The 56,587-nt window shown below is 69.1% G+C and carries 52 protein-coding genes and 1 riboswitch (2 of these 53 cut by a window edge); of the genes, 29 read left to right on the forward strand and 23 right to left on the reverse strand.

Annotated elements, in window-relative coordinates; genetic code table 11:
* The 3 genes from BOSE125_RS00500 to paaI form a co-directional block, all read right to left on the reverse strand.
* Positions 1-507: the 5' portion of a TetR/AcrR family transcriptional regulator gene (locus BOSE125_RS00500; protein WP_159548572.1), read on the reverse strand. It extends 108 nt beyond the left edge of the window; the window shows 507 of its 615 coding nt (coding positions 1-507); the start codon lies at positions 505-507; its stop codon lies off the left edge, out of view.
* A gap of 59 nt (positions 508-566) precedes the next feature.
* Entirely contained in the window at positions 567-1,886 is a 1,320-nt protein-coding gene (locus tag BOSE125_RS00505; protein WP_159548575.1) for an AMP-binding protein, read from the reverse strand.
* A gap of 92 nt (positions 1,887-1,978) precedes the next feature.
* Positions 1,979-2,434, reverse strand: a complete 456-nt coding sequence (paaI, locus tag BOSE125_RS00510) for a hydroxyphenylacetyl-CoA thioesterase PaaI (RefSeq protein ID WP_159548578.1) — start codon at positions 2,432-2,434, stop codon at positions 1,979-1,981.
* A 231-nt stretch (positions 2,435-2,665) separates the two neighbouring features.
* Here paaI and paaA point away from each other — a divergent pair, with 231 nt between their 5' ends.
* From paaA to BOSE125_RS00540, 6 genes are read left to right on the forward strand one after another with little or no spacing between them, the layout of a single operon-like run.
* Positions 2,666-3,676: a 1,2-phenylacetyl-CoA epoxidase subunit PaaA gene (paaA, locus tag BOSE125_RS00515; protein WP_159548581.1), complete on the forward strand. Its 1,011-nt coding sequence runs from the start codon at positions 2,666-2,668 to the stop codon at positions 3,674-3,676.
* A 2-nt stretch (positions 3,677-3,678) separates the two neighbouring features.
* Entirely contained in the window at positions 3,679-4,050 is a 372-nt protein-coding gene (gene paaB, locus BOSE125_RS00520; protein ID WP_256375968.1) for a 1,2-phenylacetyl-CoA epoxidase subunit PaaB, read from the forward strand.
* Entirely contained in the window at positions 4,047-4,922 is an 876-nt protein-coding gene (gene paaC / locus BOSE125_RS00525) for a 1,2-phenylacetyl-CoA epoxidase subunit PaaC (RefSeq protein ID WP_236557745.1), read from the forward strand. Before paaB ends, paaC begins: the two co-directional genes overlap by 4 nt.
* 17 nt (positions 4,923-4,939) lie before the next feature.
* Positions 4,940-5,434 carry a 1,2-phenylacetyl-CoA epoxidase subunit PaaD gene (gene paaD, locus BOSE125_RS00530; protein WP_159548584.1) on the forward strand — a complete coding sequence of 165 codons (495 nt, stop codon included), beginning with the start codon at positions 4,940-4,942 and terminating at the stop codon, positions 5,432-5,434.
* Positions 5,431-6,606: a 1,2-phenylacetyl-CoA epoxidase subunit PaaE gene (gene paaE / locus BOSE125_RS00535; protein WP_159548587.1), complete on the forward strand. Its 1,176-nt coding sequence runs from the start codon at positions 5,431-5,433 to the stop codon at positions 6,604-6,606. Before paaD ends, paaE begins: the two co-directional genes overlap by 4 nt.
* Before the next feature lie 10 nt (positions 6,607-6,616).
* Entirely contained in the window at positions 6,617-7,420 is an 804-nt protein-coding gene (locus tag BOSE125_RS00540) for an enoyl-CoA hydratase/isomerase family protein (RefSeq protein ID WP_159548590.1), read from the forward strand.
* A gap of 63 nt (positions 7,421-7,483) precedes the next feature.
* Here the strand turns inward: BOSE125_RS00540 and BOSE125_RS00545 are convergent, their stop codons facing one another.
* Entirely contained in the window at positions 7,484-7,948 is a 465-nt protein-coding gene (locus tag BOSE125_RS00545; RefSeq protein WP_159548593.1) for a hypothetical protein, read from the reverse strand.
* 107 nt (positions 7,949-8,055) lie between these two features.
* Positions 8,056-8,505, reverse strand: a complete 450-nt coding sequence (locus tag BOSE125_RS00550; protein ID WP_159548596.1) for an Lrp/AsnC family transcriptional regulator — start codon at positions 8,503-8,505, stop codon at positions 8,056-8,058.
* Positions 8,506-8,693: 188 nt separating this feature from the next.
* On the opposite strand from BOSE125_RS00550, the gene BOSE125_RS00555 reads away from it, so the two are divergent.
* The 4 genes from BOSE125_RS00555 to BOSE125_RS00570 all read left to right on the forward strand — a co-directional run bounded on the left by BOSE125_RS00555 (position 8,694) and on the right by BOSE125_RS00570 (position 14,207).
* Entirely contained in the window at positions 8,694-9,854 is a 1,161-nt protein-coding gene (locus BOSE125_RS00555; RefSeq protein WP_159548599.1) for a thiamine pyrophosphate-dependent dehydrogenase E1 component subunit alpha, read from the forward strand.
* Positions 9,851-11,011 (forward strand): alpha-ketoacid dehydrogenase subunit beta, encoded by a 1,161-nt coding sequence (locus tag BOSE125_RS00560; protein ID WP_159548602.1) that lies wholly within the window; start codon positions 9,851-9,853, stop codon positions 11,009-11,011. The genes BOSE125_RS00555 and BOSE125_RS00560 overlap by 4 nt, the downstream gene beginning before the upstream one ends.
* A gap of 1 nt (position 11,012) precedes the next feature.
* Positions 11,013-12,545, forward strand: coding sequence for a dihydrolipoamide acetyltransferase family protein (locus BOSE125_RS00565; protein ID WP_159548604.1), 1,533 nt, complete (start codon positions 11,013-11,015; stop codon positions 12,543-12,545).
* A gap of 147 nt (positions 12,546-12,692) precedes the next feature.
* Positions 12,693-14,207: a helix-turn-helix transcriptional regulator gene (locus BOSE125_RS00570; RefSeq protein ID WP_236557746.1), complete on the forward strand. Its 1,515-nt coding sequence runs from the start codon at positions 12,693-12,695 to the stop codon at positions 14,205-14,207.
* 58 nt (positions 14,208-14,265) lie between these two features.
* Here BOSE125_RS00570 and BOSE125_RS00575 read toward each other — a convergent pair whose 3' ends face one another.
* Genes BOSE125_RS00575 through BOSE125_RS00590 form a run of 4 tightly spaced genes read right to left on the reverse strand, consistent with a single transcriptional unit; the run spans position 14,266 to position 17,620 of the window.
* On the reverse strand, positions 14,266-15,630 hold the full coding sequence (locus BOSE125_RS00575) for a hypothetical protein (protein WP_159548607.1): 1,365 nt from the start codon (positions 15,628-15,630) through the stop codon (positions 14,266-14,268).
* The gene (locus BOSE125_RS00580) at positions 15,630-16,040 is read right to left on the reverse strand and encodes a hypothetical protein (RefSeq protein ID WP_159548610.1); all 411 of its coding nucleotides are present in this window, start codon (positions 16,038-16,040) and stop codon (positions 15,630-15,632) included. The genes BOSE125_RS00575 and BOSE125_RS00580 overlap by 1 nt, the downstream gene beginning before the upstream one ends.
* Before the next feature lie 42 nt (positions 16,041-16,082).
* Entirely contained in the window at positions 16,083-17,267 is a 1,185-nt protein-coding gene (locus BOSE125_RS00585; protein WP_159548613.1) for a hypothetical protein, read from the reverse strand.
* Positions 17,264-17,620, reverse strand: a complete 357-nt coding sequence (locus BOSE125_RS00590; RefSeq protein WP_159548616.1) for a DUF6507 family protein — start codon at positions 17,618-17,620, stop codon at positions 17,264-17,266. Before BOSE125_RS00590 ends, BOSE125_RS00585 begins: the two co-directional genes overlap by 4 nt.
* A 246-nt stretch (positions 17,621-17,866) precedes the next feature.
* Here BOSE125_RS00590 and BOSE125_RS00595 point away from each other — a divergent pair, with 246 nt between their 5' ends.
* The gene (locus tag BOSE125_RS00595; RefSeq protein ID WP_159548619.1) at positions 17,867-18,409 is read left to right on the forward strand and encodes a CarD family transcriptional regulator; all 543 of its coding nucleotides are present in this window, start codon (positions 17,867-17,869) and stop codon (positions 18,407-18,409) included.
* Between the two features lie 3 nt (positions 18,410-18,412).
* Here the strand turns inward: BOSE125_RS00595 and BOSE125_RS00600 are convergent, their stop codons facing one another.
* Positions 18,413-19,159, reverse strand: coding sequence for a PIG-L deacetylase family protein (locus BOSE125_RS00600; protein ID WP_159548622.1), 747 nt, complete (start codon positions 19,157-19,159; stop codon positions 18,413-18,415).
* 80 nt (positions 19,160-19,239) lie between these two features.
* On the opposite strand from BOSE125_RS00600, the gene BOSE125_RS00605 reads away from it, so the two are divergent.
* On the forward strand, positions 19,240-20,151 hold the full coding sequence (locus BOSE125_RS00605) for an SDR family oxidoreductase (protein WP_305764251.1): 912 nt from the start codon (positions 19,240-19,242) through the stop codon (positions 20,149-20,151).
* Between the two features lie 8 nt (positions 20,152-20,159).
* On the opposite strand, the gene BOSE125_RS00610 is transcribed toward BOSE125_RS00605, so the two are convergent.
* Positions 20,160-21,728 carry a TIGR01777 family oxidoreductase gene (locus BOSE125_RS00610; protein ID WP_159548625.1) on the reverse strand — a complete coding sequence of 523 codons (1,569 nt, stop codon included), beginning with the start codon at positions 21,726-21,728 and terminating at the stop codon, positions 20,160-20,162.
* Positions 21,729-21,764: 36 nt separating this feature from the next.
* Between BOSE125_RS00610 and BOSE125_RS00615 the strand changes: the two genes are divergently transcribed.
* The 6 genes from BOSE125_RS00615 (at position 21,765) to BOSE125_RS00640 (ending at position 30,750) form a co-directional block, all read left to right on the forward strand.
* Entirely contained in the window at positions 21,765-22,970 is a 1,206-nt protein-coding gene (locus tag BOSE125_RS00615; RefSeq protein WP_159548628.1) for an MFS transporter, read from the forward strand.
* Between the two features lie 119 nt (positions 22,971-23,089).
* Positions 23,090-23,221, forward strand: a riboswitch (glycine riboswitch).
* Positions 23,222-23,403: 182 nt separating this feature from the next.
* Positions 23,404-26,403 carry an aminomethyl-transferring glycine dehydrogenase gene (gene gcvP / locus BOSE125_RS00620; protein ID WP_201301240.1) on the forward strand — a complete coding sequence of 1,000 codons (3,000 nt, stop codon included), beginning with the start codon at positions 23,404-23,406 and terminating at the stop codon, positions 26,401-26,403.
* 11 nt (positions 26,404-26,414) lie between these two features.
* Positions 26,415-27,632, forward strand: coding sequence for a glycine cleavage system aminomethyltransferase GcvT (gene gcvT, locus BOSE125_RS00625; protein ID WP_159548634.1), 1,218 nt, complete (start codon positions 26,415-26,417; stop codon positions 27,630-27,632).
* Positions 27,633-27,807: 175 nt separating this feature from the next.
* Positions 27,808-28,953 carry a thermonuclease family protein gene (locus tag BOSE125_RS00630; RefSeq protein ID WP_159548636.1) on the forward strand — a complete coding sequence of 382 codons (1,146 nt, stop codon included), beginning with the start codon at positions 27,808-27,810 and terminating at the stop codon, positions 28,951-28,953.
* 18 nt (positions 28,954-28,971) lie between these two features.
* The gene (locus tag BOSE125_RS00635; RefSeq protein WP_159548639.1) at positions 28,972-29,400 is read left to right on the forward strand and encodes a LexA family transcriptional regulator; all 429 of its coding nucleotides are present in this window, start codon (positions 28,972-28,974) and stop codon (positions 29,398-29,400) included.
* Between the two features lie 42 nt (positions 29,401-29,442).
* A complete protein-coding gene (locus BOSE125_RS00640; RefSeq protein WP_159548642.1) occupies positions 29,443-30,750 on the forward strand; it encodes a Y-family DNA polymerase in 1,308 nt (435 codons plus the stop codon).
* Positions 30,751-30,757: 7 nt separating this feature from the next.
* Here BOSE125_RS00640 and BOSE125_RS00645 read toward each other — a convergent pair whose 3' ends face one another.
* A complete protein-coding gene (locus tag BOSE125_RS00645; protein WP_159548645.1) occupies positions 30,758-31,453 on the reverse strand; it encodes a response regulator transcription factor in 696 nt (231 codons plus the stop codon).
* A gap of 561 nt (positions 31,454-32,014) precedes the next feature.
* Here BOSE125_RS00645 and BOSE125_RS00650 point away from each other — a divergent pair.
* A complete protein-coding gene (locus BOSE125_RS00650; RefSeq protein WP_159548648.1) occupies positions 32,015-33,064 on the forward strand; it encodes a sensor histidine kinase in 1,050 nt (349 codons plus the stop codon).
* A gap of 280 nt (positions 33,065-33,344) precedes the next feature.
* A complete protein-coding gene (locus BOSE125_RS00655) occupies positions 33,345-34,589 on the forward strand; it encodes a CynX/NimT family MFS transporter (protein WP_159548651.1) in 1,245 nt (414 codons plus the stop codon).
* 32 nt (positions 34,590-34,621) lie between these two features.
* Here the strand turns inward: BOSE125_RS00655 and BOSE125_RS00660 are convergent, their stop codons facing one another.
* The 4 genes from BOSE125_RS00660 to BOSE125_RS00675 form a co-directional block, all read right to left on the reverse strand.
* On the reverse strand, positions 34,622-35,362 hold the full coding sequence (locus BOSE125_RS00660) for a DsbA family protein (RefSeq protein ID WP_159548653.1): 741 nt from the start codon (positions 35,360-35,362) through the stop codon (positions 34,622-34,624).
* 81 nt (positions 35,363-35,443) lie between these two features.
* Positions 35,444-36,289 carry a bifunctional hydroxymethylpyrimidine kinase/phosphomethylpyrimidine kinase gene (gene thiD, locus BOSE125_RS00665; protein WP_159548656.1) on the reverse strand — a complete coding sequence of 282 codons (846 nt, stop codon included), beginning with the start codon at positions 36,287-36,289 and terminating at the stop codon, positions 35,444-35,446.
* A gap of 26 nt (positions 36,290-36,315) precedes the next feature.
* Entirely contained in the window at positions 36,316-36,792 is a 477-nt protein-coding gene (locus BOSE125_RS00670; protein WP_159548659.1) for a hypothetical protein, read from the reverse strand.
* Positions 36,793-36,859: 67 nt separating this feature from the next.
* Positions 36,860-38,008, reverse strand: coding sequence for a 4-oxalomesaconate tautomerase (locus BOSE125_RS00675; protein ID WP_236557747.1), 1,149 nt, complete (start codon positions 38,006-38,008; stop codon positions 36,860-36,862).
* 97 nt (positions 38,009-38,105) lie between these two features.
* Between BOSE125_RS00675 and BOSE125_RS00680 the strand changes: the two genes are divergently transcribed.
* The gene (locus BOSE125_RS00680; protein WP_236557748.1) at positions 38,106-38,771 is read left to right on the forward strand and encodes a GntR family transcriptional regulator; all 666 of its coding nucleotides are present in this window, start codon (positions 38,106-38,108) and stop codon (positions 38,769-38,771) included.
* 45 nt (positions 38,772-38,816) lie between these two features.
* Here the strand turns inward: BOSE125_RS00680 and BOSE125_RS00685 are convergent, their stop codons facing one another.
* The 6 genes from BOSE125_RS00685 to BOSE125_RS00710 all read right to left on the reverse strand — a co-directional run bounded on the left by BOSE125_RS00685 (position 38,817) and on the right by BOSE125_RS00710 (position 45,978).
* Positions 38,817-40,091 (reverse strand): MFS transporter, encoded by a 1,275-nt coding sequence (locus BOSE125_RS00685; RefSeq protein WP_201301242.1) that lies wholly within the window; start codon positions 40,089-40,091, stop codon positions 38,817-38,819.
* A gap of 232 nt (positions 40,092-40,323) precedes the next feature.
* Positions 40,324-41,112 (reverse strand): IclR family transcriptional regulator, encoded by a 789-nt coding sequence (locus tag BOSE125_RS00690; protein WP_159548665.1) that lies wholly within the window; start codon positions 41,110-41,112, stop codon positions 40,324-40,326.
* Between the two features lie 126 nt (positions 41,113-41,238).
* Positions 41,239-42,495: an aminopeptidase P family protein gene (locus BOSE125_RS00695; RefSeq protein WP_159548668.1), complete on the reverse strand. Its 1,257-nt coding sequence runs from the start codon at positions 42,493-42,495 to the stop codon at positions 41,239-41,241.
* Positions 42,496-42,599: 104 nt separating this feature from the next.
* Positions 42,600-43,430, reverse strand: a complete 831-nt coding sequence (locus BOSE125_RS00700) for a creatininase (protein ID WP_159548671.1) — start codon at positions 43,428-43,430, stop codon at positions 42,600-42,602.
* The gene (locus BOSE125_RS00705) at positions 43,427-45,208 is read right to left on the reverse strand and encodes a BCCT family transporter (RefSeq protein ID WP_159548674.1); all 1,782 of its coding nucleotides are present in this window, start codon (positions 45,206-45,208) and stop codon (positions 43,427-43,429) included. Before BOSE125_RS00705 ends, BOSE125_RS00700 begins: the two co-directional genes overlap by 4 nt.
* Positions 45,209-45,318: 110 nt before the next feature.
* The gene (locus BOSE125_RS00710) at positions 45,319-45,978 is read right to left on the reverse strand and encodes a GntR family transcriptional regulator (RefSeq protein WP_159548677.1); all 660 of its coding nucleotides are present in this window, start codon (positions 45,976-45,978) and stop codon (positions 45,319-45,321) included.
* Positions 45,979-46,109: 131 nt separating this feature from the next.
* On the opposite strand from BOSE125_RS00710, the gene glyA reads away from it, so the two are divergent.
* The 6 genes from glyA to BOSE125_RS00740 are packed head-to-tail and all read left to right on the forward strand — an operon-like array spanning position 46,110 to position 54,079.
* On the forward strand, positions 46,110-47,471 hold the full coding sequence (glyA, locus tag BOSE125_RS00715; protein WP_159554503.1) for a serine hydroxymethyltransferase: 1,362 nt from the start codon (positions 46,110-46,112) through the stop codon (positions 47,469-47,471).
* A gap of 1 nt (position 47,472) precedes the next feature.
* On the forward strand, positions 47,473-48,690 hold the full coding sequence (locus BOSE125_RS00720; protein ID WP_159548679.1) for a sarcosine oxidase subunit beta family protein: 1,218 nt from the start codon (positions 47,473-47,475) through the stop codon (positions 48,688-48,690).
* A gap of 23 nt (positions 48,691-48,713) precedes the next feature.
* Positions 48,714-49,079, forward strand: coding sequence for a sarcosine oxidase subunit delta (locus BOSE125_RS00725; protein WP_159548681.1), 366 nt, complete (start codon positions 48,714-48,716; stop codon positions 49,077-49,079).
* The gene (locus BOSE125_RS00730; RefSeq protein ID WP_201301099.1) at positions 49,076-52,027 is read left to right on the forward strand and encodes a 2Fe-2S iron-sulfur cluster-binding protein; all 2,952 of its coding nucleotides are present in this window, start codon (positions 49,076-49,078) and stop codon (positions 52,025-52,027) included. The genes BOSE125_RS00725 and BOSE125_RS00730 overlap by 4 nt, the downstream gene beginning before the upstream one ends.
* Entirely contained in the window at positions 52,020-52,640 is a 621-nt protein-coding gene (locus BOSE125_RS00735) for a sarcosine oxidase subunit gamma (RefSeq protein ID WP_159548683.1), read from the forward strand. The genes BOSE125_RS00730 and BOSE125_RS00735 overlap by 8 nt, the downstream gene beginning before the upstream one ends.
* The gene (locus BOSE125_RS00740; RefSeq protein WP_159548685.1) at positions 52,637-54,079 is read left to right on the forward strand and encodes an L-serine ammonia-lyase; all 1,443 of its coding nucleotides are present in this window, start codon (positions 52,637-52,639) and stop codon (positions 54,077-54,079) included. Before BOSE125_RS00735 ends, BOSE125_RS00740 begins: the two co-directional genes overlap by 4 nt.
* A 6-nt stretch (positions 54,080-54,085) precedes the next feature.
* On the opposite strand, the gene BOSE125_RS00745 is transcribed toward BOSE125_RS00740, so the two are convergent.
* Positions 54,086-54,559, reverse strand: coding sequence for a MarR family winged helix-turn-helix transcriptional regulator (locus BOSE125_RS00745; RefSeq protein ID WP_159548687.1), 474 nt, complete (start codon positions 54,557-54,559; stop codon positions 54,086-54,088).
* A 111-nt stretch (positions 54,560-54,670) separates the two neighbouring features.
* Between BOSE125_RS00745 and BOSE125_RS00750 the strand changes: the two genes are divergently transcribed.
* Both BOSE125_RS00750 and BOSE125_RS00755 read left to right on the forward strand, forming a co-directional pair.
* A complete protein-coding gene (locus BOSE125_RS00750; protein ID WP_159548689.1) occupies positions 54,671-56,314 on the forward strand; it encodes an AMP-binding protein in 1,644 nt (547 codons plus the stop codon).
* On the forward strand, positions 56,311-56,587 hold the beginning of the coding sequence (locus BOSE125_RS00755; RefSeq protein ID WP_159548691.1) for an acyl-CoA dehydrogenase family protein. Its footprint extends 923 nt past the window's final position; only the first 277 of its 1,200 coding nucleotides appear in the window; it begins with the start codon at positions 56,311-56,313; its stop codon lies beyond the right edge, outside the window. Before BOSE125_RS00750 ends, BOSE125_RS00755 begins: the two co-directional genes overlap by 4 nt.

The following is a 56,587-nucleotide window of genomic DNA, read 5'->3' on the forward strand; positions in this document are numbered from 1 at the left end:
CATGCCGAACATCAACCGGGTGGTGGTGCGCGGCTCCACATCGCTGCGCACCTTGCCCTCGGCCTGGGCAGCCACCACGAGGTCCACGATCTTGTGGTCCACCGTGCGGCGGCGCTGCAGGGCGTCACGCTCGATCTCGGTGTTACCGCGCAAGCGCAGCAGCAGGGTCACGTAGGGCTGGCGGTCGATGAGGACGCGGATGGTCGAGCGCAGGATGAACTCGAGGCGCTCGATGGTGCCGCCCTTCTGGGCACGCTCGTCCTCGCCGATGGATTCCAGGGGGACCAGGGCCTCGTCCAGGGCCAGCCGCAGCAGGTCCCCCTTCGAGGGCACGTGGTGGTAGATCGCCGACTTGCTGACCCCGAGCTCCACGGCGAGCATCCCCATGGAGGTGGCGTCATAGCCATGGCGGTTGAACACCTGGACGGCGATCTCCAGCACCGAGTCCTGGTCATAGCCGGGCCGGCCCCGCCGGGGGGACTTCGGCACGGCGGAAGCGGTCGTCATGTCAGGTCTCCTGATCGGCGCGGGTGGATGGTCCTACACGGTCCTATGGTCCTGCGGACTCAGGGCGTGCGCAGGTCGTGGATCCGCTTCAGCTTACCCACGGACCGGGGCAGGGCCTCCGGGTCCACGACGTCGATGCGGCAGCTCGAGCCCACATGGATCTTGATGAGCTTCTGCAACTCCCCGGCGGCGACCAGCGCCCGATCCGCGGTGCAGTCATCCCGGCGCTCGATCTTCACCGCAAGTTCGTCCATCCGGCCGGGACGGGTGATCTCCAACTGGAAATGCGGGGACAGGCCGGCGACGGTGAGGGCGAGTTCCTCGATCTGGCTGGGGAACAGGTTCACGCCGCGCAGGATGATCATGTCATCCGAGCGCCCGGTGATCCGGCCCATCCGCCGGTGGCCCGGGCGGGCGGTGCCGGGCAACAGCCGGGTCAGGTCGTGGGTGCGGTAGCGGATGATGGGCAGGGCCTGCTTGGTCAGTGCCGTGAACACGATCTCACCGTGCTCGCCGTCCCCGAGGACCTTGGTGTCGTCGAAGGCGTCCACGATCTCCGGGCGGAAATGGTCCTCCCAGATGTGGCAGCCGTCCTTCGTCTGCCCGGATTCCCCGGCCACCCCGGGGCCCATGACCTCGGAGAGGCCGTAGATGTCACAGGCGTCGATGGCGAACATCTCCTCCAGCTCGTGGCGCATCTCCTCGGTCCACGGTTCGGCGCCGAGCACGCCGACCTTCAGCGAGGTCTTGCGCGGGTCGAGCCCGGCGCGCTGCATGGCATCGCCGATCGTCAGCAGGTAGGTGGGGGTGCACAGGATGGCATCCGGCTGGAAGTCCTGGATCAGCGTGATCTGCTTCTCGGTCTGCCCACCGGACATCGGAATGACGGTGGTGCCGAGGCGTTCGGCGGCCCCGTGGGCTCCCAGGCCGCCGGTGAAGAGGCCGTAACCGTAGGCGTTGTGGACCTTCATGCCCGGGGTGACTCCGGCGATCCGGAGGCAGCGGGCCCCCAGTTTGGCCCAGTCGTCCAGATCCTGCTGCGTGTAGCCGACCACGGTGGCGCGGCCGGTGGTGCCGGAGGAGGCGTGGATGCGGGCCACCTGCTCCTGCGGAACGGCGAACATGCCGAAGGGGTAGGAGCGGCGCAGGTCCTCCTTGTCCGTGAAGGGGAACATCGCCAGGTCCGAGAGCTCTTTCAGGTCACTGGGGTGAACCCCGGCGGAGTCGTACTTCTCGCGGTAGAGCGGGACTCGCTCATAGGCGTAGGCAATCGTGTCCTGGAGTCGCTTGAGCTGCAGTGCCTCGATCTGGTCGCGGCTCATCGTCTCCTCAGGATCCAGCCCGAGGGTCGCGTCGGTCATGGAGAGGGTCTCGGTCATCGTCGGAAGCCTTAATGTGTGCGGTGGTGTTGGGGGCGTTGAGGGCTGACGGCTGAGAGGTGCTGACGCGGGCTTCGGTTCAGAGCTTCGCTTCAGCGCTTGGGGATGGTGCGGGACCGCCCGCGGAACTCCGCGATGACCTCGGTGCCGCCCTCCGGCAGGGACTGGCGGACCTGGATGTCGTAGAGCCCGCTGCGGCCGTTCTGCTGGCGCCGATCGGCCACCGCCGTCAGTAGCCGCCCCGGGATGCCGGGCCTGAGGAAGTTCATGTCCACGCCTGAGGCCACGGTGACCGTCTCGTCCGAGCCCTCGGCCGGGTTGCACGCCAGCGCGAAGGCCGAGTCGGCCAGGGCGAACACCATGCCCCCGTGGGCGATGCCGAAGCCGTTCAGCATCTCCTGGCGCAGCGTCATGGTGATGACGGCGTGCCCATCGGCGATCGCCTCCACCTCGATGCCCATCCACTCGCTGGCCGGATCGTTCTGGAGGATGGCGTGCCAGTCGCCGAGCCGTGACGGTGCTTGCGGGGCCTTCTCCGTGGTGGTCATGGCGCTCCAATCATTATCTACTGAACGATCATTAGGTAATCTCAATCTGTGACCTGGGTCAAGTTCCGGGTCGCGGTCAGCGTAGGCCGCGTGTTGACGAACGGCGAGTCGATGCCTATATACTGAACGAACGGTCGGTAAATACGTCGGCTCCCGACCATGCCCCTGTGGCACTGATGAGACGACATCCGCCGCACCGCACACGGCGAATCCGAGAATGAGGTGGTCACCATGGCCGAACACAAGAGCTCCGGCGGGCGCCTGGCCGCCGTCCGGACACCGCAGGACATCGAGGGCGAGCGCCGGTTCGACGCGATCATCGCGGATGACTCCCGCATCGAGCCCCGGGACTGGATGCCCGAGGCCTACCGCAAGTCATTGACCCGGCAGATGTCCCAGCACGCCCACTCCGAGATCATCGGGATGCAACCGGAGGCCAACTGGATCACCCGAGCCCCCAGCCTCAAGCGCAAGGCCATCCTCATGGCCAAGGTGCAGGACGAGGCCGGCCATGGGCTCTACCTGTACTCGGCCACCGAGACCCTCGGAACCGACCGGGACACCCTGAACGATCAACTGCTGACCGGACGCGCCAAATATTCCTCGATCTTCAACTACCCCGCCCGCACGTGGGCGGACATGGGTGCCATCGGCTGGCTCGTCGACGGCGCGGCCATCGCCAACCAGGTGCCGCTGTGCCGTGCCTCCTACGGTCCCTACGGCCGGGCCATGGTGCGCATCTGCAAGGAGGAGTCCTTCCACCAGCGCCAGGGATTCGAGATCCTGCTGGAACTGTCCCGCGGCACCGAGGCCCAGCGGAAGATGGCCCAGGACGCCATCAACCGTTTCTACGCCCCGGCGCTGATGATGTTCGGGCCCTCGGACCAGGACTCGCCGAACTCGCAGCAGTCCATGGCGTGGAACATCAAGCGCTTCTCCAACGATGACCTGCGCCAGCGGTTCGTCGGCATGATCGTGGAACAGGTCAAAGTCCTCGGCCTGAGCCTGCCGGATCCGGACCTGCGCTACGACGAGGAATCCGGCCAATGGCTGCACATGGAGCTGGACTGGGACGAGTTCAAGCGCGTGGTCTCCGGGGGTGGACCCTGCAACGCCCAGCGGCTGGCCCGCCGTCGGGAGGCCCACGAGGACGGGGCCTGGGTCCGTGAGGCCGCAACCGCCTTCGCCCAGAGGCAACAGGATGAGCAGAACCGGCAGGACCAGACGGCAGAGGTGGCCTGAACATGAGCAGCACCGTGATCGGCCAGGACGGCGAGAGCAAGCAGAACAGTCAGAGCAACCAGCCCAGTCAGGGTGCCCCCAAGCCCCCGACGTCGGCCGGCTGGCCCCTCTGGGAGGTCTTCGTGCGCTCCTCGCGGGGCCTGTCCCATGTGCACGCCGGTTCGCTCCACGCGCCGGACGCGGAGATGGCCGTCCGCAACGCGCGGGATCTCTACACCCGGCGCAACGAGGGCGTCTCCCTCTGGGTGGTCCGCTCCGCGGACATCATCACCTCGGACCCGGATGCCAGGGACATGATGTTCGAATCGCCCCAAGGCAAGGACTACCGCCACGCCACGTACTACAAGGAAAGCGAAGGGGTGAAGCATCTGTGAGCGGCACCTCCACCGGCCACCTGCCGGATCATAGCCTGGACAGCTTCGGCGACGCCGCGGCGTCGGCCACGCGGGTCACCCCCGGTAACGCCCTGCGTCCCGAGGACATCGCCCTGCAGCAGATGGCCCCCGCCGGTGACGCCGTCGCCCGGTATGCGCTCCATCTGGGCGACGATGCCCTCATCCTCGCCCAACGGCTCTCGCACTGGATCTCACGCGGACCCGAGTTGGAGGAGGACGTCGCCTTGGGCAACATCGCCCTCGACCAGCTGGGCCACGCCCGCTCCTTCCTCAGCTACGCCGGCAAGGCCTGGGGCCAGACGGAGGACGACCTGGCCTACTTCCGTGAGGAGGAGGAGTTCACCTCCGTGCATCTGGTGGAGCAGCCCAACGGTGATTTCGCCGAGACGATGGTGCGCGGCCTGTTCATGGCCCTCTACCAGCACCAGCTCTACGCCCGGCTGGCGCACTCGGCTGACGAGACCATCGCCGCCATCTCCGCCAAGGCGCTCAAGGAGGTCGACTACCACCTGGAGCATGCCGAACTGTGGACCCTGCGCCTCGGCCGGGGCACCGAGGAGTCGTCCCGCCGGATGCGCCGCGCCCTGGACAAGCTCTGGCCCTACACCGCAGAGCTGTTCCAGGACGAACCACTGCACGAGGAGCTCGAGGGCGTCGCCGTGCGCCCCTCCACGTTGCGTGCGGAATGGGACGACCGGCTGCGGGACATCCTCGACCGGTCCGAACTGGCCCTCCCGGAGATTCCCGCGGCCCTGTGCCTCGGCCGCCGCGGCGAACACTCCGAGCACCTGGGATACATCCTTGCCGAGATGCAGGTGCTCGCCCGCAAGCATCCCGGCGCCACCTGGTAGACGACAGGAGGAGCACCATGGCACCCGCCACCACCATCGAATCCCTGCACGAGATCGCGGCCCGGGTCACCGACCCGGAGATCCCAGTGCTGACCATCGCCGACCTGGGCATCCTGCGGGACGTCGAGCAGGACGGTGACGGCGCCGTCGTCGTGACCATCACCCCGACCTATTCGGGGTGCCCGGCCATGGACGCCATCCGGCAGGATCTAGAGCAGGAGTTCACCGCGGCCGGCTACGAGAAGGTCCGCGTGGACCTGGTGCTGTCCCCAGCCTGGTCCACCGACTGGATGACGGATGAGGGCAAGGCCAAGCTCGAGGAGTACGGCATCGCGCCGCCCACCGGGACCGGCCACCGGGGCACCGTGACCCTCGGCCTGGCCGTGAAGTGCCCGCACTGCCATTCGCTGAACACCCGTGAACTCGCCCGCTTCGGTTCCACCTCCTGCAAGGCCCTGTACTCCTGCCGGGACTGCCTGGAACCCTTCGACTACTTCAAGGTGCTCTCATGACCGCAACCGCCACGGAAACCGCCCCCGCACGCCGCCGCGCCACCTTCCACCCCCTCGAGGTGGCCGGAGTCCGCCGGCTGACCGCCGACGCCGTCGAGGTCACCTTCGCGGTGCCCGAGGAGCTGGTGGACGACTACGACTATGCGCCAGGCCAATACGTGGCCCTGCGCAAGGAGTTGCCGGACGAGGACGGCATGCTGCATGAGGTGCGCCGCAGCTACTCGATCTGTGCCGAGCCGCGGCCGGGGGAGGTCCGGGTGGCCATCAAGCGGGACCTCGGCGGGCTCTTCTCCAGCTGGGCCAATGAGCACCTGGTGGCGGGGGACACCATCGACGTGATGAGCCCCGCCGGTGCGTTCATCTCCCAGCACCGGATGACCGAGCTGAACGACCCGGAGTCGATCGACACGGACACCGAGCACACTTTCGTGGCGGTGGCCGCCGGATCCGGCATCACCCCGGTCATCGCGATCGCCCGCACGGTGCTGGCGTCCAATGACCAGGTCCGCTTCGACCTGGTGTACTCCAACCGGGCCGCCATGGACGTGATGTTCCTGGAGGAGCTGGCCGACCTCAAGGACCGCTACCCCTCCCGTTTCGCCCTGCACCACGTGCTGACCCGGGAACAGCGCATCTCACCGCTGCTGTCCGGCCGGATCGACCACGAGAAGCTCTCCACCCTGTTGTCAACCGTGATGCGTCCGGAGACGGTGGACGAGTGGTTCCTCTGCGGCCCGTTCGAACTGGTCCAGTTGGTCCGGGACGAGCTGACCGCCCTGGACGTGGACGCGGGCAAGGTCCGCTACGAGCTGTTCACCACGGGTGACCCGCAGCAGGGCCGTCCGGAGGGCAACATCGGCCGTCCCGTGGAGGTGGACGAGGCGGGGGAGAATTTCCAGATCTCCTTCACCTTGGACGGACTGCAGGGAGAGGTGAAGTCCCCCAAGGGGCAGCGCGAGTCGGTGCTCAACGCCGCTCTGCGGGTCCGCCAGGATGTGCCCTTCGCCTGCGCCGGCGGCGTGTGCGGCACGTGCCGGGCCAAGGTGGTCGAGGGCACCGTGGAGATGGATGAGAACTACGCGCTCGAGCCGGATGAGGTCGAGAAGGGCTATGTGCTGACCTGCCAGTCCCACCCGACCTCGGACACGCTCGTCGTCAACTACGACTCCTAGGAGGAACCGCATGATCGAACTGAACCTGGCCGACGGGATCGCCGAGGTCGTCCTCAACGCCCCGGAGAAGATGAACGCCCTCGATGCCGGGGCGCTCGCCGACCTCGAGAAGGCCTACGACGACGCCGCTGCCGCCGCCTCGCGCGGTGAGGTGCGCGCCCTGCTGCTGCGCGGCGAGGGCCGCGGGTTCTGCGCCGGACGGGACATCTCCGGGGTTACCCCGGCCGACGACGATGTCCTGGGCTACCTCGGCGGGAAGGTCACCCCGCTGTTGCAGAAGATGAGCGCCTTTCCGGCGCCGACCTTCGCAGCGGTGCAAGGCGCGTGCCTCGGAGTTGGCCTGGGGCTGGCGATCGCCACGGACGTGGTCTACGTGGCCGAGAACGCCAAGATCGGCTCGCCCTTCGCGAACCTGGGGGCCACGCTGGACTCCGGCGGACACTGGCTGTTCACCGAGCGGCTGGGCGCCCACCGCACCCTGGACCTCATCTACACCGCGGAGCTGATCAGCGGCGCCGAGGCGGTGGCCTCCGGACTCTTCTCCCGGGCACTGCCCGCCGAGAGTCTGCTGGAGGACACCCGCGGCATCGTGGCGAAGGTCGCCACCGGTGCCACCGGTGCCTTCCTGGCCTCCAAGGAGCTCGTGGCCCAGGTGCGCGATCAGCGACTGGGTCTGTGGGAATCCGTGGCCTGGGAGAACCAGGCGCAGGCCGACCTGTGTGGCACGGCCGACTACGCCGAGGGGTTCGCCGCCTTCCAGGAGAAGCGCAAGCCGGAGTTCACCGGCGTCGCCGGATCGCCCATGGCCCGCTGATCCCACATCACAGGGCTTTGCGTCGACTTCGGGAGGGTCGTTGAACACCTACCCAGGCTTGTCTCAAAGTCCCTGGGCGGGCGGGTGTCCGAGATAGCCCGTCATCAGGGCCTGGAGGTCCTGCGGGTCCATGAACGTGGCCGCGAACCACACCATCGCGCCCAGGGACACTGCCGAGATGAGCAGCCAGACCACGGACAACCGTGCCAGGAACCGCAATTCCCGCCGGGACTCGGCGTGGTGGTCGGAGGCGAAGGCGGCCAGTTGCAGGCCGGTGCGGTCCACCGGGCTGAGGTGGCTCGCACCGCCGTCGAGGTGGTTGGGGGCGGCATCCGAGCTGCCGTCGCGCAGGGTGGCGACGGTCTGGCCGGTGCGCGCGTCCTGACGGAGGCGGATGATCTGGTCCCCGTGGCGTGCCAGGAGGATGTCCTCGCCCATCGACCCGAGAGGGGCCGCAGTGACGGTCCGACGGCCTTGGCGCGGGGCGCTGCGGCGCGTGACGGGACGGGAGGCTTCGGACGGTTTCACTCTTCGAGGGTAAGCCCGGCAACGGCGACCCATCCCCGGAATGGCGGGGTTTGTCGGCAACTTCACCCCCTGCTGTGAGCCACGGGACAGGGCGCTGAGACGGTGCTCTACCGGGTGTCCGCGTCCTCGAAGATCACGAAGGTCTGGGTGTCCAGCACCGCGGGCAGCGGCTGGATGTGATCGAAGACCACCCGGCGCAGGTCCAGGTTGTCCCGCGCCCGGACCAGCAGCAGCACATCGAAGTTCCCGCCCACGAGGCTGACGTGGTAGACCTCCGGGATCTTCGAGAGGGTCTCCCTGACCTCCCGCCAGCCGTGCTGGCGCAGCTTCAGCGTGACGTAGGCCGAGGAGCGCAGGCCCGCACGGACCGGGTCCACCACCGCGCTGTAGCGGGTGATGACGCCGTCCTGCTGCAGTCGGTTGATCCTGGCGTAGGCGTGCGCGCGGGAGATGTGCACCCTCTGGGCCAGGGCGGTCACCGATTGCCGGCCGTCCCTCGTGAGCTCGGCCAGGATCTGCTCATCCACGGAGTCGATCGGTGCGGGTACGGGGCCCATGGAATCCCTCACTCAGAGTAGCGGTGCGCTGTTGCAGAACATCCACCAGAATAGGCAATTCTCTCCATTCGTCCACAGTCTCGCCCTGCGGCGGCGACGAACCCTCGGCTGGATCCACACTGGTGGGTACAAAGTGACTACCGCAGTGACGTGGACCACGGTCGGCATTCGACGACCCAGGAGGAACGATGAGCGAGGACACCCGCACCGGCATCACCGACGCCGCCCGCAGCTTCGGCATCACGCCGGAGGACTACATGCTGCCGGCCCGCGACCTGATCCAGATGGTGGACCCGGAGGGCCGGCTCCTGGGTGCCGGCCCGGGCCCGGAACCGGGACATGACTACCCCGTCCCAGCCGACGAGGACCTGTTGGAGGCGTACCGCCGGCTCGTGGTGGGCCGGCGCATCAACGATCAGAACTCCGCCCTGGTGCGCCAGGGGAGGATGGCGGTCTATCCCTCCAGCCACGGGCAGGAAGCCTGCCAGGTCGCCGTCGCGGCCTGCCTGGAGGAGGGCGACTGGTTGTTCCCCACCTACCGGGACACCGTGGCCGTGATCTCCCGTGGGGTCCCGCCCGTGGAGGCCATGACGGTCTTCCGCGGCGACTGGCACGGTGGCTACCATCCGGGAAAGCACAAGGTCGGCATCCAGTCCACACCGTTGACCACCCAGTTGCTGCACGCGGTCGGGGCCGCGCATGCCGCGAGACTGCGCGGCGAGGACACCGTGGTGGTGGCCCTGTGCGGGGACGGGGCCACGAGCGAGGGCGACTTCCATGAGGCGCTGAACTTCGCGGCCGTCTTCCACCTGCCGGTGATCTTCTTCGTCCAGAACAACCAGTACGCCATCTCCGTGCCGCTGGCCCGCCAGACGGTCGCACCGTCGCTGGCGCACAAAGCTGTTGGTTACGGCATGGCGGGGGAGCGCGTGGACGGCAATGACCTTGTGGCGCTGCTCGCCGTCCTCGAGCGCGGAGTGCGACTCGTGCGCGGCGGTGCGGGTCCCCTGCTGGTCGAGGCGCAGACCTACCGGATCCAGGCCCACACCAACGCCGACGACGCCACGCGGTACCGCGAGGACGCGGAGGTGCAGGAATGGCTGGCCAAGGACCCGGTGAAGCGGATGCGTGCCTACCTCACCGGCCGCGGCCTCCTCGCTGACGAGCTGCAGGCCCGCTTCGAGCAGGAGGCCGAGCAGGTCGCCGCCGAGCTGCGGGACGGCCTCAACCAGGAGGTCACCGGCGACCCGCAGGATCTCTTCGCCCACGTCTTCACCGTCCCCACCCCGCAGCTGGCCGAGCAGTCCGCCCAGCTGTCCGAGGAACTCGCCGGCGAGGAGGCATCATGAGCACCCGCCAGACCACCGGCCCTGACGCCGGTTCAGTCGACGCCGTGGAAACCGCGGTGGACGCGGCCCGTGAGTCCACCACCCGGGCCGGCGGGGCGGGCGTCCCGGGCCCGCGCCCCGAGTCCCCGGCGGCTCCGATCCATACGGGGCCGGTGACGATGGCCAAGGCCCTCAACGCGGCCTTGGCCGATGCGCTGGCTGCCGATGCCGGCGTCGTGGTGTTCGGCGAGGACGTGGGCACCCTCGGCGGGGTCTTCCGCATCACGGACGGACTGGCTGCGCGCTTCGGGACGGAGCGGTGCTTCGACACCCCGTTGGCCGAATCCGGGATCGCCGGCATGTCCGTGGGCATGGCGATCAACGGGATGCGGCCGGTGATCGAGATGCAGTTCGACGCCTTCGCCTACCCGGCCTTCGAGCAGATCGCCTCCCACGTGGCGAAGATGCGCAACCGCACCCGGGGAGCCGTGGCCATGCCGATCGTCATCCGCATCCCGTACGCCGGGGGCATTGGCGGAGTGGAGCACCACTGCGATTCCTCGGAGGCCTATTACGCGCACACCCCCGGGCTCAAGGTCGTCACCCCGGCCACCGTGACGGACGCCTACCTGCTGCTGCGGGCGGCCATCGACTCGGACGACCCGGTGGTCTTCATGGAGCCCAAGAAGCTGTACTTCGCCAAGGACCGGGTCGACCTGGACGCTCTGAAGGAGCAGTACGAGTCAGGTGACGGACCGTGGGCCGCGCTGGAATCCGGCGGGGCCGCCGTCGCGCGGACCGGGACCGATGCGACGCTGATCGCCTACGGGCCGTCCCTGCCCACCGCGATGGCCGCGGCGGCCGCCGCCCAGGATGAGGGTCGCTCGCTGGAGGTGGTGGACGTGCGCACGATCGTGCCCTTCGACGACGCCACCGTGGCCGCGTCTGTGTCCAAGACCGGCCGGGCCGTGGTCATCACCGAGGAGACGGGCTTCGCCTCCGTGGCCGCGGAGATCGCCGCCCGGGTGCAGCAGCGCTGCTTCCACTCCCTGGCCGCGCCCGTGCTGCGGGTGACCGGTTTCGACATCCCCTATCCGGCGCCGAAGCTGGAGCACCATTTCCTGCCCTCGGTGGACCGCATCCTGGACGCCGTGGACGACCTGCAGTGGGAGGACTGACATGACCATCCGCACCTTCCTGCTCCCGGACCTGGGAGAGGGCCTGACCGAGGCGGACATCATCCGGTGGCTGGTGGACGCCGGGGACACCGTGGCCGTGGACCAGCCGATCGTCGAGGTCGAGACCGCCAAGTCGCTCGTCGAGGTGCCCAGCCCCTTCGGCGGCACCGTGGCGACCCTGCACGCCGAGGCCGGCACCACCCTGGACGTGGGCAGGCCTCTGGTCTCCGTCGAGGACGGCGTGGCCGGTGGTTCGGAGGCCGCGCCCGCCGAGGGTGCCCAGTCCTACCGCGAAGAGGAACGCGCCGGGGTCCGGCCTGAGGCTGCAGCCGTCTCGGGGCAGGCGCCCGGCGCGGCGGACACGGTTCGGCCTGCGGCGAATGCGGAGGAAGGGGAGGCGGACGACGCCGGCTCCGGCAACGTCCTGATCGGCTACGGCACTCCCGGTGGTGCAGCGACCGGCCGTACCCGGCGGCGCAAGGCTGCCGCGGCTTCTCCGGTCGTCGCGTCGTCGACCGTCGCGTCACCGGCCGCAGGCTCGCCGACAGAGGCGCCCGAGCCGTCTCGCCCGGCCCCACGGGTGGTCAACCCCCTCGTGCGCCGGCTGGCCCGCGAGCACGGAGTGGACCTCACCACCGTGCGGGGAACCGGGCCTGGCGGCCTGATCCTGCGCACCGATGTGCTGGCTCGCGCCGGCGCGGGGACGGCCGCCTCTGTCGCCTCTGCCTCCTCGGCCTCCACGGAGACGACGGGTGCCGAGCCGACTGCGGCCGGTGAGGGATCGTGGGCTCCGGAACCCACGGAAGAACTGGACCCGCGCACGGGACTGGGGGTGGCCGGCGTCGAGCAGGTCTCCGGGGTGCGCAAGGTGACCGCCGCGGCCATGGCCCGCTCGCGTCGCGAGATCCCCGAGGCCACGATCTGGGTGGACGTGGACGTCACCCCGCTGCTGGAGCTGCGGACGTCACTGAAGGCACGCGGGGACCAGGAAGTGCCGGGGCTGCTGGCCTTCGCCGCCCGGTTCGCGCTCGCAGGCCTGGCCCGATTCCCCGAGCTGGCGAAGCGCTTCGAGGAGGACGGCGCGGGCGGGCACCGGATCGTGTCCTTCGACGGCATCAACCTCGGCTTCGCGGTGCAGACCGAGCGTGGTCTGGTGGTGCCGGCCATCCGGGGCGCCCACGCCATGACCGCCCGGCAACTGAATGCCGAGCTGCGCCGGATGACCGAACTGGCCCGCTCCGGCAGAGGGACTCCGCGGGACCTGTCCGGCGGGACGTTCACCATCAATAACTACGGGGTATTCGGCACCGACGGATCCGCGGCGATCATCAACCACCCGGAGGTCGCGATCCTCGGGATGGGAAGGATCATCGACCGGGCCTGGGTGGTGGACGGCGAGCTGGCCGTGCGCAAGGTCATGCAGCTCTCCCTGGTCTTCGACCACCGGATCTGCGACGGCGGGACGGCCGGCGGATTCCTGCGGTTCGTCGCGGACTGCTTCGAGAACCCGGTGGGGGTGCTGGCGGACCTCTGAACGGGCCCGCGCCGACGTCATTGACTGTGTGGGGAGAGCGTGGTTCCCGGCTTGATGATCGTCAAGATGTATGGCTTGGTTGCGAATCTTGGCGCGAGTTCCTCGGTTGTGAGTCAAAAAGCAGGCTGAATTGACTATTATGGCGTGATGGTGCTCACTTCTTCCGCTGCCTCTGATACTGCGGCTACCTCTGTTGTCTCCGCTGCCACGGCCGCCGGTGCCCACACCGTCACCCCCGATCTTGACCCGGTGGTGCTCGGCCGGCGCCTGCGCCACCTGCGCAAGGAGGCCGGGCTGACCCTGGACCAGGCCGCCGAGGCCGTGGGGGCCACCGGTTCCCACCTGTCCCTCGTGGAGAACGGCAAGCGGGAGCCCCGGCTATCCCTGCTCTCCAGGCTGGCCGGTCTCCACGGCACCACGGTGGAGGAACTGCTGGCATCCGAGGCCCCGAGCCGCCGGGCCGCCCTGGAGATCGTGGTGGAGAAGGCTCAGCGCACTGACCACTATGCGAGCCTGGGGCTGCCGCAGATCAAGATCTCCCCACGCACCCCCACGGCGGTACTGGAGGTCATCGCCGGGCTGGAAGCGGAGCTGAACCGGCGCATGGAGGAGCAGGCCGCCACCCCGGAGGAGGCCCGGCGGGCGAACTCCGAGCTGCGGCAGGAGATGAAGGAGCGCAACAACCACTACCCGGAACTGGAACGGAAGGCGCAGGACCTGCTGGACGCCGTCGGGCATTCCGGTGGGCCCCTCAGTCATCATGCGGCCGCTGACCTGGCCGACTATCTGGGGTTCTCGGTGCACTCCGTCTCGAACCTGCCGCACTCCACGCGCTCGGTGACGGACCTGAAGAACCGGCGGTTCTACCTCTCCCGGGCCCGCAACCCGGATCACGATCCGCGGTCGGTGCTGCTGCAGGCCATCGCCGCCTATGTGCTCGGGCATGGGGAGCCCGCCGACTACTCGGACTTCCTGCGCCAGCGCGTCTACACCAACTACTTCGCGGCCGCCCTGATGATGCCGCAGAAGGAGACGGTGAAGTTCCTGAAGAATGCCAAGACCCAACGGGACCTGGCCATCGAGGATGTGCGGGACGCCTTCGGGGTCTCCTACGAGTCCGCCGCGCACCGGTTCACCAACCTGGCGACGGAGCACCTCGGGATCACGTGCCACTTCCAGAAGGTCCACGAGTCCGGCATCATCCACAAGGCCTACGAGAACGACGGCGTCTCCTTCCCCGCCGACCACACCGGGGCCATCGAGGGGCAGCAGGTGTGCCGGAACTGGACCTCACGCGAGGTGTTCGGCGTGGCCGACCGGTTCCGGGCCTTCAACCAGTACACGGACACCCCGGCCGGAACGTACTGGTGCACCGCCGTGGTGGAGGCGCACTCCTCCGGGTTCTACTCCCTGTCCATCGGCGTGCCCTTCGACCATGCCCGCTGGTTCCGTGGCGCGGACACCACCTCGCGCTCCGTGTCCCGGTGCCCGGATCCCACGTGCTGCCGGGTGCCCTCACCGGATCTGGAGGCCGACTGGGGTGGACACGCCTGGCCCGCCGCCCGCGCCAATGCGCACCTGCTGGCCGCCCTGCCGGCCGGCGCCTTCCCCGGCGTGGACGAGGTGGAGGTCTTCGAGTTCCTCCGGGCGCAGGGGGCATAGGGGACAGCAAAGGGATGGAGGGCAGTCGCGGGGCGGGGGAGGGGGACCTTCTCGCCGGTCAACCGTCCCGGGGCTGTTCCCGGTAGCCGATCCCGGCGCCCGCCGGGGCGAGCAGGGCGGACAGGTGCCGGTGGATGTTGCGCGCAGGGACGGAGGTCAGCAGGACGTGGTCCAGCCCGTCTGACTCTACGAGGTAGTGGCCGGCCTCGCCGGCATGCAGGTACGTGACCCGGCCGCCATCGCCCTCCGCCTGCCACACCACCCACGGTTCGGTCCAGGCGGCGTGGAGGGCAGCATCAAGCCCCGCAGGCGAGGGCGTCTGCTGCGTGACGCGGCGGTCGAAGTCCTCGAGCCGCACCGGTGCCTGCTCCACCGCCGTCCGCCATGCCGGGGTGATGCCCAGCCAGCTGCCGCAGGTCTCCGCCAGACGCCACAGGGGGAGGAAGTCGACTCGGGTGCCATTCGGGGTGGGGTGGAGGATCCCCTGGCCGTCGGAGCCTATGGACCCGACGGGCGTCTGGGCCAGTAGCAGGGTCTGCCCCTCGGCGCCATGGAACAGCGTCAGCCGGGTCTCCCTGCCGTCCCGGTGCGCGGTCAGCGTGGCCCGGCCGGCCGGTTCGAGCAGCGGTCCGGTCACCGTGGTGCCCTGCGGGGAGAGCCCGATGCCTGGTTCCGTCAAGCCGGCGGAGACGAGTTCGGTCCACGGGCTGGACTCCAGGTCAGAGCCCGACGCCGGCCCCTCGCCGGTCGCTGCCAGGTGCAGCAGCAGTCCGGCCGCCTCGTCGGTGAGCACCGGTCCTGCGGAGCGGAAGGGCTGCTCCGGGGCGAGGACGCTGAGCGCCTCCAGCGGTGCCCCGTGCCGGACGGAGGCCGCCTCGGCGAGGCGGGGGAGCACGGGTGCTCGCGGACCCTCGGGGGCATCGTGACGCGTGGCTCCGTTGATGCGCACCCGGTCACCCAGGTCCCAGGCCATCTGGTCCCACCGGGTCAGCTGCCGCTCCGAGCAGGTGAGGGTCAGGGCGAACGCGGTGCCCTCGTGCACCACGAAGTACTGGGTCACGTGCACCAGGGAACCTGGTGCCGTGTGCAGGAACTCGAGCCGCCGGCCGGACGTCGGGTTCAGCCCGGTCGGCGCCCACAGGTCCACGTCGAGGATGCGGAGCAGGGGCAGCTGGACCATGAACTCGCTCATCGCCTGGGTGGAGTACTGAGCGGTGGTGACGGTGCAGGTCTCGAGGGTCGCCACCAGGCTCGGCCGGTGGCCGTCCGAGTCCTGACCGGTCCCCTCGGGCGCCGTGAAGACGGAGACGTCGGCCGTGGACTGCGCTGCATGTTCCCAGCCGGAGGGGACGGAGAATTCGTACCCGCCGAGCCGGTCCGAGGACCACGGCCGTTCGGTGCCGTGGCGTCGGGATGCTGACATCAGGTTTCCTGCCTGTCACGGTCCTGCTGAGTGGTTCGTTCGTCTGCTTCGAGCTGGCGCACCCAACCGGGCTTGAGGCGTTCCGGGAGCCAGTAGGAGGCCACGAAGGCCAGGATCAGCCCGGCCCACAGGACGATGAGCAGCGTGGTGTGGATCGGATTCCCCGGGTTGGTGATGAGATTCTCCGTACTCGGACTCACGCGGAGCAGGATCATCGCCATGATGGCAGCGAGGGTCAGGACGAGGATGGAGGGGGACAGCACGAACCAGTACTTTCCCCCGATCACGATCCGGACCGCGCGGATCCACAGGATCCTGGTCCGTCCGGTGTAGGCGCCCCACGTGAGGGCCACCATGCCCGCGGCGACGAGGGGAAGAAGGATGAGGAAGAAGACGAAGATCGGTTCCATGGGTAGGGGAAGCCTAACGCGTGTCCGTCCGCGATCGGCGGCTCAGCCCCAGACCTTCTCCCAGGCCGTGCCCCAGCTCGCATCCTCGCCGTCCAGCGCGTTGTCGAGCATCGCGCCGAGGTTCTCGCCCGCCAGCCCACCGGCCGTGCCGCCGGCATAGCCGCCGGCGATGGCCCCGACGGCTGCACCTCCGGCGAGACCGGCTCCACCGCCGACGATGGTCCCTGCTACGGGGACCACGCTTCCCGCTGCCGCCCCGGCGGAACCGAGGGATGCACCTCCGGCCAGGGCCCCGACGAAGATGCCGCCGGCGCCACCGATGATGTTGCCGAGGGCGTTGCCCGCCAGGCGCAGGCCCGCGGACTGTCCGGCAGAGCCCATGCGTTCCCACCAGTTCATCTCAGGGTGCTGCTCGAGGTCGTCGTTCCACTCCTGGGAGAAGGCGTTGGCTCCGGTGATGACGTAGTCCACGCCAGGGATGAAGTTCCCGGCCTTCCGTGCCCAGGCGGGGACGTCAGGCAGGTTCCCGAACCGCTGCGTCTCGACTGTCGGCACGGGGACCCTGACCCTGCCGTCGGCGCGGATCGTCGTCTCCGTCAGCACGATGCGTTCGGCCGGGATGATGGTCCCGTCGGCGTGGGCGATGTTGATCCGGGAATAGTCGAGTGTGCGGACCCGCACCTCCGCGGAGAAGCGGAACTCGTAGGTGGGCACCCGCAACTGGCCCAGGGCCTCCGTGACCGCTCCGCGGATCATGCCGTCGTACGGGGACGACCATGGAACGGTCGGCGCGGCTCCCGGATCCGCATGCTTGATGTTGTTGGCGCAGTCCTCCTCCAACTGCAGCATCTTCTCGGCGACGCCGTTCACCGCGTCCTGGACTTCCTGCGCGTCGGACTCCTCCGAATAGCAGGCCATGCCTCCGGAGACCGCGGCGTCGTACTCGCCCTTGATGGACTCCAGGTCATCGCAGTACTGGTGGAGGGCCAGCTTGACCACGTCCGTGCTACCCTCCAGGCCCTCGCCCATCTCCTGCGGCTTGTCGAAGGCATTGACCAGGGACGTCTCGTCGGGAACCACCACCCAGGTGGCGATCTCCCGCCAGCACGACCGGGCGTCGTCGGCCGTGGTCTTGAAGGCCGTGCCGGCAGTGTGGATGGCGGTGGCGTCGGTGCGCAGGGCGGCCGTGTCCGGGAACTCTGGGAGCCCGCTGAGGTCAACTGTCATCGTGCCTCCTCCTCCGTACTGGCGACGTCGTCCGCGGCCGTCCGAGCCGTATCGGCCATCTGCTGGTCGCCGGTGACGAAGGCGTTCACCATCTTGTCCGCCTCATTGACGACGTTGTTGCCGGTGTGGTCCAGTACTGTGGCCAGCTTGCCCTGGTAGCCGTCGTAGACCTCTTGGAGTGCTCCCATGATCAGCGAACTGTTGGCGGTGCCGGCCGCTGTCTGCACGGCGGTGGACAACGTGGTCCGCTGTCCGTCGAAGTCCTGGACATGGCCCCGGGTGCTGCTGATGACCTCGCGGGCCCTCTCCACGTTGACCTCATAATCGGGCAGTCCCACTGGGGTTCCCTCCATTGTGCTGATCCGAAGAAGGAGGGCGTCCGCCGTTCCGCTGAGCAATCTACAATCCCTGATGGGTCGCCGCCATGGGGAGGACTACCCATGTGGTCCTGGCGAAGGGGGAGAAGCCTAGGGCATAGGGCGGCAGCTGTCCCGTATTTGTGAGAAAATGGAGTTCAGCCAAACTCACGGAAAGCACCCGGCCCGTGGACGGGCCAGGTGCTGGGGGAGGCCTTCGCACCGAAGGAAAGTGACGTATACATGCAGTTGAGCCCCGGCAAGCTTGTTGTTCACCCCCACCACGGTCCCGCGGCGGTCACGAATCGTACGCAGCGCACCGTCAAGGGGACGGAGGTGACTTACATTGAGCTCACCATCCGGAGCAACAACCTGGTGGTGTCCATCCCGGAGTCCAAGGTGGAGGAGATCGGCGTCCGTGAGGTCTACGGACGGGCCCACCTGCGCACCCTCCTCGAGGTCGTGCAGGAGCCGTCCGGTGTGGAGGAGAAGCAGTGGTCCCGCCGGATGAAGGCCAACCAGGAGCGGGTGGCCTCGGGTCTGCTTGAGCAGATCGCTGAAGTGGTCCGGGACCTGGGCCGCCGCCGCGACACCAAGGGCCTGTCCATGGCCGAGAAGGACCTCTTCCGCGCCGCCCAGGCACCGCTGGCCGCTGAAGTCGCCCTGGCGCTGGAGATCTCGGAGGAGGAGGCCGTGGAGGTCATCGACGCCGTGGCCAACGGCGCCTCCCTGGACGAGCTGGGCTTCGCCGCTGACGCCTCGGGCGCGGAACCGGCCATGGCCTGAGGGTTAGCCGCCGAGTCCACCCAGGTCGAACACCCGGAACGTCACGGCGTGGTCCGAGCCGGCCTGCGCGCCACCGGCCCGGAGGATCTCCGGGATGAACTCCTCCGGCTTCGGGTGGCCGGTGACGTGCTTCAGGTAGGCCTCGTGGCGGTTCAGGGAGGCGACGGCGGCCGTCACCGCCGCGCCATCCACCGGCGCGGCGTGGGTCGGGCGCTCGTGGCCGGCCACCAGGAGGGCGGAGACGTGCCACGGCTCCAGGCCCTCGGCCTCGGCCAGGTCGCGGAAGATCCAGGGGTTGTCCGCGTCCCGCACACCGTCCACCACGGCCAGCCCGGCGGCGCGGTGATCGGCCTGGTTCAGACCGCCGTAGGCCTCGAAGTCGAAGTTGGCGGTGACCACGGCATCCGGGCGCACCGTCCGCACTGTGCGGGCGATGTCCCGGCGCAGCGCCAGCCCATATTCGAGCATTCCGTCCGGATGGTCCAGGATCAGCAGGTTCTCCACGCCCACCTCCGAACAGGCGCCCCGTTGCTCTGCGGCGCGCAGAGGCCTGACGACGTCCGGCGGCTCGGCCATACCGGCCTCGCCCGCCGTGAGCAGCAGATAGGTGACCTCGATGCCACGCGCTGTCCACGCGGCGACGGCTGCTGATGTGCCGTACTCCATGTCATCCGGGTGGGCGACGATGCACAGCACCCGGGACCAGCCGTCGTCGGGAACGGGGGGCAGGGAGGGGATGATGTCAATCATGGGCTCAGACCTTCCGGCCGTATCAGTGGTGCTCCTAGGGTGGCATAGCGAACGCCCGGCCAACGTATGAGGGGGACACCATGAAGGACGATGACCTGACGGAGGCCGGGCGTCATGCGCGGTCCATGGCGGGATCCGACGGCACCATGCCGGCCCAGCAGCAGGAGCCACCCGGACTCACCGCGCCCATGGACCCGGTGCCGGACCACGGCGAGTCCAGCTGGGTCGGCCGCGGACGGCTGGAGGGGCTGAAGGCACTGATCACCGGGGGTGATTCGGGCATCGGACGGGCCGTGGCCATCGCCTTCGCCCGGGAGGGCGCGGACGTGGCCATCAACTACCTCCCCGAGGAGGCCGAAGACGCGCAGGACACCATCGGGTGGATCGACAAGGCCGGCCGGAACGCCGTCGCGGTCCCCGGCGACCTGCGTGACGAGGCGGAGTGCCAGCGGATCGCCGAGGAGGCCGTGGCCGGGCTGGGCGGGCTGAACATCCTGGTCAACAACGCCGGCTACCACTGGGCGCGTGGCGAACCGGGACTCGGCGGACTGCGCACCCAAGACCTGGACCGCGCCGTGAAGACCAACCTCTACGGCACACTCTGGCTGAGCAGGGCCTGCCTGCCCCACCTGGGTGCCGGGGACAGCATCATCATCACGACGTCGGTGCAGGCCTACCAGCCCTCGGAGACGATGATCGACTACGCCGCCACCAAGGCGGCCCTGAACAATGTCACGGTGAACCTGGCCGGAGACTTGGGTCCGCAAGGCATCCGCGTGAATGCCGTGGCTCCGGGGCCGGTGTGGACGCCGCTCCAGCCGGCCACCAAGGAGCCGGAGGCCGTCTCGCACATGGGCGCCGACACCCCGCTGGGGCGGATCGGTCAGCCAGCTGAACTGGCCGGGGCCTACGTGTTCCTGGCCAGCCCCGCGGAGGCCAGTTTCGTCTCCGGCTCCGTGGTGGGTGTGACCGGCGGCCTGCCGGTGTTCTGAGCCGGCGGTCAGCGTCCCAGCACGTGCCGCAGGGCCGATTCCAGGTCCGGCTGGCGGTAGGCGTATCCGGACTCGTGCGCCAGGTCCGCCCGGGCCTGCTGGTCCGCCTCCACCAGCAACCGGTTGCCCTCAGAGCCCAGCAACGCCGTGGGGGCGGCCGCGGGCAAGGGAACGGCCGAAGGGCGGCGAAGCACCCGTCCGAGGGTGGCGGCGAAGTCCCGGGCCTGGACGGGCTCCGGCGCGGTGCCGTTGACCGGCCCCTCCACGGTGTCCGTGAGCGCGGCGTGGGCGAAGAGCCCTACGATGTCGTCGATCGAGATCCAGCTCTGCCACGGGTTCCGGTCCTTGCCGGTGCCCAGGGGGCCGCCCGCGCCGAGGAGGAACAGCGGCAGCAGCTGCTGCAGGACACCACCAGCCGGTGTCAGCACCAGGCCGGTACGGATCATCGCCGTCCGGACCCCAGCCCGGGCGGCCGGCGCGGTGGCGCGCTCCCACTGCTGGCAGACCTCGGCCAGGAAGTCGTCCCCGGGCGGATCAGTCTCCCGCAGGCCCTCACCGCGAGGGCCGGTACCGGCCTCGGCTCCGTAGTAGCCGACCGCGGACGCGTTCACGAGGGCCCGGGGTTGGCCGTCGTCGGCCAGCTCCGCGAGCGTCCGGGCGAGCAGGCCGGTGGCCGCCAGCCGGGACTGCAGCACCTCGGATCGGTGGGCCTCCGAGAGTCGCCCGCCGATGGTCTCACCGGACAGGTTCACCACGACGTCGGCACTCCGGAGCGCTTCGGCGTCCAGTGTCCCGGCGGCCGGGTCCCACACGATCGTCTCGTCCGCAGGGGTGTGGTGGCCGCCGCGGACCAGGCGCAGGACCCGGTGTCCACCGCTGCCCAGCAGGGCGCACAGTTGGGTGCCGATCAGGCCGCTGGCCCCGGACACGGCGATGGTCAGCGGGCGGGAGTCGCCGGACCCGTCGGACTCAGCGGATGGCACGGGGTGGGCGGCGTGGAAGGCCAGGTCCTCGCGGAGCTGGGCTGCCCGGTAGGCGAACTGCCGGTCCAGCTCGGACTCGAGGCGCTCCTCCGTCCACCGCCCGGCCCGGGACCACACCGAGCCCTTGCGGCGCAGGACCGCTCCGGCCGGGAGCTCGTACTCGATGTGGTCGACGACCACGCACCCGGGGCGGCCGTCCGCGGTGTCCGCCTCCCCGGGGGCCGCGTCCTCGAAGCTGTGCGTGTGGACCCAGGACTTCAGCGGACCAGAGGACATCTCGTCCCGGAACATGCGGTCCGGCTCTAGGGCGGTGTGCCGAGCCGTCCAGGGGACCTCGGGGGCGAACCACTGCGGTAACCGGAAGGGCAACACGGTCCTGGCCAGGCCGGTGGCGGACTCCAGGCCCAGGCCCAGCGAGCCCGGCGCGCTGATGCCCAACCGGGCGACCGAGCCGACGTCGAGCCCTTCCGGTTCACGCCGCACGGAACCGGCGAACGGTGGCGTGAGGCGGACGAGCGCACCGCGCCGCGAGAACCAGGCGAACACGGCGGATCGATCATGGGGGACCAGGGAGCGACGCTCAAAGACGGGCATGGGCCAACTCTTCCACATCCGACCTAGGGTGAGGGGGTGAGTAGGAACCTGGCCGTCGACCGTGGGCCCTCGGGCCTGTTGGGGTTGCTGTGGATCGCGATCTGGGGCTTCTCCGGCTTCTTCCTCAGTTACTCGACCATGGTGCCCATCGCCCTGGACCGAGGACTCTCCTCCGTCACCGGCGGGACCCTGCTGACGGTCATGATGGTCAGCGTCATCGCGGTCCAGCCCTTTGCCCCAGCTCTCCGGCAGCGCTGGGGCCCGCGGCGGGCGATCGGCGGGGCGCTGCTGCTGATGGCGGCCGGGCACGGATCCGCCCTGGTCATCAGCCACTCCATGGCGTCCCTGATGGTGACCGGGCTCGCCGTCGGCTGTGGTTTCGGGATACTCGTGGTCTTGGCGACGGCGGCCGTCCCGGCGGTCTCGCGCCCCGGCCGGGCTGGCCGGGCCCTCGGGCAGTTCGGGGCCACCACGTCAGCGGCCGCCGCCGTCGGAGCGCCGCTGGGGCTGTGGTTCAGCGGCGTGGTCCCGCTGGAGACGTTCCGGCTCGTCGCCGCCGCCCTGGTGCTGCTGGCCTTGCTGACGTTGCCCCGGGTCCCAGGCCAGGTCAGTCCACTTCCCGGCCGGCTGCCGCCGGCAGCCGCCGTGGTGGAGGTACCCGGATCCGCGTCTCCTGCGGAACCGGCCGCCGCACGCCCTGATGCGGCCCGCGCGTCGGGCCAGGCCTGGTCCGGACTGGTCCCGGTGCTGCTCCCGTTCCTCGTCGGCATGGCCGCCTACGGACTGGTCATCGCCTTCGGCCCGGGCGGGGCAACGGCGAATCCGGCCCTGTTCATCGCCACCATGCAGGGTTCCTCGGTGGTGGGGCGATGGGTGGCCGGTTCTCTCACGGACAGGAGAAGCCCCGCGGCGGTGTACTCGGTTGGCATCGCCATGACGATGGCCGGACTGCTGGCCACCACCTTTGCCCCGCCGGGATGGCTGCTGGCCGGAGGCCTGGCAGTGATGGGACTGGGGATCGGGACCGTGCAATCGGCGAGTCTCGTCATGGCCTTCGCCCGGGCCAGCAGCCACGGTGCCGCCAGTGTCGGATGGAACATGAGCTTCGATATCGGCCTGGGTCTGGCCGGGGTGTTCGGCGGACTGGGGTTCACCTACCTCGGACCGGGTGCCACCTTCGCCGGGGTGGCGGGGCTGCTGCTGCTCGCCTCGATCCCGCTCTGGCTGCGCCGCCGTCGCTGAACGGCCTCATCGACGTCACACGACATGACCGTCCGAGCCCAAGGCCGCATTCGGCGTCAATTCCTGCGACTCAGTTGCCGAGGGGCGGGCCGTCTGTGGAAGACTGGTCGGCACGTCACGCACCCAGCGCGGGAGAGTGCCGCAACCCCACCGCCGGAGGTCCCTGGACCGACCGGACACCGGGGGGAGTGGCCGCCGAAGGAGCAATTTCTCCCCGAGAATCTCTCAGGCACCGGTACCGCGCAGGGCATGGCGACTCTGGAAAGCTCCGGGGGCCCAAGCGCCCTCGGACACCGACGGTGCAAGGACGTATCCTCCAGATACGGGCGGAATCTCTCAGGTTGATGACAGAGCGGGGAGGTACCGTTCCGTGCCCACAGCGCCCTGGAGGACCACCATGCAGACCACCACCGCAACCGCCGCCGAGACACCGATGCCACGCCACGAACCGCGGGACACCGCCTCAGCCCCCTTCACCAGCCGCCACATCGGCCCGCGACCCTCAGATGCCGATCAGATGCTGGCCGAGCTGGGCTTCGACTCCCTGGCCGACCTCGTGGACGCGGCCGTCCCCGCTGACATCCGCCAGCAGACCCCGCTGAACCTGCCGCCGGCCCTCACCGAGGCGGCCGTGCTGGAGGACCTGCGCGCCATCGCGAACCGCAACATCGTCAAGACCCAGATGATCGGCCGCGGCTTCTTCGACACCGTTACCCCGCCCGTGGTGCTGCGCAAGGTGCTCGAGAATCCGGCTTGGTACACCGCGTACACGCCGTATCAGCCGGAGATCTCCCAGGGCCGCCTCGAGGCCCTGCTGAACTTCCAGACCATGGTCTCCGACCTCACCGGCCTCGAGATCGCCAACGCCTCGATGCTGGACGAGTCCTCGGCCGCCGCGGAGGCCGTCCTGCTGATGCACCGCGCCAACAAGAAGGCCAAGGACGGCATCACCCTGCTGGACGCGGACCTCTACCCGCAGACCCGGGCCGTGATCGAGGGCCGTGCCCTGGCGCTCGGCCTGGACGTCCGCACCGCCGACCTCGCCACCGGCCTGCCCGCCGAGCTCGGTGCCGACCTGGACGAGAAGGGCCTGTGCGGCATCGTCCTCCAGCAGCCCGGCGACTCCGGCCGGGTCCATGACCACTCCGCCGTGATCTCCCAGGCCAAGGAGCGGGGCGCCATGGTCGCGATCGCCGCCGACCTGCTGTCCCTGGCCCTGATTACGCCTCCGGGAGAGCAGGGCGCGGACATCGCCGTCGGCAACACCCAGCGCTTCGGCGTCCCGCTGTTCTTCGGCGGCCCCCACGCCGCCTACATGGCCGTTCCCAAGGGTCTCGAGCGCCAGCTGCCCGGCCGCCTGGTCGGCGTCTCCCAGGATGCCGCGGGCCGGCCCGCGTACCGCCTGGCCCTGCAGACCCGTGAGCAGCACATCCGCCGCGAGAAGGCCACCTCCAACATCTGCACCGCTCAGGCCCTGCTGGCCATCACGGCCTCCATGTTCGCGGTCTACCACGGCCCGGAGGGCGTCACCGCGATCGCCCAGCACGCCCACCGCCAGGCCACCCGCCTGGCCGCCGCCCTGGAGACCGACGGGTTCCGTCTCACCCAGGACGTCTTCTTCGACACCATCCAGGTCTCGGTGCCCGGCCTGGCCCGCACCGTGGTCACCGCCGCCGAGGCCGCCGGGGTCAACCTGCGCCTCGTGGACGCCGGAACGGTCGGGATCTCCTGTGACGAGACCACCACGGACGAAGACCTCGTGGCGGTGCTCTCCGCCTTCGGCGCCCCGCGCGAGTCCCTCCCGGCCCGCCAGGACAGCAGCTCCGCCAGCACCAGCACGCCCAGCGCCAACTCCAACGGAGACACCCATGACGCCGGCGCCCCGGCTTCTGCCCGCATCCCCGCCGCCCAGCGGCGCACCAGCCAGTTCATGACCCACCCGGTGTTCAACACCTACAAGTCCGAGACCCAGATGCTGCGATACCTCAAGCGACTCTCGGGCTATGACCTGGCTTTGGACCGGACCATGATCCCGCTGGGCTCGTGCACCATGAAGCTCAACGCCACCGCCGAGATGGAGTCCATCTCCTGGCCGGAGTTCTGCTCCATCCACCCCTTCGCCCCGGACCACCAGACGGAGGGCTGGCGCTTCCTGCTGGGAGACCTGGAGGAGAAACTGGCGGAGATCACCGGCTACGCGGCGGTGTCCATCCAGCCCAACGCCGGTTCACAGGGTGAGTACGCGGGCCTGCTGGCCATCCGCCGCTACCACCTGGACAAGGGTGAGGGCGAGCGGGACATCTGCCTCATCCCGGCCTCGGCCCACGGCACCAATGCGGCCTCGGCGGTCCTCGCCGGGCTCAAGGTGGTGGTGGTCGCCACGGCTCCGGACGGCACCATCGACTCGGCTGACCTGGAGGCCAAGATCGAGGCCAACTCCGGCAGGATCGCGGCCATCATGATCACCTACCCCTCCACGCACGGTGTCTATGACGCCGATGTCCGCGAGGTCTGCCGCAAGGTCCACGAGGCCGGTGGACAGGTCTACATCGACGGCGCGAACCTCAACGCGCTCGTCGGTCTCGCCCAGCCGGGGCAGTTCGGCGGGGACGTCTCCCACCTGAACCTGCACAAGACCTTCTGCATCCCGCATGGCGGTGGCGGACCCGGGGTGGGGCCGGTGGCCGTGGCTGAGCACCTCAAGCCGTACCTGCCCAGCGCCGAGCACCCGATCACCGCCGCACCGTACGGTTCGGCCGGCGTCATGCCGATCTCCTGGGCCTACCTGTACCTGATGGGCGGCGAGGGCCTCACCGAGGCCACCCGGTACGCCCTGCTCAACGCCAACTACGTGGCGAAGAAGCTCGGGGAGGCCTTCCCGATCCTCTACACCGGCGAGACCGGGCTGGTGGCACACGAGTGCATCCTGGACCTGCGGGAGCTCACGGCGAAGTCCGGGGTCACGGCCGAGGACGTTTGCAAGCGCCTGATCGACTACGGCTTCCACGCCCCCACGCTGGCGTTCCCGGTGACCGGGACCCTCATGGTGGAGCCGACCGAGTCCGAGGACCTGGCCGAGATCGACCGGTTCATCGACGCCATGCTGGCCATCCACTCCGAGATGGAGGCGACCACCCCTCAGACGCTGGCCGACTCCGTGCTGCGCAACGCGCCGCACCCGGCCGAGGTGCTCACCGCGGACGAATGGGACCGTAGCTACCCGCGCTCGCAGGCCGCCTACCCGGTGGACTCGCTGCGCCGGGACAAGTACTTCCCGCCGGTGGGCCGCATCGACGGTGCCTGGGGAGACCGCAACCTGTTCTGCTCCTGCCCGCCGATCGAGTCCTTCGAGGCGTCCGATCCCGCCGATGCCGCGGCGTCGGCCACCGCCGTCGCGGACAACATCGAGTCCTCCTCCGCCGTCTCCCACTGACAGGACCCACCATGAGCGAGAGCACGAGCAACAGCACCACGCCGCTGCACGGCGTCCACATGGAGGCCGGCGCCTCCTTCACCGACTTCGGCGGCTGGCAGATGCCCCTGAAGTACGGCTCGGAGCTGGCCGAGCACCAGGCCGTCCGCACCTCCGCCGGACTGTTCGACCTGTCCCACATGGGTGAGGTCCGAGTCACCGGCCCGCAGTCGGCCGAGGCGCTGGACTACGCCTTGACGGCCCGGGTGTCCGCCGTCGCCCCGGGGCGGGCCAAATACTCGCTGATCTGCACCGAGGCAGGGACCATCTTGGACGACCTGATCGTCTACCGGGTGGATGGGGGCGGCGGTGACGCGAGCGAACCGGAGACCCGTGAGTTCCTCGTGGTCCCCAACGCCGGCAACGCGCCGGCCGTGGCCGCTGCGCTGACCGAGCGCTCCGCCGGATTCGACGCCACGGTCCGCAACGAGTCCTCGCAGACGGCGCTGGTCGCCGTGCAGGGACCGCAGGCCGCCCGGATCATCGCCGCCGTCCTGCCGGAGGCAGAAGCGGCCGAGCTGGACGGAATGAGGTATTACTCCGCCCGCCCGGCTACGATCCGGACCGGCGGGGACGCTGGCGAGATCACTGTCCTGGCTGCCCGCACCGGGTATACCGGCGAGGACGGCTTCGAGCTGATCATCGGACCCGTGGCGGACCGTGGGGTGTTGTCCACCGCGGCCACCGCGGTCTGGCACACGCTCCTTGAGGCGGCGGAGGGCCTTGGCGTCGGCCTACTCCCGTGCGGGTTGGCCAGCCGGGATTCCCTGCGCCTGGAGGCCGGCATGCCGCTCTACGGCAACGAGCTCGACCTCGGCCACCTGCCGAGTGAATCGGGGGCCGGCAATGCGGTGCCGCTCAAGACCAAGGAGGGTGACTTCGTCGGCAGAGACGCTCTGCTGGCCGCCCTTGAGGCCGGCACCGGCATCACCACCGGCCAGACGATCGTCGCGTTGAAGGGCACCGGCCGCCGGTCGGCGCGGGCCGGGTATCACGTGCTCGACGGCGGCGGCCACCGGATCGGTGAGGTCACCTCCGGGGTCCCCAGCCCCACGCTGGGTCACCCAATCGCCCTGGCCCGCATTGATGTCGCGTTCAAGGACGCCGGCACGGAGCTCTCCGTGGACCTGCGCGGCAAGGCCGAGCCGTTCACCGTGGTGGAACCGCCGTTCTACCGCCGCGCCCAGTAGTGCCGCCGCGGCCGCCGCGCCAGCCGACGGGCCGGCGTCGTCCAGCCTTGGGGTTCCGGGAGAGGAGGGCCCGCTTGGTAGACTTCCCTGAGCTTGCGGGCCCTCCGCGTCACCTTGGTTCTCCTCTGTTGCCCGAGCTTCAGTGCCACCTCGATCACCCCACTGCAGGAAGAACATGACAGAACAGCGAACGGCCCGACGGGTCCCCGTACTGGGCATCATCGCGTTCGTCCTGCTCGCGGCACTCCTGCTCACCCTGGGCGTGTTGAGCGCCATCAAGGGCGTGCGCACCGCCGAGTCCAACGGCCACGTGGTGCGCGTGGAGGATGGCAGGACCTTCGTGGTGAACATGGACGGGACCGAGGAGACCGTGACGCTGGCCGGTGTGATGGTGCCCCGGCTGGCGGCCGAGGGGGAGGAACCCACTGTGGAGAACTGCCTCGCGGACGAGGCCATGACCAACCTGGCTACCCTCCTCGAGCCGGGGGACATGGTCCAGCTGGAGTATCCGGAGGAGTCGGACGGCCCCGAGGGCACCCGGCTGGCCCTGGTCCACCACGGGGGAGAGGTCGTCAACCTCCAGCAGACCGAGGCAGGGTTCGCCGTGCCGCTGTCCGAGCAGCCGAGGGAGGGGTTCGGCAGCGAATTGCGCGAGGCCCAGACGACCGCGCGCAGCGAGGAATCCGGACTGTACTCCTCCGCCGCCCCGTGTACCCTGGCCGGCCGGATCGGACCCGCGCTGACCGCCTTGGAGGGCCTGCCGGAGGACCGTCCCACCACCTCCGCCGAGGCAGAGACCCAGATCGAGACGATCTCGGCCGCCGTCGAGCAGGGCGTGGCCGCGGAGAAGGCCTTCGCCACCATCGATCCCGAGGAGACCTCCCTGGCCTCGCTCGCCTGGGCCGCGGACGTGCCCCGACTGCAGGAGAAGTTGACGGGCGCCCTGTCCGCCGCGCAGGCCGAACTGAAGGCACTGGACGGCACACGCAACGTGCTGGAGACCCGTGAGCGGGAGGAACTCGAACGCCAGGCCGAGGAGAAACGGCAAGCTGAGGCGAAGCGCCAGCGCGAGGCTGCTGAACGCCAGGCGGAGGCGCAGCGCGAGAAGGCTCAGCGGGAGGAAGCCGAACGCCAGGCCGAGGAAGAACGGCGCCAGGCCGAGGAATCAGCCTCTGCCGATGACTCGGCCTCTGCTCCTGCTTCCTCGCCCCCGCCGTCGTCCCCGTCCCCGTCGCCGACGCCGACTTCCAGCCCGGCGTCTCCGTCCTCCAGCCCGGCCTCTCCGTCCTCCACGGACACCGACGCCGGCGGAGACGACTAGGGTCCGCGCGGCGACCGCATGACCATCTCGCCGCCGCCCGGGGACGGGCCGGAGCCGACGTCGGCCGCTGGGCAGGCGCCCCGCGCCCACGGTTTCCCCTCTCCTGCCCGGGACTACCTGGACGGCGGGATCGACCTGAACCGCGAGCTCGTCCGGGACCGTACCTCGACGTTCCTGATGCGGGTGTCCGGACAGGCCATGGTCGGCTCCGGCATCGGCGACGGGGACGAGCTGGTCGTGGACCGGGCGGCCACGCCGCAGGACGGCTCGGTGGTGGTGGCCGTGGTCAATGGAGAACTCCTGGTGCGTCGGCTGGTCCTCGGGGCGGCAGGGGGCCGGCGTACCGTGACCCTGCAGACCGACGACGGGGCGGCGCCCCTCACCGTGGAGGATGCGGATGCCCTGGAGATCTGGGGCGTGGCCACGTACTGCCTGCACCGCCTGTGAGCGTACGGTGAAGCCCACGGTCGACGCAGGAAGGGCAATGTGGTGACTGATCACCTGGCTTTGGTGGACGTCAACAACTTCTACGTCTCCTGCGAACGGGCCTTCGATCCCGGGCTGGAGAACCGGCCGGTGGTGGTGCTGTCCAACAACGACGGCTGTGTGGTGGCGCGGTCTCCGGAGGCGAAGGCACTCGGGCTCAAGACCGGGATGCCGTGGTTCCAGATCGCCCCGCAGGCCGCCCAATGGGGACTCGTGGCGCGATCCTCCAACTACGAGCTCTACGGGGACATGTCCGCCCGCGTGATGGAGCTGTTGGGCCGTTGGGGCACCTGGCAGCAGGTGTACTCGATCGACGAGTGCTTCATCGGGTTGACCGGCACCCCGCAGCAGGCTCTGCAGGCCGGGAGAGAGGCAAGGGCGGCGGTGGCCCGGCACCTCGGGCTCCCGGTGTGCGTGGGGATCGCCTCGACCAAGACCCTGGCGAAGTTCGCCAACCACGTGGCCAAGAACAACCCGCACGACGCCAGAATCGGAGGCGTCTTCTCCATGGACGCGGCTCTGCCCGCCTTCGTGGACCGGTTGATGGAGCGGCTCCCGGCCACCGAGGTCTGGGGTGTGGGCCGCATGTCAGGGGAGAAGCTGGAACGGCTGGGAATCCGGAGTATCGCCGAACTGCGTTCCGCCGACCCGGCGTGGATTCGATCCCGGTTCTCCGTGGTGCTGGAACGGACCGTCCTGGAACTGAGCGGGGTGCCGTGCATTCCGGACGTGGATGAGCAGGCGGGCCCGGCCCAGGTCATCTTCTCGCGCTCGTTCTCCAGGCCGGTGACGACCGGTGCGGACATGGACGATGTCATGAACCTCTACGCGCAGCGCGCCGCAGCCCGCTTGGCAGTGCAGGGCCAGCAGGCCAGGACCGTCCTGGTCACGGCCGGGACCTCCCGGTTCTCCGGGCCCGGTGGATCGGTCTCCAGGTCCGTGGCCCTTCCGCGTGCCACTGCAGACCCGATTGCCATCACCCGGGCGGCCGTGGGCGCGATGCGGTCCGTGCTGCGGGAGGGAGTGCCCTACACCCGCGCCGGCGTCATGCTGTCCGGGTTGGGACCAGCGGGAACGGGGCAGGAGATGCTGACCGGATTCGAGGACATCGAGGGACCAGATGGATCCGACGGCGGCCCCGACCGGCATCTGGAGGACGTCCTGGAGCGTGTCCGCGGGCGGTTCGGCGGAACTTCGATCGGCCTCGGGCCTGGCGGTCTGGCCGAGCAGGGGACGTGGACCATGCGCCGTGAGTTCGCTTCGCCGCAGTACACCACGAGGTTCTCGGAGTTGCCCGTGGTCCGGGCCTGAGGCGGAGTCAGCCCAGGGACAGGGTGACGAGCCCCAACTGCGCGGCGCGGATGATCACCTGGACGCGGTCCCGGACCTCGAGCTTGTCCATGATCTTGGACAGGTTGGCCTTCACGGTGGATTCGGAGATATGCAACTCCTCGGCGATCTCCGGATTGGAGCGGCCCCGGGCCAGCAGCCGCAGCACATCGAGTTCACGAGGCGTCAGGTCCGAGCCGTCCGGGTCTCCGGCGGCCACCGTGGCGGTCCCGACGCCAGGGCGGTCATCCTCGATGGAGGAGAGCAGCTTGCGAGTCACAGCGGGGGAGAGGACGGACTCCCCGCGGTGCACGCTCCAGATGGCGCCGATGATCGTCTCCGGGTCGGCGTCCTTGAGCAGGTAACCGGCCGCGCCCGCCTTCAATGCCGGCACGAGGTAGGGCTCCGACGTGAACGTGGTGATGGCCAGGACGCTGGTGTCCGGGAACTCCGCGGTGATGCGCTCGGTGGCCTCGACGCCGCCCATGACGGGCATCTGCATGTCCATGAGGACAACGTCCGGGTGGACGGCGCGAGTGGATTCCAATGCCTCCTCGCCGTTGGCGGCGATGCCCACGCACTCCATGTCGGCGGTGTTCTCAACCAACAACTTAAGTGCTCCGCTCATTAACGGTTGGTCGTCGACGATCAACACAGACAGAGGGGAGGCAGAGGAATCGGGCATGGGTTCAGCGTAGTCGTGAAAACGGCGAAAGGGCTTGACGTGTTCAAACCGGTGTTGGCCCCTGTTCCGGCGCCACGCCGTGCTCCAACCTAGGAATACGCTGTAAAAGTCCTCTGAATGTGGAGAACGCCTCGTCGGCCGGTGATAATGAAGCTATGAAACGCACCCTTTTGGCCTCAGCGGCCGCTGTGCTCGTCTCCTCCGCCCTCCTCGTTTCCCCGGCTGCGGCCGCGGAAGCCCCGACCCCGTCATCAGCGTTGTCCCCCACGCTCCAGACCCAGCCCCTCGCCAAGAGTTCCTCCGGTGGTATGTCCACCATGGGAATGGGGGCAGGTTCTCAAACCTTTTGGTGCGTGACGTTCAAGCTCTTCTGCTGATCAGGAACTCATGACTCAGATACTGCCGGCTGGTCCTTTTCAAGGGCCGGCCGGTTTCTGGCATTCTCGGCCTCTAAGTCGGGCGCTCCTCGTTTTGGTGTCCGTCTTTATTACGATCTCGCTCGTCTCCGACATTTTCTTGGCTCTATCGGACGATGCACGATTGTCGCCAGAGGTCACGTTGGTGAACCTGCTGACCTGTTTGGCCTTTTACGTGCTGTGGACTCGTACTACTTTTGCCTTTGCTGCTCTAATCCCAGCGTTGGTGACAGGCCACTTGATGAACAGCATCGACAGCAATGCGCTGCCAATGCTCTTGATGCCTCTCATGCTGGCCTCCGTTGCTGCAACCGCAACGAGACTCTTCAGTTACCTGGCGCTCGCGATCGCTCTTTCTTGGGCCCTGTTGATGCCGATCTCTTTCCCGGATGGTGGTGACATCGCTTGGATCTCGGTGCCCTTCAGCCTCGCAGCCTGGGGCATCGGTTTCTTCATCGGTTGGTCCCTCGACCGTCGTGCGCAAGACCGGCGACGGCTAGCTGAGGCCACTCGACGAGCAGCGATAGCTGCCCAGGAAGAGCGACGTTCCCTGGCCCGGGACCTGCATGACATCGTGGCCCACAATCTGACCATCATCTCGATGCAGGCACGTGCCGCCACCTATGCCGGAACAGATGAGGCCGCCAAGACGGCGGTGGATGTCATCGGCAGCTCGGCCGGCGAAGCTCTGGGTGACCTGCGGCGGATGTTGTCCCTGTTGCAGGCGGAGGGCCTGGTGGCGGGCGATCAGGAATCCGCGCAACGGGAACTCGGTGAAGGAGCCTCCGCGCTGGATCTCGAGTATGGCGCGGTGAAGTTCGGACGGATGCTGGAGGGCCTGGGGATCTTCACGACCGTGGACACTGGCGATCTGGAGCAGGACATTCCCCAGAGTGTTGAGACCGCCTTGTATCGCGTCCTCCAGGAGGCCGTGACCAATGTGGCCAAGCACTCCGGGGAAGGTGGCGAATGCCGCATCGCCGTGCACGTCCGGGAGGGGCAATTGGAGCTCGCCGTGGACAACACCCTGCCGATGAGTGGATCGGCCACGCGCGCGGGATGGAATTCCTCCGGCAGCGGTCTGATCGGGATGCGGGACCGCGTGGACGCCTTCGGGGGGACCATGTCCTCGGTGCGCGACGGTCAGTGGTGGAGGGTCCGGGCTGAGGTTCCCCTGCACGGAGCCAACGCCTAGTCAGATTATTGATGTGACATGCGTCACATATGTGGTCACAAGACTAGCCAAAGGTCCAATGGCAGTCAGGTCGCCACGCGGGTTAACCTGAAAGGGCCCCATGAGACGGTGCACACGGATCGGACGGTGGAATAAGCCCGGGGGGATACGGGCCCACCAATCCAATATCCGCTGAGAGGCGGTGGCTATGCCACCGCCTCTCAGGTGTTTAAGGGACACGTTCTCGGTGAGGCCCGTCTCACGGGCGGTGCAGTCTGGCCCTCACATTAGGGTGTCAAGAATGAACGCCCCGTCTGGCGTGGACGCTGCGCAGCCAGCACGCACACGCTTTTCCTGGATCCCCATCGTCATCGCCGGCGTGGCTGCCGCCATGCATATCTGGAAACTCCCTGAGGCCTTGTCATTCGTCCAGGATGACCTGGGGATGACCCTCATCGAGTCCGGAGTGCTGCTCGGCATCGTCCAGGTCGGTTCGATGGCCCTGGGCCTCGCGATCTCCCTCTTCTCGGAAGTTCTCGGGCTGCGGCGCACGCTACTCATCGGGCTGAGTCTGCTGACCGTGGGCTCGCTGGCTGGAGCCTTCGCGGAGACCACCGGCTTCCTGATGGCCACCCGCGCCTTGGAGGGTGTTGGCTTCCTGATGGCCACCGTGGTGGCGCCGCCCCTGATCCGTCTGATCACGCCGCCCGCCAGGACGAACATCGCCATGGGCTGGTGGGGCTCCTTCCAAGGGCTGGCCACTTTCGTGGCGGTTCTGGCATCCACCCTGCTGCTCACGAGCGTCAGCTGGCAGGTCTGGTGGGTCGTGATGGCGGTGGTCACCGCGGCAACCATCCCCCTGATCGTGGTGTTCGTGCCCCCACCGCCGTCGGACCGTGACTCCAATGTGAGGCTGGCGGCACGGCGCGTGGGCGCCACCGTGAAGACCCTGACCCCGTGGATGGCCGGCATCGTCTTCGCCTGTTACACCCTGCAATGGGGTTCGGTCATCGGCTTCCTGCCGACGATCTTCGATGAGGCCGGAGTCGGAGGGCTCTGGCCGGGTGTCTTCACCGCGATCGTCGGCGGGGTGAACGGGGTGGGGAACATCCTCACCGGCCGGCTGCACCAACGGGGCATCCCCATGCGGCGGCTGGTGCTGATCGGCTTGGGCACCATGGGTGTGGCCTCGATCATCACCTTCGCGCCGGACTGGTCGGGTGTGCCGGGTGGACTGGTGGTGCAGATCCTCGCCGTGACGCTGTTCTCCGGAGTCGGCGCCCTGGTTCCCGCCAGCCTGAACCGGATCGCCGTGGACATTGCCCCGCCCAACGGCTCCGGGGCAGCGGCAATGGGGCTGATGGTCCAGATCTACAACGGGGCCAACTTCGTCGGACCCATCATCCTGGCCACCATCGCCACCGCTGCGGGCAGCTGGCACTTCTCCTGGGTCATGACCGTCTCGGCGACGCTGTTGGGCATCATGCTGGCCTGGCGGTTCCTCTCCGCACGCCGACTGGGCATCGACTTCCAGCATCGCGTCTGACGCGGCTCCAGGGACGTCGGTCGGGGGGAAGGTCAGTCGCAACCCTGGGGGCCGCAGGCCTGTCCGTTGAGATCGTCCGGCCCACCAGCACCCCTCGGGTTGCCGGGCGCCGACTGCACCATCTGTAGCGGCTGGAACTCCGTCCAGGACTGTTCGAGTGCCTGGGTGAAGACCTCGGTGGGCTGGGCGCCGGAGATGCCGTATTTGCGTCCGAGTACGAAGAACGGGACCCCGGTGACCCCCAGGGCTTGCGCGGTGGCCAGATCCTGCTTGACGGCCGTCTCCCAACGGTCCTCGGACAGGGCCTCGTGGACCTGCTCGGCGGTGAGCCCGGCGGCGGTGCCGAGCTCCACCAGCACCTCCTCGTCACCGATGTTCCTGCCGCCCTCGAAGTGGGCGCGGAACAGCTGTTCCTCAAGGTGCTCGGCCGTCTGCAGTGAGACCGCCTTGGCGCGTTGGATCACCCGGTGGGCCTTCCACGAGTTCGCCACCACGAGACGGTCGAAGTCGTAGTCCAAGCCTTCGGCGGCGGCCTGCTCGGTCACGTGCGCCAGCATCGCGGTCACCTGCTCGCGGGGCATGCCCTTGGCCTCGGAGAGGTAGTCGATCTCCTGGCGGTGATCGTGCTCAGGCAGCGTGGGATCGAGCTGGAAGCTCTTCCACTCCACCTCGACCCGATCACGGTGCTCGAACGATTCCAGGGCCCTCTCGAACCGGCGCTTGCCGATGAAGCACCACGGGCAGCCGACGTCGGAAAAAATCTCGATCTTCACCTCAATCACAACCCGGGGTGAGGCGGGGGTATTCCTGGCCGGCCGGCGTCGGGGTCCGGGGGACGACGCCGGCCGCGCACCTCAGGCGCGGCGCAGACCGCCCTGCCACAGGGCGTCGAACGGGGTGTTGCCGGTGACGCGCTGGCGGATGCCCTCGGTGACGAACTCCTTGGCGCGGCGGGCCGCCTCCAGTGGCGTGGCACCCTTGGCGAGTTCCGCGGTGACGGCGGCGGCCAGGGAGCAGCCGGCGCCGGAGACCCCGTGGTCGCCGATCTTGGGCGCGGAGAGGACCTCGAGGGTCTCGCCGTCGTAGAAGACGTCCAGGGCGTCCGGACCGTCGAGCTTCATGCCACCCTTGGCGAGGACGGCCGCGCCGGAGACCTCGTGGATGCGCTTCGCCGCTTCCTTCAGGTCCTCCAGGGTGCGGACGGTGACCCCGGACAGCTGCTCGGACTCGAAGTGGTTCGGGGTGGTGAAGGTGGCGAGGGGCAACAGCTCGGCCTTGAGGGCGCGGTCCGTGTCCAGCGCGTGGCCGGGCTCCTGGCCCTTGCAGATCAGCACGGGATCGAGGACCACGTGGTCCCACTCCTGATTCCTCAGGGCGGTGGCCACCGTGGAGATGGTCTCCGGGGAGCCCATCATGCCGAGCTTGGTGGTCTTCAAAGAACCGGCATAGTCGGCCTGGATGGCCTCCAGCTGGTTGGCGATCACGTCCGCCTGAACCGGGACGAAGCGGTGGTTCCAATCGTCCTTCGGGTCGAAGGAGACGATGCAGGTCAGCGCCACGATCCCGAAGGTGCCCAGCTCCTGGAAGGTCTTCAGGTCCGCCTGGGCGCCGGCGCCGCCGGTTGCTTCGGAACCGGCGATGGTCAAGGAGAGAGCGGGGGTGTGCACGTCGTACTGATCAGTGGAAGGCATGCGCACCATGTTAATCCCCTTCGGCCGGTGGCGGGTCAGACCGCCGCAGGGGTCGCTTCGGGACGGACGACGTTCACCAGCGGCTGGGCCACGGCGCGGCCCAGGGCCATCAGGATGGCGGCCGGGAAGCCGATGATCGGAATGAGCATGGGCACCAGGCCACCGACCCCGGAGAACAGCACCGCCAGTCCATAGAGCATGCCGACCAGTGCGTAGCCGATCACATGGATCCACTGGTTGGTCTTGTGGCGGAAGAGCCAGTTCACCAGCAGGCACAGCGGCAGACCGATGACCAGACCGGCCAGACCGACGGTGGTCAGCAGCGGAGTCAGGGAGCCATAGGCCTGTAGCGCCGGGATGAAGTTCAGCACCAGCACGATCGCGGCCATGAGCAGGTTCGGCGCCAGCCAGGCCACGAGGAAGCCGTAGAGCGACATCTTCAGGCGTGGGCGGGGTCCGGCGGCGTCGGGCCGCTTGCGGCGGCTCGGCTTGACCGGAATGGGGGTGGTCATGGGCGTGCTCCAGTAGTGGCGGTGGCGGAGGGGCCGTGCCAGTCTACCGGCGGGAGCGTCCGCCCGCTCAGGCGAACGCGATGCCGTCCATCAACTTGCGGGCCGTGCGCACGCTGCCGGTGACGAGGACGGTGGGTTCGCCGGACGCTGATGACCGGCCTGCCTCTGAGGCGTCCCCAGAATCGACCTCCACCACCAGGTCCGTGTGGCCCGTGGGATGCTCCACCCGCGTCTCGGCCGCATCGTGGTCACCGCTCAGACCCGCCACCACCGTGCCTGGCACCTGCCAGGCCACCGCCACCGAAGCCCCGGCGAACACTCCGATGGCCTCATGGACGCGCTTCGGGATGAAGCACCGCGTGTTGAACGTCCCCCCGCTCCGGGCCGGAGCCACCAGGCAGACCTTCGGCACCGTGGTCTCGCTGACGTCCCCCAGCCCCATGGCGACGCCGGCCTCGAGCCGCACGGCCTCGACCGCGGCGCACAGCTCGGCATCGGCCTCCAGCGCGGCGGGCTCCTCGGTCCCCTCCAAGCCCAGTGCCGCGGCATCGATCACGACGACGGGCATCCCGTTGTCCACGCACGTCACCTCGACCCCGGCGAAGGTATCGATGCGGTTCCCCGTGGGGAACAGGGCTCCGCAACTGGACCCGGCGGTGCCCTGGTAGTCCAGGACCACCGGGGCCGCGGTCCCCGGCACCCCCGCGATCTCCGCATCGCCCTCGTACGCGACGCGACCGGCCGGCGTCGTGACCCGGGCGCGGGCCACGGAACCGGTGTTGACCATGTGGATGACCACCTCGGTGGTGCCGTCCTGGGCGGGGACGAGGCCGCGTTCGACCGCGAAGGGACCGATGCCGGCGAGGATGTTGCCGCAGTTCTGCCGGTCAGAGACGGTCGCCTCGTCGACGGAGACCTGGAGGAACAGGTAATCCACTCCGCCGTCTGAGCGCGGAGAGACCACGGCGACCTTGCTGGTCAGGGGGTGCGCTCCACCCAGCCCATCAATCTGCCGTGCGTCCGGGGAGCCCATCAGTCGAAGCAGCAGGGCATCCCTGGCGGCCGGATCGGCGGGTAGATCCTCAGCCAGGAAGTACAGTCCCTTGGAGGTTCCTCCGCGCATGACCATGCACCGGACCTCGGTGGCGGGCCCGACCGGGAGAGTGTCCCTGCCGTGGTGGGCGGTTGTGGTGGGCGAGGCGGGGTCTGGGCTCACGGTGTATTCCTTCGCCAAATCGGCTGCGGCCTGCATCATCTGTGACAAAATTGTTTACAATCAGTTCCATCATGGCTGACGAGCGGGGGAGATTCCAGTGGCAACAGCAACGCGGACCAGTGCTGCGGTGAACGCGACCGACGTGGCCGACCAGATTCGCGCGGCCATCTTCGCTGGCGAGCTGGTGCCGAACCAGCGGCTCGTGGAGGCTGACCTGGCCGAGATGTACGGGGCCAGCCGCGGCCATGTGCGCACCGCCCTGTCTGAGCTGACGGTCGAGGGCCTCGTCGAGCGGATCCAGAACCGCGGTGCCCGCGTCCGGTCCGTCCCCGTGGAGGAGGCGATCGAGATCGTGGAGGTCCGCTCTGCCCTCGAGGCGCTGTGTGCCGCACGGGCGGCCATGCGCATCACCGATGCCGAGGCCGAGGAGCTGCGTCAGATCGGGCGGAGCATGGAAACCGCCGTCGAGACCGGGGATCAGGCCGCCTACGCCCAGGGCAACACAGACCTGCACTCCACCCTGATTCGCCTGTCCGGACAGAAGACGGCCGCCGCGACGATCGACCGGCTCCGCGCCCAGGCCGTGCGCTTCCAGTACCGCCTGTTCGCCAAGCCGGGACGCTCGCAGCAGTCCCTGCCCGAGCATCTGGCCATCATCGACGCCGTCTGCGCGCGCGAGCCGGAGGAAGCGGCCCGGGCCATGCGCGAGCACCTGATGTCCGTGGGTGCGGCCATCGAGGAATCGGTGCGGTCCGGGGCCTGAGGACTGGAGCAACCGACGGCTGTCCTTCCGGTGATCAGTCGGTGGTCAATTCATGCTCAACGGCTGCTTGCTGGTCTCCTTGGCCAGGGCGACGGCGATCAGCGACACGGCGGCAGCGGCCATCAGGTACCAGCCGGGAGCTATGGTGCTGCCGCTGGTGGCGATCAGCCAGGTGGCCACCAGGGGTGCGGTCCCGCCGAAGAGCGCGTTGGAGAGGTTGAAGCTCACGGCGAACCCTGAGTAGCGGACCTTGGTGGGAAACATCTCGGCCAGAAAGCTCGGCAGGGTGCCGTCGTTGAGGGTGAGCATCCCGCCGAGCAGGATCTGCACCAGGAGGACCACGAGGAAATTGTCCGTGTCCAAGAGATGGAACGCCGGGATGGTGAAGAGCAGGAAGGCCACCGATGCGCTCATCAGCACCCGTTTGCGGCCGAAGCGGTCCGAGAGTGAACCCGTGACGAAGATGAAGCCGATGTAGGTCACCAGGGCAACCGTGGTGGCGAAGTAGGACGAGGTCTGGTCGAGGCCGAGCTCCTCGGAAAGATAGGTCGGCATGTAGCTGAGGATGACGTAGAAGCCCACGGCGTTCAGCAGCACGGCACCGGCCGCTTGCACGAGGCTCGCCCAGTGGTCGCGGAACAGGGAACTCACGGGGGCCTTGACTGCTTCATCCTTGACGGCCATCTCGCGGAAGGCCGGGGTGTCCTCCAGCTTGCTGCGGATGTATCGGCCGATCAGGCCCATGGGTGCGGCGAGCAGGAAGGGCAATCGCCATCCCCAATCGGTCATCTGCTGGCTGTCCAGCGTTGCCGTCAGGATCGTGGCGATGAGTGACCCGAGCAGCAGGCCGGTCGCCGTGCTGGCGGGGACCACTGCGGCATAGACGCCGCGCTTCCCTGGTGGGGCGTATTCCACGAGGAAGGCCGAGGCCCCGGCGTACTCGCCGGAGGCCGAGAAGCCCTGGATGAGGCGGAGCAGGAGCAGCAGGAGCGGCGCCCAGATGCCGATGGTGACGTAGCCCGGGATGAGAGCGATGAGGAAGGTGGCCAGGGACATCAGCAGGATGGACCAGGACAGGGCGACCCGGCGTCCGAAGCGGTCGCCGATGTGACCCCAGAAGAAACCACCGAGCGGGCGCACCAGGAAGGACACGGCGAAGAGCGAGAAGGTCAGCATGAGGCCCGTGGCCGGGTCTGAGTCGGGGAAGAACACCGCTGTGATGGTGACAGCGAGGTAGCCATACATGGCGTAGTCGAACCACTCGACGAAGTTGCCGATGAAGCTGGCTGTGACCACCCTCCGGCGCGTGGCGGTGTCCACCGGAGTATGGGTCTGCCCGCTGAGGGTCGAGCGCGTTCCGGCGGCGGGTGGCGGCTCGGTGGTGCCGGGGGCAGCAGTGCGGAGCGATGGATCGGTCACGGTGGTCTCATTTCAGCAGTTGCAATGAATGCAATCGGGTTGCGCGATTGCTACCAGTCTGCTGATGTGACGTAGGCCACGTCAAGGGCTTGAGTCCTGGGAGGAGCGGTGTTCTGGCGGGGATGCGCGGCCTCTAGGCCGGGGTCCATCCCAAGCGCAGGGAAATGCGCCGGGCGGCCTCCCGGCAGGCGGTGGCGAGGCGGGCGATCTCGTCCTGGGGAACGCGGTAGAAGGGGGCGGCGACTAGAACGGCTGCCACCACCTCGCCTCGGTGGTCCCTCACAGGGGCAGCGATGCCCACTTCGTCCGGGGAGGTCTCGCAGTGGTTGACCGCGTGGCCATCCTGCCGCACGGTGGCGAGCCGCTCGAGGTACTCGTCCACGTCTACGGCGGACTCGAAGGCCACGCGACCGGAGGACACCAACTCACGCACCCGGTCTGGGCCGGTGTGCGCCAGGAAGACCTGGACGCTCGCGCTCAGGCCGGTGGCGTAGCGGCTGCCCAACACGGAAGTGTGCTTGACCTGCTGTCGGCTGGGAACTTGTTCCACGGTGACGGCGGTGGTGCCGTCCCAGATGTTCAGGGCGGTCGTCTCCCCGGTGGTCTCGGAGAGCTCGCGAAGGTCTTCCATGGCGACGCGCCGGACATCCAGGCCCGCCAGCAGGGGTCCGGCCACGGCGATCAGTCCCAGGCCCAGCCGATACTTACGGGAAGCCTCATCCCGCTCGACCACCTTCTCCTGCTCGAGCGTGGCGAGGATCCGGGACACGCTGGACTTGTGCAGCCCCACCTGAGCGGCGATCTCGGTGACCCCTTGAAGCGGCTCATCCACCGTGAAGCACCGGATGACCTGCAGGACATTGACGATGACGGACGCGCCACGGGCGCTGTCGCCCGTTTCGGTCCCAGCGGTGGTGGCCATGGAGCTTCTCCCGATGGTCGTTCTCACGATGGGGCCCCCGAGTGGGGGTGAGCAGCGGTGCTGCCCACCCCCACGATGTCACGGCCGGCGTCCCCGCGGGGTGAACTCCACCGGCTGAGGGCCGGGTCAGGCGTCGATGATGTTGTTCTCGGGACCGAAGCCGAACTTCGTGATGTTCTCCACGCCGCCATCCTCTCCGATGACCAAGATGTCGTGCTCGCGGTAACCACCGGCGCCCGGCTCACCGTCCATGACGGTGATCATCGGCTCCATGGAGACCACCATGCCCGGCTCCAGGACCGTGTCGATATCCTCGCGCAGCTCCAGACCGGCCTCGCGGCCGTAGTAGTGGGACAGGACCCCGAACGAGTGGCCATAGCCGAAGGTGCGGTTGGGCAGCAGGCCGTGGCCGATGTAGATCTCGTTGAGCTCGTGGGCGATGTCCTGGCAGACGGCACCCGGCTTGATCAGCTCGAGGCCGCGGCGGTGGACCTCCACGTTGACGTTCCACAGTTCCAGGCTGCGCTCGTCCGGCTGGCCGAGGAACAGGGTGCGCTCCAGGGCGGTGTAGTAGCCGGAGGTCATGGGGAAGCAGTTCAGGGACAGGATGTCCCCGCGCTGCAACTGGCGGGTGGTGGCCCAGTTGTGGGCGCCGTCCGTGTTGATGCCGGACTGGAACCAGACCCAGGTGTCCCGGACCTCGCGGTGCGGGAAGGTCTTGGCGATCTCGTGCACCATGGCCTCGGTGCCGATCAGGGCGACCTCGTATTCGGTGATGCCCTCGCGGATGGCCGCCTTGATGGCCTCGCCGCCGAGGTCGCCGATGCGGGCGCCGTGCTTGATGACCTCGATCTCCTCGGCGGACTTGATCATGCGCTGGCGCATGGCGTCCTGGGACACGTCCAGCAACTCGGCGCCGTCGAAGGCGTCCTGGATGCGCTGGCGGGTCAGGCCCGGCAGGAAGTCGTCCTCCACGCCGATCCGGGAGGCCTTCACGCCGTCCCGCTTCAGGGCCTCCTGAAGGCCGTAGAAGAAGTTGTCCCGCTTCCAGTCGGTGTACACGATGTTCTCGCCGTAGCTGGTGCGCCAGGGCATGCCGGCATCGATGTTGGCGGTGACGGTGGTGGAGTTGGTGGCGGTGACCACCAGGGCGTAGTTGCGCCCGAAGGTGGTGTAGAGGAAGTCCGAGTAGTACTTGATGCCGTGGTAGCTGGTGAGGATGACGGCGTCCAGGGATTTCGCGGCCATGATCTGGCGCAGGCCGGTCAGGCGGCGCTCGAACTCGGCGTCGGAGAAGGTCAGCTGCTGCTTGGAGCCGTTGTGCAGGGTCTTCAGGCGCTCCAGCTCGGAGACGGACTGCGCGGTGCTGGGGGTGGTGGTCATGGTGTTCTCCTCGGAAAGTAAGTTGCATCGAATGCAACGGCGTTGCATTCATTGTGGGATGTGCGGTGGGTCACGTCAAGGGGCACGACGGCGGCCCGTGGCGGTCAGCGGGGCAGGTCCAGTTCCGCGGTGAGATCGGTCCCGAGGTCCGCGGCGACCTGCTCGTAGAGCAGCCGGCCCTTCTCGGGCGAGGAGCCGTCCGGCGCCGAGAGGCAGCCCGTGTCCGGGGTGCGCGAGGACACCGCGGGAAGGCGGTCGAACCGCGGCAGGTCGGCCGGGGGGTGGCTCACGGCGCGGTCCATGGCCACGAGTTCGGGGCGCAGATGCAGCATGAGCGAGGTCTCCAGGACCCCTCCGTGCTCGATTTCCCAGCCTGGGAAGCCCTCCGGGTAGACCGCCGCCAGCGTGTCCTCGGAGACGTAGTCCCAGTAGGAGAGCAGGAGGACGGTGGGGCTGTCCCGTGGCGGTCCGGCGCTGGCCCTGGCGCCGGCGCCGGTGTCGGCCAGCGCCAGATCCGCGGCCTCGTACAGGAACTGGTAGTTCTCGTAGTGCCCGTTGAGCACCACGAGGTTGCGGACGCCCTGGCGCAGGAACCCGGCCATGATGCAGCGCGCCTGGGCGATCAGGGCCGCGGCGTCCAGGCTGACGGTGCCGGCCAGGTGGTCGCCGCCGCCGGACTTCTGCTGCGACTTGTAGCCGTAGGCCAGCGGCTCTGCCACCTTGGCGCCGATCCGGGACCCCACCGCCTCGGCGATGGTCGAGGACAGGATGGCGTCCGTTCCCAGGGGCAGGTGGGGGCCGTGCTGCTCGAAGGCTCCGGCCGGCAGGATCACGGTGGAGTGCTCTCCGGCGGCCCAGTCGCGGTAGGTGTGGGCGTCCAGGTGGGCCAGGCGCGTGGGCTGGGCCGGGGCCGGGGTTTCGGGGGTGCTGGTCACGTCTTCGGTGTCCTCTCGGTGGTCGTCCGGTAGCCGTAGGGGTCCTGCGGCTCCGTGAGGGTCCCAGGACCCACGCCGAGGCGCGGATCGGGGCGGGGGATACCGTCCTCATCGCACAGCTCGTCCTCCGCGCGGTGCCCCGGGTCGTTGATGTCCTTCTCCAGCTGCCGGGTCTCCCGGGTCCGGGACCGGAGGCGCCGGACGAGGTTGATGATCATCAGCACGATCACGAAGGAGAACGGGAAGCCGCCGATGATGGTGCCGGTCTGGACCGTGTCCACGGCGTCCACCCCACCGATGGACAGCAGTACCAGGGCCACGGTGGCGATGGAGGCCACCAGGACCACCCGGAACCAGGGGCCGGACTTCTTGGGGGCCGAGACGAACTCCGCGAGGGCGTAGGTGCCGGAGTCCAGGGACGTGACGTAGTAGGTGGCCACCAGGATGGTCGCCACGATGATCAGCAGCGTGCCGATCCACGGCACCATCTCCAGCATCGAGAACAGGGCGGAGGAGGTGTCCTCGGCCGCGTCGGCGGAGATCTGCCCGGACTCGTTGTCGTAGTGGATGCCGGCGGAGCCGATGACGCCCACCCAGACCATGACGATCAGGGACGGGATGATGGTCACGCCCAGGACGAACTGGCGGATGGTGCGGCCGCGGGAGATGCGGGCGATGAAGCCGGCCACGAAGGGCGAGAAGGCGATGACCCAGCACCAGATGAACACGGTCCACCAGCCGTTCCAGCTGTCCGACCAGTCCGCCAGCGGCGTTCCGGCGCCCTCGGCCCCGGCGAAGAAGCTCATCGGGATGAAGTGCTGGAAGAACGAGCCGAACGTCTGGGACATGTTGGAGAGCAGGTAGACCGTGGGGCCGAAGACGAAGACGGCGACGACCAGCACGATGGACAGGATCGAGTTCGTCTCGGAAATGCGCTTCATCCCCTTGTTGACGCCCAGGAACGCTGAGACGGCGGTCAGGAGGCCGAAGGCGAGGATGACGATGACCCACACCAGGGTGCTGCTCTCGATCGGCAGCACCTGGGTGGCGCCGGAGGTGAACTGCATGGCCGCGAAGCCGAACGACGTGGCCAGTCCGAGCACGGTGGCCAAGATGGCCAGCAGCTCGATCACGACGCCGGCCGGCCGCTGGACGCGTCTCGGCAGCAGGTCCACGGTCGCCTCGCGGAACGTGAGGGTCTTGCCGAGGTTGTGGTGGGAGTAAGCCAGGCAGATCGCGACGACGCAGTACATGGCCCAGGCGGTCAGGCCCCAGTGGAAGTAGGTCCACACGATCCCGCCCTCGCCCGGGTTCGCACCCGTGGGGATCACGGGGGTCCCCTCGCGCAGCATGACGGGCTCCGCCACGGACCAGAAGATCAGGCCGATGCCCTGGCCGCAGGCGAAGAGCATGGAGTACCAGGCGAAGTTGCTGTGCTCCGGCCGCGCCTTGGGCCCGCCGAGCCGGACCGTGCCGACCTTGCTGATGCACAGCCAGGCGCAGACGCCGACGGCGATGAGGGAGTAGAGCACAAACCACCAGGTGAACCCGCCGGTGACGAAGGTCCTCAGGCGGCCAATCAGGGCAGCAGCACCCTCGGGGTTGACCGTCACGGCCACCACGGCCGCGATGATCAGCACCGGCGGCAGGATCATGATGATGGCCCGGTCCAGAGGCGGGATGATCCGTCCTCGGAATCGCGGGAGGGTGACCGTCCGTTCGCTCCCCGCGGCGGGGCTGTCCTCGGTGACGGTGGCGGATTTCTCAGGGGTGGACATGTCGACTTCCTCCAGGGGGCACAGTCGCTGGCTGTTGCACTTAAGGCAACGCGGTTGCGCTACAGAATGACAGTGACTCAGGTCACCGTCAAGCCCTGGCCGGGAGGACGTCAGATGACGCTGCGGACCGCCGCGTCGAAGTGGCGGACGTGCTCGGCGGCGATGGACTCCGCCCGCTCCTGGTCGCCGGCCAGGATCGCGTCCAGCAGGCCGAGGTGCTCGCGGATGTGGCCGGCGACGTCCGGGAGGCGGTCCACCACCACGCACCAGATCCGGGTGGCGAGGTTGTCCAGGCGGATCAGGGACTCCTCGAGATGGTGGTTGCCCGCCGTGCGGTAGACGAGCCGGTGGACGGCCAGGTCCAGCGCCATCACCTCCCGCTGCGGGGTGGTGTGGTCCAATCGCTCGATCCCCTCCCGGGCCTCCAGCAGGGCTGCGCGGGTTTCCGGGCTCACGTTCCCCGCAGCCTTGCGGGCGGCCAGGGGCTCCAGGAGCTGGCGCACCTCGGAGACGGCGGCCAGCTCGGTGATGTCCACGCGGGTGGCGAAGGTGCCCCGCCGGGGATAGGAGACGACCAGGTGATCCGTCTCGAGGCGCTTCAGGGCTTCCCGCAGCGGCGTGCGCCCGAATCCGAGGTCACTGACGAGTTGGAGTTCCTGGAGCGGCTCGCCGGGGGCGATGTCCAGCATGATCAACCGGTCCCTGAGGGCGCGGTAGGCCTGCTCGGCGAGCGAGAGGCCGGTGGGGGCAAGGTTCGTTGCGGTGGTCATGAGGTCCTTCGGCTCGTCGGACGGTCCGCATTCCTGCAGGCCCTTGACGGGGTGTGATCATCATCATACTGTAGACCGCAGCTTGATATATCAGTTGTCTTCAAGAGGCGTACCAGGAGATCATCGTGACCATGACCCGCGAGATGGCCGAGGCCATCCCCACTGAATTGACTGCTGACCTGGCCGAGCTCGACCCCGAGATCGCGGCGCACCTCGACGCCGAGCTGGGGCGGCAGCGCGAGGGGCTGGAGATGATCGCGTCGGAGAACCACACCGCCGCCGCCGTCATGCAGGCCCAGGGCTCAGTGCTCACGAACAAGTACGCCGAGGGGTACCCCGGCAAGCGCTACTACGGCGGGTGTGAGCATGTGGACGCAGTGGAGAGCCTGGCCCTGGAGCGGGTCAAGGCGCTCTTCGGTGCCGGGTTCGCCAATGTCCAGCCCCACTCCGGCGCGCAGGCCAACGCCTCGGTGATGCACGCGCTGATCCGGCCGGGGGACACCGTGCTCGGGCTCAACCTCGCCCACGGCGGGCACCTGACGCACGGGATGAAGATCAACTTCTCCGGCCGCCTCTATGACATCGTCCCCTACGGCGTGGACGAGTCCACCCACCGAGTGGACATGGACGAGGTGGCCGCCCTGGCACGCGAACACCGGCCGAAGATGATCATCGCCGGGTGGTCCGCCTACCCGCGCCAGCTGGACTTCGCCCGCTTCCGCGAGATCGCGGACGAGGTCGGCGCCTACCTGATGGTGGACATGGCCCACTTCGCCGGGCTCGTGGCCACGGGCCTGCACCCCTCGCCCGTTCCGCACGCCCATGTGGTCACCTCCACCACGCACAAGACCCTGGCCGGTCCCCGTGGCGGCATCATCCTGACCAATGACGCGGGCATCGCCAAGAAGGTCAACTCCGCCGTGTTCCCCGGCCAGCAGGGCGGTCCACTCGAACACGTGATCGCCGGCAAGGCCGTGGCGTTCAAGATCGCCGCCTCCGAGGGCTTCCGGGACCGCCAGGAGCGGACCCTGGCCGGCGCGCGAATCCTCGCCGAGCGGCTCATCCGCCCGGACGTGACCGAGCACGGGATCACTGTCCTCACCGGCGGTACGGACGTGCACCTGGTCCTCGTGGACCTGCGAGACTCCCCGTTGGACGGCCAACAGGGCGAGGACCTGCTGGCCGCCGTGGACATCACGATCAACCGCAACTCCGTCCCCTTCGACCCGCGCCCGCCGATGGTGACCTCCGGCCTGCGCATCGGCACCCCGGCCCTGGCCACCCGCGGATTCGGCGAGGAAGCCTTCCGCGAGGTCGCGGACATCATCGCCGAGACGCTCAAGGCGGGTGCAGCCGGTGCGGCCGGCGCCGGCACCACCGACAGCACCCAGGACGAGGCCCTGACCGGCCTGCGCGAACGCGTCCGAGATCTGGCGGCCGCCCATCCCCTGTACCCGAACATGACCGAATTCCTCACCACGAAGGGGGCCTGACATGGCCGAGAAGCTTCCCGAGCACCCGGACTTCCTGTGGCACAACCCTGACCCGAAGGCCAGCTATGACGCCGTGATCGTCGGTGGCGGCGGCCACGGCCTGGCGACCGCCTACTACCTGGCGTCCAGACACGGCATGACCAACATCGCCATCCTCGAGCGGGGCTGGCTGGCCGGCGGCAACATGGCCCGCAACACCACGATCATCCGCTCCAACTACCTGTGGGACGAGTCCGCGGCGATCTACGAGCACTCCCTCAAGCTGTGGGAGGGGCTGCCGGAGGAACTGGAGTACGACTTCCTGTTCTCCCAGCGGGGCGTGATGAACCTGGCCCACACCCTGCAGGACGTGCGCGAGTCCCAGCGGCGTGTGAATGCCAACGTGCTCAACGGCGTGGACGCGGAGTGGCTGGACCCGCAACAGGTCAAGGAGGCCTGCCCCATCATCAACATCGGGGACGACATCCGTTACCCGGTCATGGGGGCCACCTACCAACCACGCGCCGGGATAGCCAAGCACGACCACGTGGCCTGGGCCTTCGCCCGCAAGTGCGACGAGATGGGCGTGGACATCATCCAGAACTGCGAGGTCACCGGCTTCATCAAGGACGGCGAGCGCGTGGTGGGTGTGGAGACGTCCCGCGGCCGCATCAACGCCGGCAAGGTGGCCCTCGCGGCCGCCGGTCACTCCTCGGTGCTGGCCGACCTGGCCGGGTTTCGTCTGCCGATCTCCTCGCACCCGCTGCAGGCGCTCGTCTCCGAACTCTTCGAGCCGGTCCACCCCACCGTGGTGATGTCCAACCACGTCCACGTGTACGTCTCGCAGGCACACAAGGGCGAGCTGGTCATGGGTGCCGGGATCGACTCGTACAACGGCTACGGCCAGCGCGGCGCGTTCCACGTGGTGGAGGAGCAGCTGGCTGCCGCCGTCGAGCTGTTCCCGATCTTTGCCCGCGCGCACCTGCTGCGCACGTGGGGCGGGATCGTGGACACCACCTTCGACGCCTCACCGATCGTCTCCACCACCCCGATCGACCAGATGTACGTCAACTGCGGTTGGGGCACGGGCGGCTTCAAGGGCACACCAGCCTCCGGCTACACGTTCGCCCACACCATCGCCACCGACAAGGCCCACCCGCTGAACGCCCCGTTCGCTCTGGACCGCTTCGAGACCGGACACCTCATCGACGAGCACGGCGCCGCCGCCGTGGCCCACTAGGAAGGTACAGGCAGGAGAAAACCATGCTGCTGATCGACTGCCCGCACTGCGGGCCGCGCAACGAGACCGAATTCCACTACGGGGGCCAGGCCCACATCGCCTACCCCAAGGATCCCCACTCCCTGGACGACCGGGGCTGGGCCGAATACCTCTTCTACCGCGACAACCCCAAAGGGCTGTTCGCCGAGCGCTGGCAGCACGGCGGCGGGTGCCGCAAGTGGTTCAACGCCCTGAGGGACACCCACACCTACGAGTTCGCCGCCACGTACCCGGCCGGTTCGCCGCGGCCCGATGCCGGCGACCTCCCGGACCCCGGCCACGGCAACTCCACCCGGACCACCCCTTCCAGCCCTGCCAGTGCGAACACCGATCACGGAGGTCACCAGTGAGCACCGCCAACACCCGGCGTCTTGAGGCCGGCCGCGCCCCCGGCCACGGCATCGACCGCAGCCGCGAGATCACCTTCACGGTGGACGGCACCCAGTACGCCGGCCACCCCGGCGACACCCTCGCCAGCGCCCTCATCGCCAACGGCCGCCTCGACTGCGGACCATCGCTCTACGAGCGCCGCCCACGCGGCATCCTCTCCGCCGGCGTCGAGGAGCCCAACGCCCTCGTCACCGTCGCCGCGCGCTTTGCCGGGCACGTGGACGAGTCCATGCTGCCGGCCACCGCGGTGGGTCTGACCGAGGGGCTGCACGCCACGTACCTCTCCGGTCTGGGCGTCATGGACCCCACCAAGGATGAGGCCGTCTACGACCACAAGTACGTCCACGTCGACGTCCTGGTGGTCGGCGCGGGGCCGGCCGGGCTGGCCGCGGCCCGCGAGGCCGCCAAGTCCGGCGCCCGCACCATCCTCATGGACGACCAGCCCGCCCCGGGGGGCTCCCTGCTCTCGGGCCGCGACGGAGACGGCGAGGACCTGATCGACGAGATGGATGCCCGCGACTGGGCCGCCGCCACCCTCCGCCGCCTCGCCGGCGCCGAGGACTTCACCTACCTGCCGCGCACCACGGCTTTCGGCTCGTACGACGCCAACTTCGTGGTCGCCGTGGAGTCCCGCACGGATCACCTGCCGGCGCGCGAGCGGCCCGGGGTGTCCCGCCAGCGGATCTGGCACGTCCGCGCCAGCCAGGTGGTGCTGGCCACCGGCGCCCATGAGCGCCCGCTGGTCTTCGCCAACAACGACCGCCCCGGCATCATGCTGGCCGGCGCCGTGCGCACCTACCTGAACCGGTACGCCGCGCTGGCCGGTGAGAGGATCGCGGTGGCCACCACCAACGACTCCGCCTACCGGCTCGTCGCGGACCTGCACGCCGCCGGCGTCACCGTGGCGGCCGTCGTCGACTCCCGGCCGGAGGCCTCGGCCACTGCCCTGGAGGTCCTCGAGTCCACGGACGTGCGCGGGATCTTCGGCGCCGCCGTGGTGGACACCGCCGGTGACGGCCCCGCCGGCCGGATCAGCGGCGTGACCGTCTCCGCCCTGGACTCCGACGGTGCCCTGACCGGTGAGCCGGAGACCCTGGACGTGGATCTTCTGGCCGTCTCCGGTGGCCACTCGCCTGTGGTGCACCTGCACAGCCAGCGCCAGGGCCGTATCGCCTGGAACCGAGAGCTCGCGGCATTCGTACCGTCCGCCCGCGTCAAGAACCAGTTCACCGCGGGAGCTCTGACCGGGGCCGTGACCCTGGGTGAGGCGCTGTCCCAGGGTGCCGAGTCCGGCCACCAGGCCGCCCGGGCCACCGGCTCCTCCGCCCCGCTGCTGGTGCCGAGCGCCCCGGCGTCCCCCGCCCCGGGAACCGTCCGGCCCGTGTGGCTCGCCCCGGCCCTGGCGGGGGAGCCCGCCGACTGGACCACCCACTTCGTGGACCTGCAGCGGGACCAGACCGTGGCGGACGTGCTGCGGGCCACGGGCGCCGGGATGCGCTCGGTGGAGCACGTCAAGCGCTACACCTCCATCTCCACCGCCAATGATCAGGGCAAGACCTCGGGGGTCAACGCGATCGGCGTGATCGCGGCCGCCCTGAATGAAGGCGATCTCGGAGATGTCGGGACCACCACCTTCCGCGCGCCGTTCACGCCCGTGGCCTTCGCCGCCGTGGCCGGCCGCCGCCGCGGTGAGCTGTTCGACCCGGCCCGCGTCACCTCGATCCAGCCCTGGCATGAGGCCGCCGGCGCACTGTTCGAGGACGTGGGTCAGTGGAAGCGGCCCTGGTACTTCCCGCAGGACGGGGAGGACATGGACGCCGCCGTGTATCGCGAGTGTGCCGCCGTGCGGGACTCGGTGGGCTTCATGGACGCTTCCACCCTCGGCAAGATCGAGGTCCGCGGGGCAGACGCCGCCGAGTTCCTCAATCGCATCTACACCAACGGCTTCCTCAAGCTGAAGGTCGGCATGGGCCGCTACGGGCTGATGTGCTCCGCGGACGGCATGCTCTTCGACGACGGAGTGACCATGCGCCTGGCCGAGGACCGGTTCCTGATGACCACCACCACCGGCGGGGCCGCCAAGGTCCTCGACTGGGTGGAGGAGTGGCACCAGACCGAGTGGCCGGAACTGGACGTGGTGTTCACCTCGGTGACCGAGCAGTGGAACACCGTCGCCGTCGTCGGGCCCAAATCCCGCGAGGTGGTGGCGAGAGTGGCCCCGGACCTGGACGTCTCCAACGAGGCGTTTCCGTTCATGGCCTTCCGCGAGACCACCCTGGCCAACGGGACCCGCGCCCGGATCTGCCGCATCTCCTTCTCCGGCGAACTCGCCTACGAGATCAACGTGGAGGCCTTCTCCGGCCTGTCCACGTGGGAGGCCGTGGCGCAGGCCGGCGCCGAGTTCGGGATCACCCCGTACGGCACCGAGACCATGCACGTGCTGCGGGCCGAGAAGGGCCTCATCATCATCGGCCAGGACACGGACGGCACCGTGACGCCGCAGGACGCCGGGATGGGCTGGGCGGTGTCCACGAGGAAGGACTTCGTGGGCAATCGCTCCTTCTCCCGGGCGCACACAGCCCGCGAGGACCGCCGCCACCTGGTGGGTGTGCTGCCCGTGGACCGCACCACGCGGCTCGCGGAGGGCGCCCAGCTGGTGACGGCGGGCACCCCGCTGACGCCCGACGCCGGCCCGGTCCCGATGATCGGCCACGTCACCTCCTCCTACAACTCGCCCGCGCTGGGCCGGACCTTCGGTCTGGCCCTCGTGGACAACGGCCGCAACCGCATCGGTGAGATCGTGCGCTCGCCGATCGGCGCCGGTGCTCCGGACGGCGAGAACTACGTCGAGGTGGAGATCGCCTCGCCCCTCCTCTACGACCCCGAAGGGACCCGCCGTGATGGCTGAGACTCTGATGACCCGATCCATCCGCACCTCCCCGGCGGCCCACCTGGAGTCCCTCATGGTGGCGGCCGAGGTGACCGGCGCCCGCGCCGTGTCCCTGCATGAGCTGCCCTTCGCTGTCCAGATCGGCCTGCGGGCCGTTCCGGACTCCGAGTCCGCGCGGGCCCTGGAAGCAGTCCTGGGCGTCCAGTTGCCCGCCGGTCACGGCCAGAGCACGGGGGACGCCTCCGGTCAGCACGTGCTGTGGCTGTCCCCGGACGAGTTCCTCGTGGTGGACGTCTCTCGTGAACAGTCCACGGGTGATGTGGACTCGCTCGAGGCCGCCCTCGAGGGGGTGCCGGGCCAGGCTCTGGATCTCTCCGCCAACCGCACGATCCTCGTGCTGGCCGGGCCCGCGGCCCGAGACGTCCTGGAGAAGGGGTGCCAGGCGGACCTGCACCCGCGCTCCTTCCCCGTCGGTCACGCGATCGTGACGGCGGTGGGGCCGGTCCCGGTGCTGCTGCACCGCTCCGGCGAGCGAGAGTACCGCGTCTATCCCCGTGCATCCTTCGCCGACTTCCTCGTACGCTGGTTGGTGGATTCCATGGCGGAGTTCAGGCAGGAGGAAGTGCTATGACGCTCAGCGTGCTGGACTTGTTCTCGATCGGCCTGGGGCCGTCGTCGTCCCACACCGTGGGGCCGATGCGTGCCGCGCGGCTCTTCGCCCGGGGGCTGGCCGATTCCGGCCGGCTGGGTGAGGTGGTGCGGGTCAAGGCCGTGCTGTTCGGCTCCCTCGGGGCCACGGGGGAGGGCCACGGCTCGGACGACGCCGTGATCCTCGGCCTGGCCGGGCTGGACCCGGAGACCGTGGGCGCGGACGAGGCCCCCCGGGTGGTGGCCGACGCCGCCGAATCGGGTCGGTTGAGGCTGGACGGCACGCACGAGGTGGACTTCGTCAAGGCTGAGGACGTGGTGCTCAACGGCTGGGAGTCACTACCCGGCCATCCCAATGGGATGCGCCTGGCCGCCTATTCTTCCGAGGCGGCCGCTGAGTCCGCTGGGACCGGGGCCGACGTCGATCCGGAGAGGGCCGGCGTCGTGATGTCCCAGGAGTACTACTCGGTGGGCGGCGGGTTCGTGGTCACGGCGGAGGACTTCAGCAACCCGGTCGATGCCGAGCCGGAGGTGCCCGAGCCCTACCCGTTCGCCAGTGGGGCCGAACTGCTGCAGCGCTGCCGCGAATCCGGGCTGTCCGTGGCCGGCGTGATGCATGCCAACGAGCTGACTCGGCACTCCGCCGAGGAGATCCGCACGGCCCTGTTGGACGTCTGGGCCGTGATGCGGGAATGCGTGGAGAACGGCTGCAGTCGCACCGAGGAGGTGCTGCCGGGCGTGCTGTTGGCCAAGCGGCGCGCCCCCGGGTTGCGGCGCCGGCTGCGCGAGCAGCAGGCCAAGGGGGACACCCTGGACACGCTGTGGGCCATGGAGTGGGTCAACCTCTTCGCCCTGGCCGTGAACGAGGAGAACGCCTCGGGCGGCCGGGTGGTCACGGCCCCGACCAACGGTGCCGCCGGGATCATCCCCGCCGTGCTGCACTACTTCGACATGTTCCGCGAGTGCGATGACGACCGGGTGGAGGAGTTCCTGCTCACCGCCGGCGCCATCGGCACCCTGTTCAAGCGCAACGCCTCCATCTCCGGCGCCGAGGTCGGCTGCCAGGGCGAGGTGGGCTCGGCCTGCTCCATGGCGGCCGGGGCCCTGTGCGCCGTGCTGGGCGGCACCCCGGAACAGGTGGAGAACGCCGCGGAGATCGGGTTGGAGCACAATCTCGGGTTGACCTGCGATCCCATCGCCGGGCTCGTGCAGATCCCCTGCATCGAACGCAACGCCATCGCCTCCGTGAAGGCCATCAACGCCGCCCGCCTGTCCCTGGCCGGAGATGGCACCCACCGGGTGAGCCTGGACGAGGCCATCACCACCATGCGGGACACCGGCCGGGACATGATGTCCAAGTACAAGGAGACCTCGCGCGGCGGCCTGGCCGTGAATGTGGCGGTGAACCTCCCGGAGTGCTGAGCCGCGCTACGGCGTGGAGGTGCTGAGGTCCTGGACGTTGTGGCGCAAGGTGCGCAGGGCTGCTGACAGGGCCTCGAGCTGCTGCTGATCCAGTCCGTCCACCAGGCGGCTCTGGAGGGCGGCCACCTCGTCCTGCAGGCGGGTGACTGCGGCCCTGCCCCGGGGCGTGGCCCGGAGCAGCAGCCGCCGCGCGTTGTCCGGGTCCTGGGCGCGGCTGATCAGGCCCTGCTCGATGAGCGGCCCGATGGTCCCCGCCATCGACTGGGCCCGGACGAAGGAGCGCCGGGCCAGCTCCGAGGACGTGATGCCCGGCCTGGAGAGCAGCACGGTGAGGGCCGTGTACTGGGCGGCGGTGAATCCCCGGCTGCCGGCGATCCTCTCGACCTCGGGGCGGAGCCCGGTGTCCAGCAGCTTGATCATGTAGATGAACCAGCCGTCGATGACGAGGTCCGGTGCGGTCTCGGCGTTTTTGCACGTCATGGTGCCTCCCAGAGGTGTGCGGGAACGGGTGCGGCCGGTACCTGCGACCCTTGACGTTCGTTTCAGGTTACCTGAAACTGGGGGTGATCCACAGCAGACGGAGGCCTGTCCATGTACGAGAACTATGCGGTCCTGTGGCACGAGATCGCCCTGCGCGCCCCGGACCGGATGGCGGTCCGCTCCACCGGTGGGGACTACACCTACGGCGAGTTCGACGCCGCCGCGGCAATGGTGGCGGAGGAGCTGGCGGATCGGGGCGTGGTCTCCGGCTCGCGGGTGGCGTTCTTCCTCCACAACACCGCCGAGTATCTCGTGCTGTTCTACGCCTGCCTCAAGCTGGAGGCGATCCCGGTCTCGGTCAATTACCGCTACCTCGGGGCGGAGCTCGCCGGGCTCCTCACCGTGGCCGAGCCGGTGGCCCTCGTCCATGCCAGCGGCTCCCGGGCGCAGGTGGAGGACGCCCTGGACCGACTGGACGGAACCGCAGGCCGGCCGGAGTTGCTCATCGAGATCGGCAGCGGACTCGACGGACCGGACGGCCGGGAGTGGGCCGGCGTCGTCCGCGTCCGGTTCGAGGAGCTGGCCGCGCCGGAGCCGGAACGGACCGCATCCCCGCGGCGGTTCGAGCCCGGCCGGGACGCGGAGCTGTACATCTTCACGGGCGGGACCACCGGCACCCCGAAGGCCGTGGTGTGGAGGATCGGCGACCTGCTGCACATCCAGCAGTCCTCCATCTACGGACCTGTCGGCCGGGACCTTCCGGCCGATCTCGACGCTGCGGTGGGGATCGCCGTGGAGGGCGGCTTGCCGCCCGTCCGGACCCTGCCTCTGGCGCCCTTCATCCACGCGACGGCACTGTTCAGCGCCATGAACACGCTCGCACTCGGCGGCACCGTGGTGATCAACCCGGATCCCAGCTTCCGCGCCGGGGACGTGGCCCGGCTGATCGTGGGAGGGGAAGTGACCCGGCTGATCGTCGCCGGAGACGCGGTGGCCCTGCCCCTCCTGGACGCATTGGAGAAGGAACTCGATGGCCGGGAGTCCAGCCTGACCTCGGTGATCAGCTCGGGGATGCGGTTCAGCGATGACACCAAGCGCCGCATCCACGCCCTCGGCCGGGTGGCGATCGTGGACATCCTCGCCTCGACGGAGGGCGGCCCCTACGCGGTGGCCACCACCACCCGTGCTGAAGACCTGCCGGCACGATTCCGGCTGAGCGAGGACGCCGTGGTCCTGGACGAGGCACAACGGGAGGTCCAGGACCACCCCGGGGCGATCGGCGTCCTGGCCTATCGCGGTGCGCTGCCCGTGGGCTACCTCCATGACCCGGTCACCTCCGCGGAGACCTATCCCGTGATCAACGGTGTCCGCCACTGTTCCCCCGGCGACTACGTCCGGGTGGGGGAGGACGGGTTCATCGACCTGCTCGGGCGGGGCAGCTCCGTGGTGAACACCGGCGGGGAGAAGGTCTTCCCCGGAGAGGTGGAGGAGGCACTGCTGGAGCACCCGGCCGTGGCCGACGCCGTGGTCTTCGGTGTCCCCGACCCCCGCTGGGGTGAGGCGGTGGCGGCCGTCGTGGCCCTGGAGCCGGGCCTGGACGTGACGGAGCGGGACCTGATGGAGCACCTGGCCGGGAGGGTGGCCGGCTACAAGAAGCCCCGCACCCTGGTCCTGCGCGACTCGCTCGACCGCGGTCCCACGGGGAAGCTGAACCTGAAACGCCTGAAGGCCTCGATCCGGGAGGACGTCCAGTGAACACCAGCACCGGCGAGCCCGCACCCTTCCTCGGCGGCGCCGACTTCTACGGCTACTCGGATCTGCTCACGGGTGCCGAGCTGACCGTCCTGGCCCGCCTGCGCCGGTACTTGGAGGAGGAGGCCGAGCCCGTCCTCGCCGACTATTGGGAACGCGGGGAGACACCGTTGTTCCTCCGGGACGGCCTGGCCGGGCTCGACCTGGTGGAGCCCGCGGAGCTGCGCGACGCCGGCGAGACGGTCCGGTCTCTGTTCATCGGTTTCCGGAACCTGG

This window comes from Citricoccus sp. K5 (assembly GCF_902506195.1).
Taxonomy (GTDB): Bacteria; Actinomycetota; Actinomycetes; order Actinomycetales; family Micrococcaceae; genus Citricoccus.

What these genes read in the sequence shown, in the direction of transcription:
- BOSE125_RS00505 (WP_159548575.1), bottom strand. Translation starts at nt 1,886, where the DNA reads ATGACCGAGACCCTCTCCATGACCGACGCGACCCTCGGGCTGGATCCT.
- paaI (WP_159548578.1), bottom strand. Translation starts at nt 2,434, where the DNA reads ATGACCACCACGGAGAAGGCCCCGCAAGCACCGTCACGGCTCGGCGAC.
- paaA (WP_159548581.1), top strand. Translation starts at nt 2,666, where the DNA reads ATGGCCGAACACAAGAGCTCCGGCGGGCGCCTGGCCGCCGTCCGGACA.
- paaB (WP_256375968.1), top strand. Translation starts at nt 3,679, where the DNA reads ATGAGCAGCACCGTGATCGGCCAGGACGGCGAGAGCAAGCAGAACAGT.
- paaD (WP_159548584.1), top strand. Translation starts at nt 4,940, where the DNA reads ATGGCACCCGCCACCACCATCGAATCCCTGCACGAGATCGCGGCCCGG.
- paaE (WP_159548587.1), top strand. Translation starts at nt 5,431, where the DNA reads ATGACCGCAACCGCCACGGAAACCGCCCCCGCACGCCGCCGCGCCACC.
- BOSE125_RS00540 (WP_159548590.1), top strand. Translation starts at nt 6,617, where the DNA reads ATGATCGAACTGAACCTGGCCGACGGGATCGCCGAGGTCGTCCTCAAC.
- BOSE125_RS00550 (WP_159548596.1), bottom strand. Translation starts at nt 8,505, where the DNA reads ATGGGCCCCGTACCCGCACCGATCGACTCCGTGGATGAGCAGATCCTG.
- BOSE125_RS00555 (WP_159548599.1), top strand. Translation starts at nt 8,694, where the DNA reads ATGAGCGAGGACACCCGCACCGGCATCACCGACGCCGCCCGCAGCTTC.
- BOSE125_RS00560 (WP_159548602.1), top strand. Translation starts at nt 9,851, where the DNA reads ATGAGCACCCGCCAGACCACCGGCCCTGACGCCGGTTCAGTCGACGCC.
- BOSE125_RS00565 (WP_159548604.1), top strand. Translation starts at nt 11,013, where the DNA reads ATGACCATCCGCACCTTCCTGCTCCCGGACCTGGGAGAGGGCCTGACC.
- BOSE125_RS00570 (WP_236557746.1), top strand. Translation starts at nt 12,693, where the DNA reads ATGGTGCTCACTTCTTCCGCTGCCTCTGATACTGCGGCTACCTCTGTT.
- BOSE125_RS00575 (WP_159548607.1), bottom strand. Translation starts at nt 15,630, where the DNA reads ATGTCAGCATCCCGACGCCACGGCACCGAACGGCCGTGGTCCTCGGAC.
- BOSE125_RS00580 (WP_159548610.1), bottom strand. Translation starts at nt 16,040, where the DNA reads ATGGAACCGATCTTCGTCTTCTTCCTCATCCTTCTTCCCCTCGTCGCC.
- BOSE125_RS00585 (WP_159548613.1), bottom strand. Translation starts at nt 17,267, where the DNA reads ATGACAGTTGACCTCAGCGGGCTCCCAGAGTTCCCGGACACGGCCGCC.
- BOSE125_RS00590 (WP_159548616.1), bottom strand. Translation starts at nt 17,620, where the DNA reads ATGGAGGGAACCCCAGTGGGACTGCCCGATTATGAGGTCAACGTGGAG.
- BOSE125_RS00595 (WP_159548619.1), top strand. Translation starts at nt 17,867, where the DNA reads ATGCAGTTGAGCCCCGGCAAGCTTGTTGTTCACCCCCACCACGGTCCC.
- BOSE125_RS00600 (WP_159548622.1), bottom strand. Translation starts at nt 19,159, where the DNA reads ATGATTGACATCATCCCCTCCCTGCCCCCCGTTCCCGACGACGGCTGG.
- BOSE125_RS00605 (WP_305764251.1), top strand. Translation starts at nt 19,240, where the DNA reads ATGAAGGACGATGACCTGACGGAGGCCGGGCGTCATGCGCGGTCCATG.
- BOSE125_RS00610 (WP_159548625.1), bottom strand. Translation starts at nt 21,728, where the DNA reads ATGCCCGTCTTTGAGCGTCGCTCCCTGGTCCCCCATGATCGATCCGCC.
- gcvP (WP_201301240.1), top strand. Translation starts at nt 23,404, where the DNA reads ATGCCACGCCACGAACCGCGGGACACCGCCTCAGCCCCCTTCACCAGC.
- gcvT (WP_159548634.1), top strand. Translation starts at nt 26,415, where the DNA reads ATGAGCGAGAGCACGAGCAACAGCACCACGCCGCTGCACGGCGTCCAC.
- BOSE125_RS00630 (WP_159548636.1), top strand. Translation starts at nt 27,808, where the DNA reads ATGACAGAACAGCGAACGGCCCGACGGGTCCCCGTACTGGGCATCATC.
- BOSE125_RS00635 (WP_159548639.1), top strand. Translation starts at nt 28,972, where the DNA reads ATGACCATCTCGCCGCCGCCCGGGGACGGGCCGGAGCCGACGTCGGCC.
- BOSE125_RS00645 (WP_159548645.1), bottom strand. Translation starts at nt 31,453, where the DNA reads ATGCCCGATTCCTCTGCCTCCCCTCTGTCTGTGTTGATCGTCGACGAC.
- BOSE125_RS00655 (WP_159548651.1), top strand. Translation starts at nt 33,345, where the DNA reads ATGAACGCCCCGTCTGGCGTGGACGCTGCGCAGCCAGCACGCACACGC.
- thiD (WP_159548656.1), bottom strand. Translation starts at nt 36,289, where the DNA reads ATGGTGCGCATGCCTTCCACTGATCAGTACGACGTGCACACCCCCGCT.
- BOSE125_RS00670 (WP_159548659.1), bottom strand. Translation starts at nt 36,792, where the DNA reads ATGACCACCCCCATTCCGGTCAAGCCGAGCCGCCGCAAGCGGCCCGAC.
- BOSE125_RS00690 (WP_159548665.1), bottom strand. Translation starts at nt 41,112, where the DNA reads ATGGCCACCACCGCTGGGACCGAAACGGGCGACAGCGCCCGTGGCGCG.
- BOSE125_RS00695 (WP_159548668.1), bottom strand. Translation starts at nt 42,495, where the DNA reads ATGACCACCACCCCCAGCACCGCGCAGTCCGTCTCCGAGCTGGAGCGC.
- BOSE125_RS00705 (WP_159548674.1), bottom strand. Translation starts at nt 45,208, where the DNA reads ATGTCCACCCCTGAGAAATCCGCCACCGTCACCGAGGACAGCCCCGCC.
- BOSE125_RS00710 (WP_159548677.1), bottom strand. Translation starts at nt 45,978, where the DNA reads ATGACCACCGCAACGAACCTTGCCCCCACCGGCCTCTCGCTCGCCGAG.
- glyA (WP_159554503.1), top strand. Translation starts at nt 46,110, where the DNA reads ATGACCCGCGAGATGGCCGAGGCCATCCCCACTGAATTGACTGCTGAC.
- BOSE125_RS00720 (WP_159548679.1), top strand. Translation starts at nt 47,473, where the DNA reads ATGGCCGAGAAGCTTCCCGAGCACCCGGACTTCCTGTGGCACAACCCT.
- BOSE125_RS00725 (WP_159548681.1), top strand. Translation starts at nt 48,714, where the DNA reads ATGCTGCTGATCGACTGCCCGCACTGCGGGCCGCGCAACGAGACCGAA.
- BOSE125_RS00735 (WP_159548683.1), top strand. Translation starts at nt 52,020, where the DNA reads ATGGCTGAGACTCTGATGACCCGATCCATCCGCACCTCCCCGGCGGCC.
- BOSE125_RS00740 (WP_159548685.1), top strand. Translation starts at nt 52,637, where the DNA reads ATGACGCTCAGCGTGCTGGACTTGTTCTCGATCGGCCTGGGGCCGTCG.
- BOSE125_RS00745 (WP_159548687.1), bottom strand. Translation starts at nt 54,559, where the DNA reads ATGACGTGCAAAAACGCCGAGACCGCACCGGACCTCGTCATCGACGGC.
- BOSE125_RS00750 (WP_159548689.1), top strand. Translation starts at nt 54,671, where the DNA reads ATGTACGAGAACTATGCGGTCCTGTGGCACGAGATCGCCCTGCGCGCC.